This window comes from Brevibacterium renqingii, assembly GCF_017808105.1.
Taxonomy (GTDB): domain Bacteria; phylum Actinomycetota; class Actinomycetes; order Actinomycetales; family Brevibacteriaceae; genus Brevibacterium; species Brevibacterium renqingii.
Genome location: NZ_JADBHF010000004.1, coordinates 1 through 57,671, shown reverse-complemented (window position 1 = coordinate 57,671; position 57,671 = coordinate 1). Strand labels below are relative to the sequence as shown.

Annotated in this window: 51 protein-coding genes and 1 other RNA gene (1 of these 52 running past the window's edge); 30 read left to right on the top strand and 22 right to left on the bottom strand. The window is 67.2% G+C overall.

Annotated elements, in window-relative coordinates:
• Both tsaB and IHE57_RS05550 read left to right on the top strand, forming a co-directional pair.
• Positions 1–267, top strand: partial view of a tRNA (adenosine(37)-N6)-threonylcarbamoyltransferase complex dimerization subunit type 1 TsaB gene (tsaB, locus tag IHE57_RS05555; RefSeq protein WP_209371458.1) — the end only. It extends 519 nt beyond the left edge of the window; 267 of the gene's 786 nt are visible here — the last part of the coding sequence; its start codon lies beyond the left edge, outside the window; it ends in the stop codon at positions 265–267.
• Positions 264–764, top strand: a complete 501-nt coding sequence (locus IHE57_RS05550; protein WP_209371454.1) for a GNAT family N-acetyltransferase — start codon at positions 264–266, stop codon at positions 762–764. The genes tsaB and IHE57_RS05550 overlap by 4 nt, the downstream gene beginning before the upstream one ends.
• A 63-nt stretch (positions 765–827) precedes the next feature.
• Here the strand turns inward: IHE57_RS05550 and IHE57_RS05545 are convergent, their stop codons facing one another.
• Positions 828–1,466 (bottom strand): biliverdin-producing heme oxygenase, encoded by a 639-nt coding sequence (locus IHE57_RS05545; RefSeq protein ID WP_209371451.1) that lies wholly within the window; start codon positions 1,464–1,466, stop codon positions 828–830.
• A gap of 224 nt (positions 1,467–1,690) precedes the next feature.
• Between IHE57_RS05545 and IHE57_RS05540 the strand changes: the two genes are divergently transcribed.
• Genes IHE57_RS05540 through IHE57_RS05525 form a run of 4 tightly spaced genes read left to right on the top strand, consistent with a single transcriptional unit; the run spans position 1,691 to position 4,917 of the window.
• On the top strand, positions 1,691–2,638 hold the full coding sequence (locus IHE57_RS05540) for an aldo/keto reductase (RefSeq protein WP_209371449.1): 948 nt from the start codon (positions 1,691–1,693) through the stop codon (positions 2,636–2,638).
• Entirely contained in the window at positions 2,635–3,207 is a 573-nt protein-coding gene (locus IHE57_RS05535) for an SRPBCC family protein (protein WP_209371446.1), read from the top strand. Before IHE57_RS05540 ends, IHE57_RS05535 begins: the two co-directional genes overlap by 4 nt.
• Positions 3,204–4,283, top strand: a complete 1,080-nt coding sequence (tsaD, locus tag IHE57_RS05530) for a tRNA (adenosine(37)-N6)-threonylcarbamoyltransferase complex transferase subunit TsaD (protein ID WP_209323495.1) — start codon at positions 3,204–3,206, stop codon at positions 4,281–4,283. The genes IHE57_RS05535 and tsaD overlap by 4 nt, the downstream gene beginning before the upstream one ends.
• Complete coding sequence (locus tag IHE57_RS05525; protein WP_209371445.1) at positions 4,270–4,917, top strand: NUDIX domain-containing protein; 648 nt, start codon at positions 4,270–4,272, stop codon at positions 4,915–4,917. The genes tsaD and IHE57_RS05525 overlap by 14 nt, the downstream gene beginning before the upstream one ends.
• A 359-nt stretch (positions 4,918–5,276) precedes the next feature.
• Here IHE57_RS05525 and IHE57_RS05520 read toward each other — a convergent pair whose 3' ends face one another.
• Positions 5,277–6,404: a glutamate--cysteine ligase gene (locus tag IHE57_RS05520; protein WP_209371443.1), complete on the bottom strand. Its 1,128-nt coding sequence runs from the start codon at positions 6,402–6,404 to the stop codon at positions 5,277–5,279.
• 146 nt (positions 6,405–6,550) lie between these two features.
• Between IHE57_RS05520 and IHE57_RS05515 the strand changes: the two genes are divergently transcribed.
• Positions 6,551–8,230, top strand: a complete 1,680-nt coding sequence (locus IHE57_RS05515; RefSeq protein ID WP_209371441.1) for a glycoside hydrolase family 3 N-terminal domain-containing protein — start codon at positions 6,551–6,553, stop codon at positions 8,228–8,230.
• Between the two features lie 102 nt (positions 8,231–8,332).
• Here the strand turns inward: IHE57_RS05515 and IHE57_RS05510 are convergent, their stop codons facing one another.
• The 3 genes from IHE57_RS05510 to IHE57_RS05500 all read right to left on the bottom strand — a co-directional run bounded on the left by IHE57_RS05510 (position 8,333) and on the right by IHE57_RS05500 (position 11,616).
• Positions 8,333–9,226, bottom strand: coding sequence for a C40 family peptidase (locus IHE57_RS05510; RefSeq protein WP_209371440.1), 894 nt, complete (start codon positions 9,224–9,226; stop codon positions 8,333–8,335).
• A gap of 256 nt (positions 9,227–9,482) precedes the next feature.
• Positions 9,483–10,316, bottom strand: coding sequence for a sulfurtransferase (locus IHE57_RS05505; RefSeq protein ID WP_209371431.1), 834 nt, complete (start codon positions 10,314–10,316; stop codon positions 9,483–9,485).
• Between the two features lie 79 nt (positions 10,317–10,395).
• Positions 10,396–11,616: a class I SAM-dependent methyltransferase gene (locus tag IHE57_RS05500; protein ID WP_209371430.1), complete on the bottom strand. Its 1,221-nt coding sequence runs from the start codon at positions 11,614–11,616 to the stop codon at positions 10,396–10,398.
• Positions 11,617–11,725: 109 nt separating this feature from the next.
• On the opposite strand from IHE57_RS05500, the gene rsmA reads away from it, so the two are divergent.
• Genes rsmA through IHE57_RS05485 form a run of 3 tightly spaced genes read left to right on the top strand, consistent with a single transcriptional unit; the run spans position 11,726 to position 14,384 of the window.
• Positions 11,726–12,697 carry a 16S rRNA (adenine(1518)-N(6)/adenine(1519)-N(6))-dimethyltransferase RsmA gene (gene rsmA, locus IHE57_RS05495; protein WP_366933861.1) on the top strand — a complete coding sequence of 324 codons (972 nt, stop codon included), beginning with the start codon at positions 11,726–11,728 and terminating at the stop codon, positions 12,695–12,697.
• Positions 12,694–13,647 carry a 4-(cytidine 5'-diphospho)-2-C-methyl-D-erythritol kinase gene (locus tag IHE57_RS05490; protein ID WP_209371427.1) on the top strand — a complete coding sequence of 318 codons (954 nt, stop codon included), beginning with the start codon at positions 12,694–12,696 and terminating at the stop codon, positions 13,645–13,647. Before rsmA ends, IHE57_RS05490 begins: the two co-directional genes overlap by 4 nt.
• Positions 13,644–14,384 carry a FadR/GntR family transcriptional regulator gene (locus IHE57_RS05485; protein ID WP_253719931.1) on the top strand — a complete coding sequence of 247 codons (741 nt, stop codon included), beginning with the start codon at positions 13,644–13,646 and terminating at the stop codon, positions 14,382–14,384. The genes IHE57_RS05490 and IHE57_RS05485 overlap by 4 nt, the downstream gene beginning before the upstream one ends.
• 41 nt (positions 14,385–14,425) lie before the next feature.
• Here the strand turns inward: IHE57_RS05485 and IHE57_RS05480 are convergent, their stop codons facing one another.
• Positions 14,426–15,829: a GntP family permease gene (locus IHE57_RS05480; protein WP_209371426.1), complete on the bottom strand. Its 1,404-nt coding sequence runs from the start codon at positions 15,827–15,829 to the stop codon at positions 14,426–14,428.
• Between the two features lie 62 nt (positions 15,830–15,891).
• Positions 15,892–16,404: a gluconokinase gene (locus IHE57_RS05475; RefSeq protein WP_209371425.1), complete on the bottom strand. Its 513-nt coding sequence runs from the start codon at positions 16,402–16,404 to the stop codon at positions 15,892–15,894.
• Positions 16,405–16,529: 125 nt separating this feature from the next.
• On the opposite strand from IHE57_RS05475, the gene gnd reads away from it, so the two are divergent.
• Entirely contained in the window at positions 16,530–18,068 is a 1,539-nt protein-coding gene (gnd, locus tag IHE57_RS05470) for an NADP-dependent phosphogluconate dehydrogenase (RefSeq protein WP_209371424.1), read from the top strand.
• Between the two features lie 64 nt (positions 18,069–18,132).
• Positions 18,133–19,275: an aminotransferase class V-fold PLP-dependent enzyme gene (locus tag IHE57_RS05465; RefSeq protein WP_209371421.1), complete on the top strand. Its 1,143-nt coding sequence runs from the start codon at positions 18,133–18,135 to the stop codon at positions 19,273–19,275.
• A gap of 183 nt (positions 19,276–19,458) precedes the next feature.
• On the opposite strand, the gene IHE57_RS05460 is transcribed toward IHE57_RS05465, so the two are convergent.
• From IHE57_RS05460 to IHE57_RS05445, 4 genes are all read right to left on the bottom strand, one after another.
• The gene (locus IHE57_RS05460; protein WP_209371408.1) at positions 19,459–20,508 is read right to left on the bottom strand and encodes a homocysteine S-methyltransferase family protein; all 1,050 of its coding nucleotides are present in this window, start codon (positions 20,506–20,508) and stop codon (positions 19,459–19,461) included.
• A gap of 175 nt (positions 20,509–20,683) precedes the next feature.
• Positions 20,684–22,048: an acyltransferase family protein gene (locus IHE57_RS05455; protein ID WP_209371405.1), complete on the bottom strand. Its 1,365-nt coding sequence runs from the start codon at positions 22,046–22,048 to the stop codon at positions 20,684–20,686.
• Between the two features lie 105 nt (positions 22,049–22,153).
• Entirely contained in the window at positions 22,154–22,504 is a 351-nt protein-coding gene (locus IHE57_RS05450) for a TraR/DksA family transcriptional regulator (protein ID WP_209371402.1), read from the bottom strand.
• 1 nt (position 22,505) lies between these two features.
• Entirely contained in the window at positions 22,506–24,317 is a 1,812-nt protein-coding gene (locus IHE57_RS05445) for an ABC-F family ATP-binding cassette domain-containing protein (protein WP_209371400.1), read from the bottom strand.
• Between the two features lie 326 nt (positions 24,318–24,643).
• Here IHE57_RS05445 and IHE57_RS05440 point away from each other — a divergent pair, with 326 nt between their 5' ends.
• The 7 genes from IHE57_RS05440 to deoC all read left to right on the top strand — a co-directional run bounded on the left by IHE57_RS05440 (position 24,644) and on the right by deoC (position 32,533).
• A complete protein-coding gene (locus IHE57_RS05440; protein ID WP_366933860.1) occupies positions 24,644–25,711 on the top strand; it encodes a BMP family lipoprotein in 1,068 nt (355 codons plus the stop codon).
• Between the two features lie 74 nt (positions 25,712–25,785).
• Positions 25,786–27,399 carry an ABC transporter ATP-binding protein gene (locus tag IHE57_RS05435; protein ID WP_209371395.1) on the top strand — a complete coding sequence of 538 codons (1,614 nt, stop codon included), beginning with the start codon at positions 25,786–25,788 and terminating at the stop codon, positions 27,397–27,399.
• Entirely contained in the window at positions 27,396–28,628 is a 1,233-nt protein-coding gene (locus tag IHE57_RS05430) for an ABC transporter permease (protein ID WP_209323477.1), read from the top strand. The genes IHE57_RS05435 and IHE57_RS05430 overlap by 4 nt, the downstream gene beginning before the upstream one ends.
• Position 28,629: 1 nt before the next feature.
• On the top strand, positions 28,630–29,913 hold the full coding sequence (locus IHE57_RS05425) for an ABC transporter permease (protein ID WP_209371393.1): 1,284 nt from the start codon (positions 28,630–28,632) through the stop codon (positions 29,911–29,913).
• Positions 29,914–29,985: 72 nt separating this feature from the next.
• On the top strand, positions 29,986–30,477 hold the full coding sequence (locus tag IHE57_RS05420) for a cytidine deaminase (protein WP_209371390.1): 492 nt from the start codon (positions 29,986–29,988) through the stop codon (positions 30,475–30,477).
• 75 nt (positions 30,478–30,552) lie between these two features.
• Positions 30,553–31,842, top strand: coding sequence for a thymidine phosphorylase (locus IHE57_RS05415; RefSeq protein WP_209371388.1), 1,290 nt, complete (start codon positions 30,553–30,555; stop codon positions 31,840–31,842).
• A 37-nt stretch (positions 31,843–31,879) separates the two neighbouring features.
• Complete coding sequence (gene deoC / locus IHE57_RS05410) at positions 31,880–32,533, top strand: deoxyribose-phosphate aldolase (protein WP_209371386.1); 654 nt, start codon at positions 31,880–31,882, stop codon at positions 32,531–32,533.
• Positions 32,534–32,563: 30 nt separating this feature from the next.
• Here deoC and IHE57_RS05405 read toward each other — a convergent pair whose 3' ends face one another.
• Genes IHE57_RS05405 through IHE57_RS05395 form a run of 3 tightly spaced genes read right to left on the bottom strand, consistent with a single transcriptional unit; the run spans position 32,564 to position 35,654 of the window.
• Entirely contained in the window at positions 32,564–32,995 is a 432-nt protein-coding gene (locus IHE57_RS05405) for a hypothetical protein (protein WP_209371384.1), read from the bottom strand.
• A complete protein-coding gene (locus tag IHE57_RS05400; RefSeq protein ID WP_209371382.1) occupies positions 32,992–34,833 on the bottom strand; it encodes a phospho-sugar mutase in 1,842 nt (613 codons plus the stop codon). The genes IHE57_RS05405 and IHE57_RS05400 overlap by 4 nt, the downstream gene beginning before the upstream one ends.
• Before the next feature lie 11 nt (positions 34,834–34,844).
• On the bottom strand, positions 34,845–35,654 hold the full coding sequence (locus IHE57_RS05395) for a purine-nucleoside phosphorylase (protein WP_209371380.1): 810 nt from the start codon (positions 35,652–35,654) through the stop codon (positions 34,845–34,847).
• A gap of 44 nt (positions 35,655–35,698) precedes the next feature.
• On the opposite strand from IHE57_RS05395, the gene IHE57_RS05390 reads away from it, so the two are divergent.
• The gene (locus IHE57_RS05390; protein WP_209371379.1) at positions 35,699–36,775 is read left to right on the top strand and encodes a GNAT family N-acetyltransferase; all 1,077 of its coding nucleotides are present in this window, start codon (positions 35,699–35,701) and stop codon (positions 36,773–36,775) included.
• Here the strand turns inward: IHE57_RS05390 and IHE57_RS05385 are convergent.
• The 8 genes from IHE57_RS05385 to IHE57_RS05350 form a co-directional block, all read right to left on the bottom strand.
• Positions 36,736–40,560, bottom strand: a complete 3,825-nt coding sequence (locus IHE57_RS05385) for an FtsK/SpoIIIE domain-containing protein (protein ID WP_209371377.1) — start codon at positions 40,558–40,560, stop codon at positions 36,736–36,738. The two genes, IHE57_RS05390 and IHE57_RS05385, sit on opposite strands and share 40 nt — an antisense overlap.
• 151 nt (positions 40,561–40,711) lie before the next feature.
• A complete protein-coding gene (locus IHE57_RS05380) occupies positions 40,712–41,149 on the bottom strand; it encodes a pilus assembly protein TadG-related protein (protein ID WP_209371375.1) in 438 nt (145 codons plus the stop codon).
• A 1-nt stretch (position 41,150) separates the two neighbouring features.
• Positions 41,151–41,642 (bottom strand): hypothetical protein, encoded by a 492-nt coding sequence (locus IHE57_RS05375; RefSeq protein ID WP_216629929.1) that lies wholly within the window; start codon positions 41,640–41,642, stop codon positions 41,151–41,153.
• Positions 41,635–42,072, bottom strand: coding sequence for a TadE/TadG family type IV pilus assembly protein (locus IHE57_RS05370; protein ID WP_366933859.1), 438 nt, complete (start codon positions 42,070–42,072; stop codon positions 41,635–41,637). The genes IHE57_RS05375 and IHE57_RS05370 overlap by 8 nt, the downstream gene beginning before the upstream one ends.
• On the bottom strand, positions 42,062–42,283 hold the full coding sequence (locus IHE57_RS05365) for a hypothetical protein (RefSeq protein ID WP_436627484.1): 222 nt from the start codon (positions 42,281–42,283) through the stop codon (positions 42,062–42,064). Before IHE57_RS05365 ends, IHE57_RS05370 begins: the two co-directional genes overlap by 11 nt.
• A 69-nt stretch (positions 42,284–42,352) precedes the next feature.
• Positions 42,353–43,291, bottom strand: coding sequence for a type II secretion system F family protein (locus tag IHE57_RS05360; protein ID WP_209371371.1), 939 nt, complete (start codon positions 43,289–43,291; stop codon positions 42,353–42,355).
• Positions 43,288–44,322, bottom strand: a complete 1,035-nt coding sequence (locus tag IHE57_RS05355; RefSeq protein WP_209371369.1) for a type II secretion system F family protein — start codon at positions 44,320–44,322, stop codon at positions 43,288–43,290. The genes IHE57_RS05360 and IHE57_RS05355 overlap by 4 nt, the downstream gene beginning before the upstream one ends.
• Positions 44,319–45,542, bottom strand: coding sequence for a TadA family conjugal transfer-associated ATPase (locus IHE57_RS05350; protein WP_209371367.1), 1,224 nt, complete (start codon positions 45,540–45,542; stop codon positions 44,319–44,321). Before IHE57_RS05350 ends, IHE57_RS05355 begins: the two co-directional genes overlap by 4 nt.
• Before the next feature lie 377 nt (positions 45,543–45,919).
• Between IHE57_RS05350 and IHE57_RS05345 the strand changes: the two genes are divergently transcribed.
• The 10 genes from IHE57_RS05345 (at position 45,920) to ssrA (ending at position 57,593) form a co-directional block, all read left to right on the top strand.
• A complete protein-coding gene (locus tag IHE57_RS05345) occupies positions 45,920–46,744 on the top strand; it encodes a helix-turn-helix transcriptional regulator (protein ID WP_209371365.1) in 825 nt (274 codons plus the stop codon).
• Positions 46,741–47,946 carry a DUF8744 domain-containing protein gene (locus IHE57_RS05340; RefSeq protein ID WP_209371363.1) on the top strand — a complete coding sequence of 402 codons (1,206 nt, stop codon included), beginning with the start codon at positions 46,741–46,743 and terminating at the stop codon, positions 47,944–47,946. Before IHE57_RS05345 ends, IHE57_RS05340 begins: the two co-directional genes overlap by 4 nt.
• Positions 47,947–48,595: 649 nt before the next feature.
• Positions 48,596–50,653 carry a multicopper oxidase domain-containing protein gene (locus tag IHE57_RS16660; protein WP_436627482.1) on the top strand — a complete coding sequence of 686 codons (2,058 nt, stop codon included), beginning with the start codon at positions 48,596–48,598 and terminating at the stop codon, positions 50,651–50,653.
• 174 nt (positions 50,654–50,827) lie between these two features.
• Entirely contained in the window at positions 50,828–52,054 is a 1,227-nt protein-coding gene (locus IHE57_RS05330) for a globin domain-containing protein (RefSeq protein WP_209371361.1), read from the top strand.
• Between the two features lie 100 nt (positions 52,055–52,154).
• Positions 52,155–53,273 (top strand): peptide chain release factor 2, encoded by a 1,119-nt coding sequence (prfB, locus tag IHE57_RS05325; RefSeq protein WP_209323459.1) that lies wholly within the window; start codon positions 52,155–52,157, stop codon positions 53,271–53,273.
• 267 nt (positions 53,274–53,540) lie between these two features.
• The gene (gene ftsE, locus IHE57_RS05320) at positions 53,541–54,230 is read left to right on the top strand and encodes a cell division ATP-binding protein FtsE (protein WP_209323458.1); all 690 of its coding nucleotides are present in this window, start codon (positions 53,541–53,543) and stop codon (positions 54,228–54,230) included.
• Complete coding sequence (ftsX, locus tag IHE57_RS05315; RefSeq protein WP_209371360.1) at positions 54,227–55,141, top strand: permease-like cell division protein FtsX; 915 nt, start codon at positions 54,227–54,229, stop codon at positions 55,139–55,141. Before ftsE ends, ftsX begins: the two co-directional genes overlap by 4 nt.
• Before the next feature lies 1 nt (position 55,142).
• Positions 55,143–56,372 (top strand): M23 family metallopeptidase, encoded by a 1,230-nt coding sequence (locus tag IHE57_RS05310; protein ID WP_209371358.1) that lies wholly within the window; start codon positions 55,143–55,145, stop codon positions 56,370–56,372.
• Between the two features lie 140 nt (positions 56,373–56,512).
• Positions 56,513–56,983, top strand: a complete 471-nt coding sequence (gene smpB / locus IHE57_RS05305; protein WP_025780801.1) for an SsrA-binding protein SmpB — start codon at positions 56,513–56,515, stop codon at positions 56,981–56,983.
• A gap of 232 nt (positions 56,984–57,215) precedes the next feature.
• Positions 57,216–57,593, top strand: a transfer-messenger RNA (tmRNA) gene (ssrA, locus tag IHE57_RS05300).
• Positions 57,594–57,671: the final 78 nt, after the last annotated feature.

The following is a 57,671-nucleotide window of genomic DNA, read 5'->3' as shown; positions in this document are numbered from 1 at the left end:
CTCGAGCGGCCCGACCCCGCCGGAGAGGCTTCTCCGACCGCTGGTCTCACGCCGATCGGCGAGCGGTGCGGACGCGGGTTCCTCCTCTATGCCGATGTTCTCGGCGCTCCGACACAGGAGGAGATCTCGGACCCGCGCGCCGAGTTCCTCGCTCTCGCCGCCGCCCGCGAACTCGCCGCCGGCAGGCAGCTGGGCGAACCGGTCCCCGAATACCTGCGCGAACCCGACGCGAAGGCCGCTCCGGTGCGCGAGAGTTCGCTGAGATGACTTCCGAGACGACCATCGCCGAGCTGCCCTGGTGGGATCTCGCCGAGGTCGCCGCCCATGATGCGGAGGTCTTCGGGCCCACCGCATGGACGCTTCGCTACTACTGGTCGGTCAAGGCGCAGAACGGCACGGTCATGCTCGCGGCCAGGACCGAGCCGGGGACGGGGAATGACGCGGACCAGGCTGTGGGCACGTCCGCCTCGGCGGGGGAGCTGGTCGGGTGGATCGTCATGTCCGCGGCCGGCGGCGAAGCCGATGTGATGACGATCGCGACCACCGAGGCGGCACGCGGCAAGGGCATCGGCCGGGCACTGCTCCTGGCCGGCCTCGACTGGGCCAGGGAACGAGGAGCCGAAGTCGTCCACCTCGAGGTCGACGAGCGCAACTTCGCAGCGCTGGCCCTGTACTCCTCCCTCGGCTTCGAGGAATGGGGGAGACGGCCGGACTATTACCCCGGTGCCGCGGCCGTGCTCATGCGGGCTCGGGTTCAGGACTGACCCGGACCGCATTCGGGCGGTCGTCTCGGCGGCGGGTTCCGGCGGTGCTCGCGCAAGTCTGCTTCAGGCGACCGTGACCGTCCGACGTTCTGTGGCCTCGGTGAGGTCGACGAGGAGGTCGCCGTTGAGGCGGAAGGCCTCCATCGTCTCGTCGATGACGATCTGTTCGTCGCCGCCGGTCGCGGCCACCTCATCGAGGCGTCGACGGTAGGCGTCCTTATACGGCTTCGTCTTTCCGATCCCGGTGAAGTCCCACATCGTCAGTGACGTGGCCGGCAGGGCGTAGTGACGGCGCATGAGAGTTCCGATGGCCTGCCCGCCGGACAGGTCGCCGAGGTAGCGCGTGTAATGGTGGGCGATGACCTGTTCGGGGCTGTCGAGGCTCTCCAGATGAGACGCATAGGCGTTCGCGCTGGGCATGACGGGCAGCTCGGTGCCCTCAAGCGCGGCGAGATCTGCGGAGATGCGGTCGGAGCGGAAGAGCAGGGCGTCGTGGAACGGGGCGAAGACGGGATCGCCGGCGAAGTCCCGCGACCTCGCCTCGAGCACCGGGTAGATGACATCGTACTGCCGGAGCAGGAGCGCATAGGCCCGGGCATCGAGGCGGCCCTCCATGAGGTCGACCATGAACGTGGTGTGTTCGACCTCGTCATGGATGGCGGCAGTGCTGCTCTTGAGGCGAGCGGAGAACTGTTCGGTCATTGCGGTTCCTCGGGGAGAAGACGACGAGCAGGAAGCCTGCTCGTCGGGGGTGGGTTTCCATGGCACGTCGACGCTGATCTTGAGATGAGCTTAGCCTAAGTTTACTGCGGAGGGCCAGACCCTGATCTGGCAGACGGGCAGCCCCTGATCTGGCAGACGGGCAGCCCCTGATCTGGCAGACGGGCAGACCGTGAGTCTTCAGGCGAGGCGAGTAGGCTGGAGGCATGACACGTGTGCAATTGGCAGATACCGATCTCTTCGTCCACCCACTGCAACTGGGCGGCAACCCCTTCGGATGGGGCGCGGATCGGGATCAGAGCTTCGCGGTCCTCGACGCCTACGTCGAGGCGGGCGGGAACTTCATCGATACGGCCGATGCCTACTCGGCCTGGGTCGACGGGAACTCCGGCGGCGAATCCGAGACGATCATCGGCGAATGGATGAAGTCCCGCGGCAACCGTGACGAGATGGTCATCGCGACGAAGGTCGGCATGCACCCCGAGCACCGAGGCCTCGACCCGGCGAATATCCGCGACTGCGTCGACGATTCCCTGCGTCGCCTGGGCACCGACCACGTCGACGTCTACTACGCCCACCGCGACGATGACGAAGTCGATCAGGTCGCCGTGGCCGAGACCTTCGACGCGCTGGTGCGCTCCGGCAAGGTCAGCTACCTCGGTGCCTCGAACTTCAGCCTCGAACGGCTGCAGAACGCGCGGAAGATCTCCACGAAGTTCTCCCTCGCCTGCTACCGGGTCGTCCAGGACCGGTTCAACCTCGTCTCCCGCGCCGCCGTCGATCCCCAGAAGCAGGCCTATCTGCGCTCAGAGGGCATCGCCGAACTGCCCTTCCACTCCCTGGCCTCCGGGTTCCTCACCGGCAAGCACACCGGAGGAGACGCCACCGGAAGCGTCCGCGGCGACCGGGTTGCCGATTTCGTCGAGGATCAGAAGGCCCTCGGCGCTCTCGAAGTCCTTCACGACGTCGCCTCCGCCCATGATGCGACGATGACGGCCACGGCCATCGCCTGGCAGCTCAGCCATGACTTCATCCCCTCGACCATCGCCTCGGCGCGAGTGCCCGAACAGCTCACCGAGCTGCTCGCCGGTGTCGAAATGCAGCTGAGCGCCGAGGAGATCACGGCCTTGACAGAATCGTGGGTGGAGGAATGAGCACGACCTCCCCGCGCCTGGTCACCTGGGAGAACGGCACCGACCTCGTCATCGAGATGCCTCTGGCACTCGACGTCGAACGGGTCTGGGACGCACTGACCGACAGCGCGAGTGTGAGGACCTGGTTCGCCCCGTTCCGCCTCGGCGAAGAACCTGCGAACACCGACACCGACGCCGACAACGACGCCGACGCACCGGCAGCCCGCCCGATCATCTTCGAACTTGAGGACGTCGAACTCACCGGAACGGTCCTCAGCTGCGAGACCTGCGACCATGTGCTGTTCGAACTCGAGGGCTTCGGAGTGTTGGGCATCCGGCTCGTGCCCCTCGACGGTGACGCCGGACAGGGGACTTCGGACGCCGGACGGGAGACCCTGCTGGTGTTCACTCAGACCGCCGCCGATGCCGACGCCGCCCGGACGCGGGCCGAGGAATTCGGGCCGATGTGGGACACCCACCTGCGACTGTTCGCCCGCACCCTCGGAGCCGAGGTCGCAGAGATGAGCGAACCCGAACTCGACGCCGTCTACTCGAACCTCGAACTCGAGACAGCAGAGGCCGAGTCATGAGCGAACCACTTGTCCTCGGCATCGAATCCTCCTGCGACGAGACCGGAGTGGGGATCGTGCGCGGCCGCAGGCTGCTGACGAACACTGTCTCCTCGTCGATGGACGAGCACGTGCGCTTCGGCGGCGTCGTGCCCGAAGTCGCCTCCCGTGCCCATGTACAGGCCATCGGCCCGGCCATCGCCTCGGCCTGTGAGACCGCCGAGGTGGAGCTGTCCGACATCGACGCCGTCGCCGTGACCGCGGGCCCGGGTCTGTCCGGTGCGCTCATGGTCGGTGTGGGCGCGGCCAAAGGGCTCGCCGCGGCACTCGACCGACCGCTCTACGGGGTCAACCACCTGGCCGCCCACGTCGCCGTCGATCTCGTGGCCGAGGACGTCGACGGGCTGACCACCCCGACCATCGCCCTGCTCGTCTCCGGCGGACACACGGAGATCCTGCGCCTCGGCGATGTGGTCGATGACATCGAGCTCCTCGGTGCGACCATCGACGACGCTGCCGGCGAGGCCTTCGACAAGACCGCCCGTCTGCTCGGCCTCAGCTATCCGGGCGGGCCGAACATCTCGAAGGCGGCCCTTGGCCTGCTCGACGGCACCGGGGTCCCCGGCGACCGGACAGCGGTGAAGTTTCCCCGCGGACTGGCGAAGAAGCAGGATCTGCGCGATCCCGAACGCCGGTACAACTTCTCCTTCTCCGGTCTCAAGACCGCGGCCCTGCGCGAAGTCACCAAGGCCGAGACGCTCGGCACCGACCTGCGCGTGGCCGATATCGCCGCCGGATTCGAAGACGCCGTCGTCGACGTGCTCGTGACCAAGACCCTGCTCGCTGCGGCCGATACAGGAATCGACCATGTCGTCCTCGGTGGGGGAGTGGCCGCGAACACCCACCTGCGGGAGGTGCTCGCCGCTCGCTGTGCTGAGGCAGGGGTGACCCTGCGGGTGCCGCCGTTGAGGCTGTGCACCGACAATGGGGCGATGGTCGCAGCCCTCGGAGCCGAACTCGTCTCGCGCGGGATCGGGCCCAGCGACCTGTCCTTCGCAGCCGTCTCCTCCCTGGATGTCGATCATGTCCTCGTCTGAGAACGAAGAGGCCCGTGCCGCGAGCGATTCTGCGAAACGCGCGGCGAACAGCGCCGCGAGCGAAGCCGCGGAGCGGAACGCTCAGGCGGCGAACGACGGCGCGGACAGTGCCGCGGCGAGGAACGCTCAGGCGGCGAAGTCGACGCGCCTGCCGGACGGTCGGCCGCCTCGGCGATCCGGGGACGGGTGGACGTACGGATCCGACGGGCAGAAACATTGGGGGCTCAATGGGGCCGCCGGGCTCATGCTCGTCGACCCCGAGCGCGGGGTGCTCATGCAGCATCGGGCGCTGTGGTCGGTCGAGGGAGGGACCTGGGGCTTCCCCGGCGGCGCACGTGACATGGGCGAGTCGGCCGTCGACGCCGCGGTCCGCGAGTCGTGGGAGGAAGCCGGGGTGCCGGACGAGGACGGTTCGGGCATCGAGATCCTCGAGACTCATGTCCTCGACCTCGACACGTGGTCCTATACGACGGTGATCGCGAAGACCCTGCGCCGCTTCGACGCCGTCATCAGCGACCCCGAGAGCATCCAGCTGGCCTGGGTGCCGCTCGACGAGCTCCGGGACTATCCGCTGCATCCGGGCGTCGCTTCTGCGCTGCCGACGCTGCTGGAGCTTCTCCGTCCGCATCTGTAGGTCAGCCGCGCACTTCTGCGACAGCCGCCCGCACCTCTAGGCCAGCTGCACGCCGAGAAACGCGTGCGCGCGCTCTGTGTCAGGCTGTTGTGAGACAGCCTGCCACAGAGGGTGCGCACCCGTGTTTCGGTACTTGACCCGTCTTTCGATGGGTGAGCCATGAGGACTGGTCGCGAACGGATAGTTTTGGCGCGGAGAAGTCTCCGTTCATGACCAGTGTTTCGGGAGAACGTCGCCGCAGCCGCACGTAGGCAGCTGCCCGGGTGGCTGAGTGTCTCCTGCGGGCGGATCCACTGCGAAATCCCATCGAGAATCACGACGGATCCGCCCGCAGGAAGCATGTGCAGGCCCCGGGCCCCCTAGGTGTAGGAGGTGCGGAGGTCGCCGATGAGGGAACGGGTCACCTCGGTCAGCGACCCGGTGGATCGGAACACTCGCTGCAGACGCTGATACGGCACACCGCGTTCGATGATCGACGTGATGGAGTGCAGCTCCTCGGCGCAGCCGAGGCGTTCGGCGACCGGGCTCAGGCGCTCGATCTCATCGGCCAGGCACTCGGTGACGAGCCGCTCATCGGCCTCGGCGTTTTCGATGATGATCGCGTCCATGCCATAGCGGGCCGCCCGCCACTTGTTCTCGTTGTGGAACCAGTCGGGCATCGTCGGCAGCGTCTCCCCGGCGTCGAGGCGGGCGGAGAAGTCATCGACGAGGCACTGGATGAACGCGGTGATCGCGAGGATCTCCTCCAAGGTCGGAAGTCCGTCGCAGACGCGGACCTCGACGGTGCCCCAGTGCGGGGCGGGCCGGATGTCCCAGCGGATCTCATTGATGTGATCGATGATGCCGGTGGTGAGCATGTCGTCGACGTACTTCTCGTAGTCGGACCACTGATCGAACTGGAACGGCAGACCCGCGGTGGGCAGCTGCTGGAACATCATCGCCCGGTTCGAGGCGTACCCGGTGTCCGTGCCGCCCCAGAAAGGAGAGGACGCGGACAGAGCCTCCAGGTGGGGGACGTAGGCGAGCAGAGCGTTGACGATCGGCAGGACCTTGTCGCGGGAGTCGATTCCGACGTGGACGTGGACGCCGAAGATGAGCATGTTCCGTCCCCACCACTGGGTGCGATCGACGAGTTCGAGGTAGCGGTCCTTGGCCCGGACCTCCTGCGACTGCCACTGCGCGAAGGGGTGAGTGCCCGCCGACATGAGTTCGATGCCGCGCGCCTCGGTCAGCTTCCGCAGCGCCGCCATCGAGGTGGCCAGATCCTCGGCGATGGCCGACGCCTGAGTGTGCACACCGGTGACGAGCTCGATGGTGTTCGTGAGCATCTCACCGACGATCTGGTCCTCGAACTCGGGAGCATGTTCGGCCACATCCGCCAACAGGGTCTCGGCCGCGGGGGTCAGGTCAAGGCTCTGACTGTTCAGGAGAGCCAGTTCCCATTCGACACCGATGGTGGAGCGGGCAGAGTGAGCGAAATCGACCATGGATCGATCATAGTGGCGTGACGCCGAAACTCCCTCCTCAGCCGCCGGATTCGGACACACTGACCACCGTCCGGTGAAGCGCTGCGCAATGGCGTCGACGACTGCGGCCTCACCGCCGGTTCAGGTCGACCGTCTAGCATGGGGACATGTTCTCCTCGCGCCTGAGCCTCCTGGCTCTGACCACGACCCTTGCGCTCGTCGGCTGCTCCGGCGGGGCGACGCCTGAATCCGAGACGAACGGGGAGAGAACACCCTCCCAGGCAGAGGCGCAGACCGGGCCGCAGTCCGAAACCGATACGTCCCTGTCCGACCCCGCCGAGGCGGACCCGGCCGACTACCGCGACGAGGCCGAAGACATCGTCGCAGGCTTCTCCGACGACGAACTCGCCGGATCCCTCATCATCGGCACCTGGGACGGAACGGACACCCGGACAGCCGTGGACATGGTCGAGCAGAACCACCTCGGCGGGGTCATCGTCATGGGCTACAACCTGCCGGAGAACCCGACGACCGAGCAGGTCACATCGATGACCGAGCAGATCTCGGGGGCGCGCACGAAGGGCCAGCCGGTGTCGATCGGAGTCGACCAGGAAGGCGGCCCGGTCTCCCGCCTGAGCACCGCCGCCCTGCCGTTCCCGCCGCTCATGGCCCTGGCCGCCACCGAGGACTCCGATCTCGTCACCCAGGCCACGACAGTGCAGGGGACGAACCTCACGGACCTCGGCTTCACCATCGACTTCGCCCCGGACTCCGACGTCACCACGGGCCCCGACGACGTGGCGATCAACGTCCGCTCGGCCGGCACCGATCACAAGGACGCCGCCGAGGTCGTCGCCGATGCGGTCACCGGCTACCGTGCCGGAGCCGTGGCCAGCTCCGCGAAGCACTTCCCGGGACACGGCCGCCTCGGCGTGGATTCGCACGAGAGCCTGCCGGTGTCGAAGAAGACGATCGAGGAGCTCGAGGACACGGATCTGCTGCCGTTCAAGTCCGCCGTCGCGGCCGAGGTGCCGATGGTGATGATGGGCCATATCGGCCTGCCCGATGCGAAGACCACGCCGGCGACACTGAACAGGAAGGCGTACTCGGCATTGCGGGACACCCTCGACTTCGACGGCGTCATCACCACGGATGCGCTGAATATGGAGGCGGTGCCGCAGAACCTGGGCGGCGGGGAGACCGTGAAGGCACTCGCCGCCGGTGCCGATATCGCGCTCATGCCGCCGGACTCGGCCGCCGCGCAGAAGGCGATCGTCACCGCGATGGGCGACGGGACGCTGCAGAAGAAGGACGTCGTGAAGAAGTCCGAACGGGTCGTCGCCATGCAGCTGGCCACCGCCGACGCGCAGAAGAGCCTGAAATCGAACGATGAGTCCGCGGGCGGCTCTGGAACCTCCGAAGAGGGGTCCGATGGCTCCGCGGACGCCGCCGCGGACCCGAAGAAGGTCCTCACCGAGGTGGCCGAGAAGTCGCTGACCGTTCTCAAGGGCGAGTGCTCCTTCGCCGGCACGGATGCGATCTCGATCGTCGGCGGCAGCGAGAAGGAGCAGTCGGCGCTGCGGAAGGCGGCCGAGGACGTCGGACTCAAGGTCGGGTCGAGCGGAACCTCCGTGAGCCTGAGCCCGAAGAGCTCCGCCGAGGTGGCCGTCGGCACAGCTGCCCCGTGGACGATGCGCAGCACCTCGGCCTCGACCGCGGTGACGGCATATGACTCGAATCCCTACGCACTGCGGGCCGTGGCGAAATGGCTCAAGGGCGATCTCGACGCGAGCGGCACGCTGCCCGCAGAGTATGACGGCAGCGACAAAGCCCCCGACTGCGGCTGAGCCAGGGCCGCGACCGTGAGCGCGCAGGGCTGAGCCAGACACGGAACCCCTCGCAGGCAAGGGATGATGAGCCTGCGAGGGGTTCCGTGAGGTGGGGCCGGATCAGAGAACGCGGATGAAAGTGACGTCGCCCATCCAGCTGAAGCTGCGCTTCGAGGTGCCCGATCCCGGCGAACCGGCATCGTACATCTGTCCGCCGCCGGCGTAGATGCCCACGTGACCGGGGTGCCAGATGAGATCGCCCGGCTTCGCCTCTGCCTGGGAGACGACCGTGCCGGAGGTCTTCTGCGCTCCCGACTGTCGGGGCAGATCCACGCCGACATGGCTGTAGACCCAGGACGTGTAACCAGAGCAGTCCCAACCGCTCTGCGAGGTTCCGCCGTAGACATAGGGGGTTCCGACCCCCTTCTTCGCCCAGCCGATGACCTGCTCGGCCTTCGAACCATCGATCGGTCCCGAGCTGTCGGAGTCGCCGGAATCCTTCTTCGGGGTCTCATCCGAGGAGCCGGTGTCATCGGAGGCCTTGTCATCCGCGGTCTCTGCCTTCGCCGAATCCTCATCCGAGGACTCACTCGAATCCTCATCGGACGTCTCGCTGGACGACGACTGAGTCTGTGCCGGAGACTCGGTCGCCGGCTTCGGTTCGGGCTTCGGCTTCGGCTTGGGCTTCGGTGCTCCCTCGGCGGTGATGACGTCGACGTCAACGGTGGCGGCGCCGCCCTGATCGCTCTCCTCGGAGCCGCTGCCGGCCTGGATGGTCGGCGTCTGGTTCTTGAACTCGACCTGAGCGTGGTCGTCCGACTCGGCTGAGACCGACGCCGTGTCGTCGGCTGTCTGCCCCGTCGCGGGGAGAACCGCCGCGGTGAGCAGGCCGCCGCTGGCGGCGACGACTGCAGCGCGACGACCGAATGCCCCGGAGTTCGCATCGAGCAGTTCGGTCAGGGGTGTCTTGACCTTGGTTTCGGCGGCGCGGCGGCCGTGCTGCTTACGTGCCACGTTTTCCTCTCGTCGTCATGAACGTTTTCACCAACTGTAACGAATCTGTGATCTTATGTCACGGTTCCGTTACAAAAGATGTGCGATCGGAAGTGTGCACGGTTTTGCGAGGTCAGAGGCTTGTAGAGGGTGAAATCGAGGAGGAATCCACGCAGGAAACACGGTACTGCTCTGTGATTTAACACACGGTGACGGGTACCGCGTAACGATTCGTGACTGTTTCGTAACGAGCGCCGCCACGACGACGGCCGCGGCTTCAGCCGCGGGTTTCGACTGGGCGTTCGGGGTCGGCCGACCAGCCGGACCAGCTGGCAGGGTAGAGACTCGCCTGCACGCCGAGCGTCGCCAGCGCCAAGGCGTTGTGACAGGCGGTGACGCCCGAACCGCAGTAGACGCCGACCGGACTCTCGAGCGCACCGAGTGCGGTGAACCGTTGGCGCAGGGCTGCCTCGTCGAGGAAAGCCCCGTCGCGGACGTTCTCCGTCGCCGGCGCGTTCTTCGCTCCGGGGATGTGCCCGGCCTGCGGATCCAGCGGTTCGGTCTCTCCGCGGAAGCGCTCCGCCGCGCGGGCGTCGAGCAGCACCCCGTCCCAGGCGGACACGTCAGCGGCGTCGATGATCGGCAGCGAGCCCGGGGAGATGGAGACGCTGCTCGGTGCGACCTCGGGCGAGGCGCCGATCTCGACTTCTCCGCCGGCCGCTTCGTAGGCGGCCAGCCCGCCGTCGAGCACGCGGGCGTTCAGTCCCGCCCAGCGCAGCAGCCACCAGGCGCGGGCGGCACCGAGAGAGGAGTTGGCGTCATAGACCACGACCTCGGTATCGGAGTCGATGCCCCAGGAACGGACCGTGTCCTGGAACTGTCCGGCGCTCGGCAAGGGGTGCCGGCCCGCTGTGGCTTCTGTGTTCGCGTGGTCGGCGAGCTCGGTGTCGAGATCGACGTAGATCGCACCGGGGATGTGGCCGGCGGCGAAGTCGTCCCGGCCATCGGGCTTCGGCAGGGTCCAGCGGACGTCGAGCAGCCTCGGTGCGCGCGACGAGGCCTGCAGTCTCAGCAGTTCTGCGGCGCTGATGAGGACGTCGGAGCGGTTCATTTCGGTCTCCTTCTGCGGGGTGTTCGGGGGTCTCAGCGGCGAGTTCCGGGGAAGCGCGGCTCAGGCACGATCGGCGATGTCATCCCACCGGCCGGGTCAGCAGCACGACGTGGCGTTCGCCGAGGCGGGTGAAGACGAGCGTGGCCTTGTCTCCCTTCGGCAGTTTCAGCTGACGTCGAACCTGGTCGGGCACGATGTCGGCGCCGCGCTTCTTGACCACGACCGAACCGATGCCACGGCTGACCAGCTCCTTGCGCAGGCTCGCGATCTTCGCCGGCAGGACGTCGACGACCTCGTAGGCCGTGACCCCCGCCGAGGCGGGACCGGTCGGTTCGACGTCGGTGGTCAGGTACGCGATCGACGGATGCACCCGGCGTGCCTGCAGCGGGGCGCACAGTGCGGCGACGAGCCCGGCGCGCACGATCGCGCCATCGGGTTCGAGCAGATAGGAGCCCAGTTCGCCGATGCCCGCCTCGTCCTCGTCGGGCAGATCGTCCTCGTGCACGAGGAGCGTGCGCTCGCCCATGACGAGGGCTCCGCGACCGGGACGCTGCCGGGCCGCACCGAAGTAGAGGCAGACCTCGACGACCTCACCATTGTGAGAGACCCACTGCGCCTCGGCTTCAGCCGGGACGAGTCCGTGGTCGAGGGCCGGGCCGAGCTTAACCCCGGCCGCTTTGGCCTTCAGCGCCTTGTCGACGACCCAGGACAGGGACGGTGAGAAGGCCTCGGGGTCGGTGATCCGGGCGGTCGACCCGCGGCGGTCGGCCTTGCCGACCGTCCGCCGGGCCGGGTCGAACCACAGAGCGTCGAAGCCGTCGAGGTCGACGTCCTCGGCGCGAGAGTGTTCGACCTCGGCATCGGGCAGGTGGCGGAGGTTGAAGGCGGCGAGGGCGGCGGTGACCTCATCGGCGTCGACGGCGCTGACCTGCGCGCCCATCCCGGAGAAGGCGATGGAATCCGCACCGATCCCGCACCCGAGGTCGGCGATGCGGATCGTGTCATCCTCCGACGCCTCACCGAGGAGACGGCGGGCGTGGTGGGCGGCCACCGGCAGGCGGGTGGCCTGAGCGAGCCCGTCGCGGGTGAAGAGCATGTCATCGGCGAAGGGGCCGAGCTTCGCGGCCGCTTCCTTCCGCAGCCTCGCCTGTGTCAGCAGCGCGGCGGTCACCTCGGCGGAGTAGCCCTCTTTCCGCAGGGCCGACGACCGGGCGAGCTCGTCGCCGGGCAGGTCGTCGATGTGATCGAGCCGGTCGAGGACGGCGACGTCGAGCAGTTCGGTCAGAGTCTGCGGATCCATAGGCTTCACCCTATCGTCCGCGAGGGCCGGCGACCCATCCTCGGCGAGTGTCCGAAGCGCCGGACGCGAGATGATTGTGCCGGCCGGGCAGTGCTGTAAGTTGTTGGCTGTGACGTTATTGACCGCCCGCGACATACGCGAGACAGCCGCTGACATCGGTCTGCGCCCGACGAAGCAGAAGGGGCAGAACTTCGTCATCGACCCCAATACCGTGCGTTCGATCGTCACCGCTGCCGGCCTCGAGGAGGCCTCGAACGTCGTCGAGATCGGTCCCGGACTCGGCTCGCTCACCCTCGGTCTGCTCGAAGCCGGGCACAGCGTCACCGCTGTCGAGATCGACGAGGTGCTCGCGGCCAGGCTGCCGGCCACCGTGGAGAAGTTCGCCGGCACCGAGGCGGCCGACCGTCGTCCGGAAGCCGACACCGCCGCGCGTGGTGCCGACTCGGGCGCTGCTCGCTTCTCGCTCGTCAACGCCGATGCCCTCACGGTCACCGAGCTGCCCGGACCGGATGGGACCGACGCGGGGAACCATCCCGACGCACTCGTGGCGAACCTGCCCTACAACGTGGCCGTGCCCGTGCTGCTGCACTTCCTCGAGACCTTCCCGAGCCTGAAGTCGGTGCTTGTCATGGTTCAGCTCGAGGTCGCCGAAAGGCTTGCCGCCGCGCCCGGGTCCCGCACCTACGGTGTGCCCAGCGTCAAGGCCCAATGGTACGGAGACGTGCGCTTGGCCGGACGGATCGGCAAGAACGTGTTCTGGCCGGCCCCGAACATCGACTCGGGACTCGTCCGCATCGATGTCACCCGCACCGAGCGCGAACCCGCGCGGCGACGTCGGCTCTTCACCCTCATCGACGCGGCCTTCGCCCAACGCCGCAAGACCCTGCGCGCCGCCCTGTCCGGGTGGGCGGGCAGCCCGCAGAGAGCCGAAGAGCTGCTGCTGGCCGCCGACATCGACCCCAAGACCCGCGGGGAAGCACTCTCGGTCGTTGATTTCGAACGCCTGGCCGACGTCGAGTCTCCCGGCCACGTACCGGGTCCTGAAACCGACGCGGACTCGGGCGAAGGAAACCGGCGATGACCACGCCGCTGCGCTCCCGTTCGACGACCCGCGCCCCGGTGAAGGTCCAGGCGCCGGGGAAGATCAACATCCACCTCGGTGTCGGAGGGGCGACCGCGGAAGGGTACCACGAACTCGCGACCGTCTTCCAGGCGCTCAACCTCGGCGAGACGCTCACCCTCATCCCCGGCGGGACGGGGTCGATCATCGTCCAGGGACGCTACGCGGACTCCGCGGTCCCGGCCGATGAGACGAACCTCGCGCGTCGAGCCATCGACCTCCTCATCGCCGCTCTCGAGGACGAGCGCGACGTCGACGTGCTGCGCGGCATCGACATCGTCATCGACAAACAGGTGCCCGTGGCCGGCGGCATGGGTGGGGGATCGGCCGATGCGGCCGCCGCCCTCGTCGGGGCAGCCCACCTCGTCGGGGGAGTGGCCGAAGACGTCCTCCACGACTGCGCGGTGGCCGTCGGCGCCGACGTCGCCTTCCTCCTGCGCGGGGGCACCGCCGTCGGCCATGGTCGCGGGGAGAGGCTCAGCCCCGTGCTCACCCGCGGAACCTTCCACTGGGTGATGGCCACCTCGGCGAGGCAGCTGCCGACCCCGGATGTCTACGCACGCTTCGATGAGCTCAACCCCGACCCCGCGCCTGCCGAGATCCCCGCCGGAGTGCTCACGGCACTGGCCGCGGGCGACCCCGATGCGCTCGCGGCATCCGCAGCGAACGACCTCACCGAGGCGGCCGTGTCCTTCATGCCCGAGATCGCCGAGGTGATGGAGGCCGGGCGCGCCGCCGGCGCGCTGCTGCCGCTGCTGAGCGGTTCGGGGCCGACGATCGGATTCCTCGCCCGCGATGCCCGCCACGCACTCGACCTGGCGGTGCTGCTGCAGGCCACGCGCGGCGTCAACGAGGCACTGCGTGCGACCGGGCCGGCGCCCGGGGCGCAAGTGGTGGACATCGTCGGATGACCGGTCAGACAGAGGGCCCGATGAACCGCAGGAACCTCCATGAGCGCCTGCGGGACCAGATCGGGCAGGACATCGTTGCGGGCCGGCTGGCCGCCGGCACCATCATCAAGGCCGAAGATCTCAGAGCCGGCTACGACGTCTCCCTGTCGGTCGTGCGGGAAGTCGTGCGCGTCCTCGAATCGCTCGGCATGCTCCGGCCCGTCCGCCGGGTCGGGCTGGTCGTGCTCGCCATGGATGAGTGGATGCTGCTCGACCCGCTCGTCATCCGCTGGCGGATGACCCAGGCCCCGGCCCGGCAGCTGCGCTCGCTGACCGAGCTGCGCGTGGCCATCGAACCCGAGGCCGCAGGCCTCGCGGCACAGCACGCGCCGGCCGAGGCCGCCGAGGAGATCATGCGCCTGGCCGCCCGAATGCGCTCGACCGGCAGGAACGGCGACGTCGAGTCCTTCCTCGAAGCCGATGTCGCCTTCCACCGCGCCGTGCTCGGCGCCGGGGGCAATGAGCTCTTCGCCGCCTTCGACACGGTCATCGGCGAGATCCTCGCCGGGCGCACCGGAGCCGGCCTGATGCCGCAGTACCCGCACCCGGACGCCCTCCAGTGGCACTTCGACGTCGCCGACGCCATCGGGCGGCAGCAGTCCGGGCGCGCGAAAGAGGCGATGTACAAGATCGTCGCGAAGGCCGATGACGAGATGAGCGGCGTCTGGGCCGACGAACCCCGCGGCCCGAGGCGCTGAGGTCCGAGCGACTCGGACCGCGTGCTCACCCGAACGCGGCCTCAGAACAGGCTGACGACCCCGTAGAGGATAAGGCTGAGAGCGAAGCCGACGAGGCCGAGGATCGTCTGTCCGACCGTCCAGGTCTTCAGCGTCGTCTTCGTGTCCATGCCGAAGAAGCGCGAGACGAGCCAGAAGCCGGAGTCGTTGACGTGGCTGGCGAAGACCGAGCCCGCTGCCAGCGAGAGCACGATGGCGACGACCTGCAGGCTGGAGAAATCCGGATTGCCCACGATGATCGGCTGCACGAGCGCAGCCGCGGTCGTCAGAGCCACCGTGGCCGAACCCTGCGCGATGCGCACGATCGCGGCGATGACGAAGCCTGCGACGATGACGGGCAGCCCCAGCGCGGCGAGGGAATCGGCGAGCGAATCGCCGATTCCGCTGGCGCGCAGGACACCGCCGAACATTCCGCCCGCACCGGTGATGAGGACGATGGAGCAGACGGGGCCGAGCGCGGAGTCAACGACGTTCTCGACCAGCGACCGGTCCTTGCTCTGGTGCCAGCCGAGCAGCCACATCGCGATGACGACGGTGATGAGCAGTGCGATCGGGGTCTCGCCCAGCAGGCGCAGCGAGGTGACCGCTGTCGCTTCGGCATCGACCCAACCGGCCTGCCCGGCGAAGTCGAGGCCGGTGTTGAGGAAGATGAGCACGAGAGGGAGCACGAGGAGGAAGACGACATGCGACAGCTTCGGCTTCGAGGCGAATTCCGCGAACTCGTCATTCTTCCCGCCCGAGAGGACATCGGGGACCGCCACGTCTATGCGCTTGCCGACGAAGACCCCGAACAGATAGCCCGTGAGATACCAAGCAGGGATCGCGACGATGAGACCGCAGATGAGCACGAGCCCGACATTCGCGCCGAGCAGGCCCGAGGCGGCCACCGGGCCGGGGTGCGGCGGCACGAAGATGTGCATCGCGGAGAACGCCATCGCCGCGGGCAGGGCGTAGAGGAGCAGGGAGCCGCCGAGGCGGCGCGCGATCGTGAAGATGATCGGCAGCATGACGACGAGGCCGGCGTCGAAGAAGATCGGGAAGCCGAAGAGCAGAGAGGTCACGCCGAGAGCCAAGGGGGCGCGTTTCTCACCGAAGAGCCTGATCAGGGCATCGGTGAGCACCTCGGCGCCGCCGGAGAGCTCGAGCATGCGACCGAGCATCGCACCGAGTCCGACGAGCAGAGCCACGCTGGCCAGGGTGGAGCCGAAGCCGTCATAGAGGACATCGATGAGGTCGCCGGGCCGGATGCCGGACGCCAGGGCGGTGAGCACGCTGACGATGACGAGGGCGATGAAGGCGTGCAGTCGGGCCCGGATGATGAGCAGGAGCAGCAGGGCGATGGCCGCAGCGGCGAGTGCGAGGAGTGCCGGCGCGGACAGGGTCCAGGCCAATTCGATATCGGTCATTGTTCCTCTTCCTTGAGGTCAGAGCGTCGGAGGGACGGGTGGGTGGTCTGACGGCCGCACGGTCACGAGGTCAGATGGTCGACGGCCTCGAGGATCGCGTGCAGAACCTCGGGGATCGGATGGTCGACGTCGACGATGGCATGGGCCTCCTCGTCGTCGAGCGGCTCCAGGGTGGCCAGCTGGGAGTCGAGCAGGTCCGGGGACATGAATTCGTGGCTGCGGCCGGCCAGGTGGGCGGCGATGACCTCACGTGGGCCGGCGAGGTGGATGAAGATGAGGTCGGGGGCCGCCTTGCGCAGCAGGTCACGGTAGGAGCGTTTGAGCGCGGAGCAGGCGATGACCGGTGCCGGGGCACGGACAGCCTCGGCCGCGACGCTGTCCAGCCAGGGGGTGCGGTCCTCATCGGTGAGGGGAGTGCCCGAGTGCATCTTCTGCTTGTTCGCGGCGGAGTGGAGGTCGTCGGCATCGACGAAGCGACGATCGAGGGCCTGCGCTACCTGAGCGCCGAGGACGGTCTTGCCGGTTCCCGAGACACCCATGATGACGAGCGGTGGAAGGGAAGGGTGTTGACCCATATCCGAAACCTCTCGATAAAATATGAAGAGAAACCTATAATCAGTGATTAAAACAGATTTATTGCACCGTAATGCTGGTGGCGAGTGACTGTCAACATCGCCGCTCCCAGGGAAGGGGAATGCTGATGAAGGCCGACATCGCTGTGATCGGGACCGGCGTGATGGGATCGAATCTGGCCCGGAATCTCGCCCGGCAGACGGGTCACCGGGTCGCGGTCTACGACCGCGACGTCGCCCGCGCCACGACGCTGGCCGAGGACTTCCCCGAAGCCGAGTTCATCGTCGCCACCGACCCCGCTGACCTCGCCGACCGGCTCGCCGGGCCGCGGGTGGCCATCCTCATGGTCAACGCCGGGCCCGCCACGGATTCGGCGATCGCCGATCTCGCCGAGGTGTTTGCGCCCGGCGACATCATCGTCGACGGCGGCAACTCGCATTTCCAGGACACCATTGCCCGCGGGGCGCGCCTGACCGGCACCGGCATCGAATTCTGCGGCGTCGGCATCTCCGGGGGAGAGGTCGGTGCCCTGCTCGGCCCCTCACTCATGGTCGGCGGCTCACCGGCCGCCTGGCAGCGTCTGCGCCCGCTGCTCGAACCGATCGCCGCCCGAGCCGAGAGCATCGCGGTCGGCGACGGCGCAACGACCGAAGATCCCGATGCTGCTCCACCCGGGGCTGCGTCGGCTGAGTCCTACTACCCCTGCGTCGCGCACATCGGCGCCGACGGGGCAGGGCATTTCGTCAAGATGGTCCACAACGGCATCGAATACGCTGATATGCAGCTCATCGCCGAAGCTTTCACCCTCCTGCGTGATGGGTTCGGGATGCAGGCCTCGGAAATCGGCGAGGTGTTCGAAGAGTGGAACGAGGGGGAACTCGAGTCCTACCTCATCGAGATCACCGCCGATGTGCTCGCCCATGTCGATGCGGCCACCGGCCGGGCATTCGTCGATATCGTCGCCGATGCAGCGAAAGCCAAGGGGACCGGAGCGTGGACGGCCCAGACCGGGCTCGCCCTCGGGGTCCCCGCTCCGACCATCGCCGAGGCGGTCTTCTCCAGGTCGCTGTCCTCGGCCGCCGATCTGCGCGCCGAAGGCCCCCGGCTCGCCGGCCCGCATCCGGCAGCAGCCGACGCATCGGCCGCGCCCGTGTCCTCCGGCCTCACCGGGGACGAACGCCGGGCCGCGATCGACGAGATCGGACGGGCGCTGCTGCTGGGCAAGGTCATGGCCTATGTGCAGGGATTCCACGAGATCTCGACCGGGGCACGGGAGTACGGCTGGGAGATCGACCTCGGCGCCCTCGCCTCGATCTGGAGGGCCGGATGCATCATCCGGGCACGCCTGCTCGACCGTGTGGCCGAGGCCTTCGACTCATCGACGCCACCGCAGACGCTGCTGGCCGATGACTATGTCCGCGATGTCGCCGCCCGCTGCCAGACCGCGCTGCGATCCACCGTGGTCCGCGCGATCGGACAGGGCATCGCCGTACCCGGACTGGCCTCGACGCTGTCCTACTATGACGGGCTGCGCAGCGCGGCCGGCAGTGCTGCGCTGATCCAGGCCCAGCGTGACCGCTTCGGTTCGCACACCTATGAGCGCACCGACCGAGAGGGCACATTCCATACCCTGTGGTCCGGGGACCGCAGTGAGGTCCAGCTCTGATCGGTCCGGTCTCACTGCGCGACGACGGTGGCCCGAACGGCGAAGTTGTGACTATGTTAGAGCCATGACTTTGCCACACGAAGATGTTGACCCCGACGGCCTGCTCGAATACTCGGTGGTCTTCACCGACCGATCGCTGAACCACATGTCGAAACGGTTCGTGTCCGTGATGCAGGACATCAACCGCATCCTGCGCTCGGCCTACGACGCCGAGGCCGCTGCCATCGTCCCCGGCGGCGGCAGCTATGCGATGGAGTCCGTGGCCCGTCAGATCGCCACCGGCAAGAAGACGCTCATCGTGCGCAACGGGCTGTTCTCCTTCCGCTGGTCGCAGATCCTCGACGCCGGGAACATCGCTGCCGAGACCACCGTGCTCAAGGCCTCGCCCGTCATCGACGAGCACCAGGCGCCATGGGCACCGGCCCCCATCGCCGAGGTGGTCGCCGCCATCGAGCGTGAGAAGCCGGAAGTCGTCTTCGCGCCCCATGTCGAAACCGCATCCGGCATGCTGCTGCCCGATGACTACGTCCGCCGAGTCGCCGAGGCTGTGCACGCCGTCGGCGGTCTCTTCGTCCTCGACTGCATCGCCTCGGGTGCGATGTGGGCATCGATGACGGACCTCGGCATCGACGTCCTCATCAGCGCACCGCAGAAGGGCTGGAGCGGATCACCGTGCGCCGGCTACGTCATGCTCAGCGAGAACGGACGCAAGGCGGTCGAGGGCTCCACCTCGTCGAGCTTCTCGATGGACCTGAAGAAGTGGCTGTCCATCGCCGACGAGTACGAACAGGGACGTTCGCCGTACCATGCCACGATGCCCACCGACGCTCTCGCGCACAATGTCGAACTCATGCGCGAGACGGAGGAGCGCGGCTTCGACAAGCTCGAATCGGCTCAGCGGGAACTCGGCGACCGGGTGCGCGCGGTCTTCGCCGAACGCGGTCTGCCCTCGGTGGCCGCCCCGGAATTCGCTTCGCCGAGCGTGGTCGTCGTCCACACCGACAACCCCGAGCTGGCCAGCGGCGCCGACTTCAAGGAGGTCGGGGTCCAGATCGCTGCGGGCGTGCCGCTGCAGTGCGATGAGCCCGAGGACTTCCGGAGTTTCCGCATCGGTCTCTTCGGCCTCGACAAGCTCGGCGACATCGACGGCACGATCGCTCGCCTCGAAGCGGCCCTCGACTCGATCGGCGTGACCGCAGAGAGCTGATCGCGTCTCGACGAATCGACCGCCCGGCGGTCTGCAACACGAACAGTCAGCGCCATAACCCCTCGCTGCAACGGGAGGTTATGGCGCTGACTGTATGTGCTGGCACTGTCGGTGCGAGGCGACACCAGCGGTGAGGGATGCTTCCGGGGGCACTCGGGTGCCCGGTGCTGACCGAGGCCGGTCTCAGGCGGTGTCGCCGAGGGCGACGACGTTCTCGGCGAGGCGCTCGTTGTCTCCGTACATGAAGTGGTTGGCCATGTTCTCCGAGAACCGGCTGGCCTCCGTGGTCAGACCGACGGCCTCGGCGACCTCTCGGATGTGCATCGGGGTCGCCCCGCAGCACACGCCGATGTAGTTGACGCCCAGCTCATAGGCTTCCTTGGCGAAGGCGCCGATCTCGTAGCGGTTGGTCTGCAGCGGATCGAGAGCGGTCGGGAAGGTGCGACCGTGCGGGGAGGCCACCTCGGCGCGGGGGTCGGAGAGGTTGAAGAACGTCGGTTCTTCCTGCGTGGTGCGGTAGGGGATGGGCAGGGCGCCGACGTGGCAGGACACGGCCGCGCGGATCTCGCGCAGCCACGGCAGCATCGTCGCCGGTCCGCGGAAGCAGTTGAGTCCGACGACGTCGACGCCGAGCTGTTCGAGGCGCTGCGCGGTCTCGACGATCCCGACGCCGTCAGCCATCTCCTGGAAGGCCATGGGGGCGAGGGTGAGAACGACCGGCAGGCCGCTGGCCTTCGCGATCTCGGCGGCGGCGATGGCCTCACCGGCGAAGTAGAAGGTCTCGCCGATGATGAGGTCGGCACCCTCCTCGACGGCCCAGCCGACCATCTCGGCGAACATGCCGCGGACCTCGTTCTGCTTGTCCTCGTCGGCCGGATCCCAGATGTTCGAGTTCGAGATGTTGCCGGCCATGAAGTTGCCCGGCTTCGCATCCGCAACGCTGCGGGCGATCTGCAGAGCAGAGCGGTTGAGCGGCTCGAGCAGGTCCTCCTTGCCGATGACGCGCATCTTCTCGCGGTGTCCGTTGTAGGTGAAGGCCTCGACGATGTCCGAGCCGGCCCTCTGGAAGTCGACGTGCAGGGACCGCAGAGCATCGGGGAACTCGAGGGCGACCTCGGGGACGAACTCGCCGGCGGACAGGTAGCCGCGCTTCTCGAGTTCGAAGAGGAAGCCCTCGGCGCAGATCACGGGTCCGGCTTCGAGGCGTTGGGTCAGTGCATTGGTCGCGGTCATGGGTGCTCTCCGATTCGATGGTGGGGGATCGTCCATGTCCGGGTATCGACCCGAACTCAGGTATCAAACCATCTTCGGCACTGCGGCGGCCGTCACAATGACATATTCCGTTGTCAGCGTCGCCGCCGAGGCGGCGGAACCGCTTCTCGCCGGGGCGGCGAGGCGGCGGAACCGGTCAGCGGCTTTCGTCGTCCGAGGGCGTGCTGAGGTAGACGGGGAGGCGGCGGTAGCGGCCGGCGCTCTCGCCGAGGTGGGGCGTCGCAGAGTTCTCCGCGACGTTGCGGGTCTCCGGCTGGGGCGTTCCCTGCGCGGTCGGCTGGGCGGAGCCGGCCGGCACTTCCTGCGTGCTCCCGTACGCGGCGTTCTGCGGGACCTGGTGCGAGCCGGGAAGCGGATAGTGTTCGAACGGCGCCGGATGGGCCAGGCTCTCCGGGGCGGGATGTTCTGACGCGAGGTGCTCTGACTCCTCGACCCGGTCGCCCAAGACGTCGGGGCCGAGGGAGGCCTCGTCGTCGGCTGCGGCCGGCTGGGCCGAGCGCGACTTCGGTCGCAGCATCGAGAAGGGTTTGAGGATGAGTCCCGACGCGGTCGAGCCGTACCAGCGCAGAGCGCGTTCGAACGGCGTCCACGACAGCACTCCCGTCCAGACGAGGGCGAGAGCCAGGCAGATGATGAAGACGACGGCGTCGGGCAGGACGTCGCGGCTGCCGTCGAGGACGGGTTGGAGGCCGCGGACGACGAAGCCGTGCAGAACGTAGACCGCGAGGCTGTGCTTGCCGATCGTGGCGATGAAATCGTTTCTGTCGCTCAGCCACGACAGCAGCGCCAGGGTCATGAGCACCGCAGCGATGTCCATGATCAGGCGCAGGCCCACGCCTTCGGGGACGCTGACGGCGAAGTGTGCGAAGTTGAGGCTGCCGTAGAGCCAATGGTGGTCGACCTGGTCGACGTAGAAGTATCCGACCGTGGCCAGCGCCGCGCAGCTGAGGCCGAGCTTCTGCCAGATCGCCAGGTTCCCGGCCCAGTCGATGATCTGCTTGCCGTAGAGCTTGCCGATGACGAAGAAGGGCCAGAAGGCCATCGTCCGAGCCGCTGACAGCTCCGTGTCGAGGATCGGCAGGATTCCGCCGAAGAGACCCATGCCCAAAGACGCGACGAGCATCGTGCGCGGGAAGCGCTCGATGAAGGGCACCGTGATCATCCACCAGGCCATGGACAGCAGGAACCACGTGTACCAGAACGGAGTGAGCAGGCTGTAGTCGGGATCGAGCCCGAACGCCCACATCCACACCCACATCAGCGGCAGCACCGCGGCGAGCAGGACGAGGAATGTCAGGACCCTCTCGGGCAGCCGGTTGGACTTCGCCGTGATGCCTGCGAGGAAGACGAAGGCAGGCATGTGGAACGAATAGATGAGGTACATCGGTGCGCCCAGGACAGGCGACTCCCACGGCGAGGTCCTCGCCAGCAGGTGGCCGAGGACAACCGCGAAGATGAGGATACCTTTGGCACGATCGAGGCGATAGTCACGGGAAGACACCCAGATACATTACCGCATATGACCCGATAACGGTAAAGGTCAGCCTCCGCTCGGGGCCCGAGCATCGGCGTCCGAGGCGCGAGGTCCAGTGGCGGGGCCGGAGGGTCAGCGGCCGGCAGCGCAGTCCACGCACCGCGCCGCATAGGGGCGGATCTCCAGCCGAGCCGGGGCGATCGGCCTGCCGCAGCCGACGCAGATGCCGAACCGGCCCTCTTCGAGCCTGGTCACTGCCTCGGCGATCTCCCCCAGCCGAACGCGGGACTGCTCGAGCAGGGTCGCGGCCTGCGAACGTTCGAAGGCCAGGGTGGACCCTTCCGGGTCGTGTTCGTCATCGCTGTTGTCTCCCTCGCGAGCCTCCGAGACCTCGGCGATGCCGTGGGACAGGGAAGCGATGAGCCGTTCGGCGTCCTCCCGCTCCGAGGCGAGCAGCTCACGCATCCGCTCCTCGTCGACCATCTCAGACCTCCAAGGCTTCGGTCGCATCGAGCCAGCGCATCTCGAGCTCGTCGAGCTCGTCCTTGAGCTCCCGCAGCGCGGCCGTGAGTCCGGCCAGACCTTCGAAGTCGGTCTGGTCGTGCGCGGCCATCTCCTCGTGCTTCTTCTCGATCTGCCCGCCCAGCTTGTCCATCCGCCGTTCGATCGAGGCGAGCTCCTTCTTCGCCGCCCGTGCCTGAGCGCCGGTGAGCTTCGCCTCCGCCGAGTCCTCATTCGCCGAGGCGGCCGCGCTCTCACCGGCCCGAGCCGAGGCGGCTGTCCCCGTGCGGTTCTGCTCGGCCCGCAGCCGCAGGTACTCCTCGACCCCGCCGGGAACATGGCGGAGTCCGTGATCGAGGATCGCATACTGCTGATCGGTGACGCGTTCGAGCAGGTAGCGGTCGTGGGAGACGACGATGAGCGTGCCCGGCCAGGAGTCGAGCAGGTCCTCCATCGCCGTGAGCATGTCCGAGTCCACATCATTGGTCGGCTCGTCGAGGATGATGACGTTGGGCTCGGCCATGAGCAGCAGCAGGAGCTGCAGGCGACGCTTCTGCCCGCCGGAGAGCTCCTTGACCCGAGCGGACAGGTGCTCCTTGGCGAAGCCGAGCCTCTCGAGCAGCTGCGCGGGAGTGTAGTCCTTGCCCTCGATGGTGAAGGACGTCTTCGACTCGGAGAGGACCTCGCGCACCCGGGAGTCGCTGATGCGTGCCAGGTCCTTGAACTGCTGGTCGAGGACGCCGATCTGCACGGTCTTGCCTCGTTTGACCCGCCCTGAATCGGGCTCGATCTCTCCGGAGACGAGACCGAGCAGGGTCGACTTGCCGGCGCCGTTGGGTCCGAGGATCCCGGTCCGCTCGCCGGGACCGATGCGCCAGGTGACATCGTCGAGGATCGGCGTGTCGCCGAAGTGCTTGGACACATCGAGCAGATCGACGACGTCCTTGCCCAGGCGGGCGGTGGCCATCTTCTTCAGCTCGATAGGATTGCGCACCTCGGGCACATCGGCGATGAGCTGATTGGCCGCCTCGATGCGGAACTTCGGCTTCGAGGTCCGCGCCGGAGCCCCGCGACGCAGCCAGGCGAGCTCCTTGCGCATGAGGTTCTGGCGCTTCTGCTCCGTGGCGGCAGCGATCCGATCGCGTTCGACGCGCTGGAGGACATAGGCCGCATAGCCGCCTTCGAAGGGCTCGACGATGCGGTCGTGGACCTCCCAGGTCTTCGTGCACACCTCGTCGAGGAACCAGCGATCGTGGGTGACCAGCAGCAGGGCACCTGCGTTCTTCGGCCACCGCTTGCGCATGTGCTCGGCCAGCCAGGCGATGCCGTCGACGTCGAGATGGTTCGTCGGCTCGTCGAGGATGAGCATGTCCCAGTCGCCGACGAGCAGCGCTGCCAGGGCCACGCGGCGGCGCTGACCACCGGAGAGGCTGGCGATCTTCGCCTCCCAGTCGAGGTCGGCGATGAGGCCGGCGATGACGTCGCGGGCGCGGGGGTCGGCGGCCCATTCGTGGTCCGCGGCGTCTCCGACGACGGAGAAGCCGACCGTCGCGTCGTCATCGAGGTCGTCGCTCTGGCCGAGCATGCCCAGGCGCAGACCGCCGCGATAGGTCACGCGTCCGGAGTCGGGTTCGATGGTGCCGGCGAGCATGCCGAGCAGACTCGACTTGCCATCGCCGTTGCGGCCGACGATGCCGATCATGTCACCGGTCTCGACGCCGAGGGTGACGGAGTCGAAGACGACGCGGGTGGGGTATTCGAGATGGAGGGCTTCGGCCCCGAGCAGATGTGCCATAACACCCTCCAGCCTAGTTCACCGCGCAGAGGCGGCTGTGCACGGGCGAGCCGGGCTCCGGGGCCCGGGATCTGCCCCGGCGTCTCAAACACAAGCCGATACGCGTTCGCATTTCGGACGTGAGCGGGTCTCGCGTGACGGATTATTGCGTTTTCATATCGGTGTCCGCGATTGTCGTGCTAGCTGAGCTTCCGAGGGGTCGAGAGTGCATTAGACTGACCGGAACTCACCAAAATATGACAGATCGTCCAGTGGTTTCACATCTTCGGCAGGGGCAGTCAGGGGCCTCGACCGTGTCCGCTGTCTGTGTTCAGAAAAGAGAAAACGTGAAGAAGCTCGCTTCAGCGGTGTCGATCATCGCCGCATCAGCCCTTGTGCTCTCGGCCTGTGGTTCGGGCGAAGGCGGAGAGTCCGGATCCGACTACCTCGCCTGCATGGTCTCGGACTCCGGCGGTTGGGACGACCAGTCCTTCAACCAGTCGGGCCGTGAGGGTCTGAACGCTGCGAAGAAGAACCTCGGCGTCGAGGAGAAGCTCGCAGAATCGCAGGGCGACGCGGACTTCGGTCCCAATGTCGACAACATGGTCCAGCAGGGATGCAACCTCACATTCGGCGTCGGGTTCCTCCTCGAGGACACGATCCAGGAAGCTGCGGAGTCGAACCCCGACCTCAACTTCGCCCTCATCGACTCGGGCTTCTCCGATGCCGACGGCAAGCCCGTGACCATCGACAACGCCAAGCCCGTCGTCTTCAACACCGCCGAGGCGGCATTCCTCGCCGGCTACGTGGCGGCCGCTACCTCGGAGTCGGGCAAGGTCGGCACCTTCGGCGGTATCCAGATCCCTTCGGTGACGATCTTCATGGACGGCTTCTCCGATGGTGTGAAGAAATTCAACGAGGACAGCAAGAAGGACGTCAAGCTCCTCGGCTGGAACAAGGAGAAGCAGGACGGCTCGTTCTCCGGTGACTTCGAGAACCAGGGACAGGGCCAGGAGCTCGCCAAGCAGCTCATCTCCCAGGGCGCCGATGTCATCATGCCGGTCGCCGGTCCCGTCGGCCTCGGTGCCGCCGCAGCCGCGAAGGAAGCGGGCGATACCAAGCTCGTGTGGGTCGACTCCGATGGCTACGAGTCGACCGAATACGGCGATATCATGCTCACCTCGGTCGTCAAGCAGATCGCCCACGCGGTCGAGGACACCGTCAAGGAGGGCATGAACGACAACTTCACCAACGAGCCCTACGTCGGCACCCTCGAGAACGAGGGCGTGGGCATCGCCCCGTACCACGACTTCGAGGACGAAGTTCCCGAGGACGTGAAGAAGAAGGTCGAAGAGCTCAAGAAGCAGATCATCGACGGTTCTCTGACCGTCGAGTCGGAGAGCACGCCGAAATAAGCTCGTCGGTCAGACTGCAGGGCCGAGTCCGCTCGGCCCTGCAGTCTTCAACTTTGTGAGGAGTGCTGCGAGCAGTGAGACTCGAGCTTCGCGGGATGACCAAGGTGTTCGGATCGTTTGTGGCCAACGACCACATCGATCTCACCATCGAACCGGGCGAGATCCATGCCCTGTTGGGTGAGAACGGCGCGGGCAAATCCACCATGATGAACGTCCTCTACGGACTCTACGACGCCGATGGGGGAGAGATCCTCATCGACGACGAGCCGGTGAGGTTCTCCGGCCCCGGTGACGCCGTGGCCGCCGGCATCGGCATGGTCCACCAGCATTTCATGCTCGTGCCCGTATTCACCGTCGCCGAGTCCGTGGCGCTGGGGTACGAACCGACGAAGAGCCTCGGGCTCCTCGACATCGCACAGGCGCGGAAGAAGGTCATCGAGATCTCCTCGCGCTTCAATTTCAATATCGATCCCGACGCCCTCATCGAGGACCTGCCCGTCGGTGCGCAGCAGCGCGTCGAGATCATCAAAGCCCTGTCCCGCGATGCAGAGATCCTCATCCTCGACGAGCCCACCGCTGTGCTCACCCCGCAGGAGACCGACGAACTCATCTCGATCATGCGCCAGCTCAAGGAGCAGGGCACATCGATCGTCTTCATCACCCACAAACTCCGCGAGGTCCGAGCGATCGCCGATTCGATCACCGTCATCCGCCGCGGGAAGATCGTCGGCGAGGCCTCCCCGGAATCGACCGAGGCCGAACTGGCCAGCCAGATGGTCGGCCGTGCCGTATCGTTGACGACGGAGAAGGACGAGGCCGATCCGGGCGATGCGACCTTCCACGTGCGCGGACTCACCGTCGTCGACAAGGCCGAGAACGTCGTCGTCGACGATGTGTCCTTCGACGTCCGCCGCGGTGAGATCCTCGCCGTCGCCGGTGTCCAGGGAAATGGGCAGACGGAACTGGCCGAGACGATCATCGGCCTGACCGAACCGCGGCTGGGCACGATCACCCTCGACGGGAAGGATCTCGTCGGCGAATCCGTGAAGAACCGCCTCGGCGCGGGCATCGGCTTCGTGCCCGAGGACCGGTCAACCGATGGCATCATCGCCGAATTCGCGATCCGCGAGAACATGATCCTCGACGTCTACGACCGGGAGCCCTATGCCAAAGGGCTCAATCTCAAACCGAAGGTGATCACTGCAGAGGCCAAGAGCAAGGTCGAGGAGTTCGACATCCGTCTCGGCAGCGTCGCCGACCCGATCGCGACCCTCTCCGGCGGCAACCAGCAGAAGGTGGTGCTGTCGAGGGAGCTGGGTCGGCAGCTGCGGCTGTTCATCGCCAGCCAGCCCACGCGCGGACTCGACGTCGGATCGATCGAGTTCGTGCACAAGCGCGTCATCGCCGAACGCGACTCCGGCACTCCGTGCATCATCGTCTCGACCGAGCTCGACGAGGTCTACGGGCTCGCCGATCGCATCGCCGTGATGTATTCCGGCCGCATCGTCGGCATCGTCGGCCCCGACACCTCGCGGGAGGCGCTGGGCCTGATGATGGCCGGCGTGCCGGCCGAGGAAGCGCTGGCCGCGACGGATGCGGAGGCCGCTTCGGCCGACGAGCCCGCCGCCACCTCGGCGGGACCTGCGGATGACGACTCAGCCCCCACCTCGGCGGAGGAGACCGAATGACGACTGATATCTCACCGGCGGCACCATCACCGGCACCGCCGCCGGAAGCCGAGGCCGAAGACGGCCGGCAGCAGAACCTGCTGCAGGAGATCCTGTCCGGCTCGTGGCTGGTCTCGCTGCTGGCGATCGTGCTCGCCCTGCTGCTCGGCGGTGTCCTCATCGCCGTGTCGAACGCGGAGGTCGTCGCGGCGGCGGAGAACTTCTTCGCCGCGCCCGGAGAGTTCTTCTCCACTCTGTTCTCGACCGTCGGCAACGCATATTCGGCGCTGTTCCGGGGAGCCGTCTTCGACTGGGATGCGCGCACTGCCGAACGTGCGATCCGTCCGCTGACCGAATCGATGGTCTCGGGCACGCCGCTCATCCTCACCGGACTCGGCATCGCGCTGGCCTTCCGCTGCGGTCTGTTCAACATCGGCGGTCAGGGCCAGGTCATCCTCGGCGCGACGATCGCCGGATTCCTCGGCTATGCGCTGAGCCTGCCTCCGATCGTCCACATGCTCATCGCCGTCATCGGCGGCATCGTCGGCGGAGCGATCTGGGCCGGGATCGCCGGCGTCCTCAAGGCACGCACGGGAGCCAACGAGGTCATCGTGACGATCATGCTCAACTCGATCGCCGGCTATGCGCTGGGATATCTGCTCAAGCAGAACTGGTTCACCCACACCGCCTCGGCGAACCCGCAGTCGCGCGTGATCGACGATTCCGCGCAGATGTTCCTGCTCCTGCCGCCGCCGTTCCGCCTCCACTTCGGTTTCGTCCTCGCGATCCTCGCCACGGTCTTCGTGTGGTGGCTGCTGGAGCGCTCGACCATCGGCTTCGAGTTCAAGGCCGTGGGCGCGAACCCGCACGCCGCACGCACAGCCGGCATCTCCGTATCCAAGGTCACCGTGACCGTGATGATCGTCGCCGGCGCTCTGGCCGGACTCGGCGGCGCGGCACAGGTGCTCGGCACCGAATTCAAACTCACCGGCGGCATCAGCGGCTCGATCGGCTTCGACGCCATCACCGTGGCCCTGCTGGGACGGTCGAAGCCGTTGGGCACCTTCCTCGCCGGTCTGCTCTTCGGCGCGTTCAAGGCCGGCGGCTACCTCATGCAGTCGCAGACCGGCACGCCGATCGACATCGTGCTCGTCGTCCAGTCCGTCATCGTGCTGCTCATCGCGGCCCCGCCCCTGGTGAGGTCGATCTTCCGGTTGCCCACGCCGGTGCTCAAGCGGAAGGAGGACTGAGATGACTGCTCAGACCGTGGAAACCACATCCCCGACCCACGCGAAGGTCGTGGCTCCCATCGCCTGGAAGTTCCCGATCGTCTACTCGATCCTGGCGCTGGTGTCCTTCGTCTTCTTCGGCCTCATCGGCCGTGACGGTGAGACGACCTTCCGAGTCGCCAGCGGCGGAGACCTCTTCGCCATCCCCGACCTCGTCGTGTCCTCGACCGCCGCAGGTCTGACCCTGGGCATCCTGCTCGTGATCATGGCCGCAGTGTCGGTCTACGTGGCGATGCGGCGGTTGAGCATCGGCTCCTGGTTCCCGATGCTCTTCGGCATCCTCTTCGTCCTCTCCTTCCTCGCCTGGGCCGGTGGCGGCTCCGGCGGTGTGATCCCGCTGACGACCCTGCTGGCCGGAGCCCTCGCCCTGTCGGTGCCGCTCATCTTCGGCGCCATGTGCGGCCTCGTCGGCGAACGTTCGGGCATCATCAACATCGCCATCGAGGGTCAGCTGCTGGCCGGCGCCTTCCTCGCCGCCGTCGTCGCCTCGGTGGTGAAGAACCCCTATGCGGGTCTGCTCGCCGCCCCGATCGCCGGTGCCCTCGTCGCCGTGATCCTCACCTTCTTCGCGGTGAAGTACTGGGTCAACCAGATCATCATCGGCGTCGTTCTCAACGTCCTCGTCGTCGGAGTCACGAGCTTCCTCTACTCGACGGTGCTCACCGAGGACCCTGGCCTGTGGAACTCCCGCCAGAAGCTGCCGGACCTGCCCATCCCGCTGCTGTCCGACATCCCCGTGCTCGGGCGAGTGCTGTTCGACCAGAACATCCTCGTCTACATCATGTACGTCGTCGTCATCGCCCTCCAGATCTTCGTCTTCCGGTCGAAGTGGGGTCTGCGGATGCGCGCCGTCGGCGAGCATCCGAAGGCCGCCGACACCGTCGGCATCAAGGTCAACCTCACCCGAGTGCGCAACACGCTGCTCGCCGGCGCCATCGCCGGCCTCGGCGGAGCCTTCTTCACGGTCGGCTCAGGACTGGCCTTCGGCAAGGAGATGTCGGCCGGACAGGGGTACATCGCCCTGGCCGCGATGATCCTGGGCAAATGGAACCCGAAGGGCGCGCTGATGGCCGCTCTGCTGTTCGGCTTCTCCAAGAGCCTCGGCAACACGCTGCAGTCCATCGGCACCCCCGTGGCCAATGAGCTGCTGCTCATGCTCCCCTATATCGTCACCGTCTTCGCCGTCGCCGGATTCGTCGGTCGGGTCAGACCGCCCGCCGCTGAAGGCGTCCCCTACGTGAAGTGACCACCCCTGATGTGACATGACACCACTCCTCGAGAACCGAACAGTCGCACCGACGAAGGAAGAAGCATCCCCATGACCGTCCCCGACACCGACGCCTCCGAACACGTCTGGAGCGAGGAACCGACCCCCGTCTGCCCCGAGGACCTCAGCGAGGGCACCTGGGCGCTGCTGCGGGAGGAAGCACAGCGCGCGATGGCGAAGGCCTATGTGCCCTACTCGTCCTATCCCGTGGGAGCGGCGGGCCTCGTCGACGACGGCCGCATCGTCGGCGGCTGCAACATCGAGAACGCCTCCTTCGGCGTCACGCTCTGCGCCGAATGCTCCATGGTCTCCGACCTGTTCATGTCCGGAGGCGGCCGGCTCGTCGCCTTCGACTGCGTCGACGGAGAAGGCAATACACTCGTGCCCTGCGGCCGCTGCCGGCAGCTGCTGTTCGAACACGGGGGCAGCGACCTCATCCTCAACATGCCCAGCGGACGTGCCCCGATGTCCGTGGTGCTGCCCGAGGCGTTCGGGCCGGACCACCTCGGCGCGGGGCGGAGCACGCACAACGCCAAACACTGACGAGCCACGAGGCCGGTCGCATCAGCGATACCCCCGAGGCGGCCGCCCGCAAACGATCGACGGAGGATTGAGACAGTGACAGCAGAGGCATTCGACGCAGTCGACGTCATCGCCGCCAAACGCGACGGCCGGGCTCTGCGCAAGGAGCAGATCGACTGGGTGATCGACGCCTACACCCGCGGCGTCGTCGCCGAGGAGCAGATGGCCGCCCTGGCGATGGCGATCTTCATCAACGACATGGATCCGTCCGAGATCGCCGACTGGACGCAGGCGATGATCGCCTCGGGCGAGCGGATGGACTTCTCCAGCCTGTCCCGACCCACCTCGGACAAGCACTCGACCGGGGGAGTCGGGGACAAGATCACCCTGCCCCTCGCCCCGCTCGTCGCGGTGTTCGACGTCGCCGTCCCGCAGCTGTCCGGTCGCGGCCTCGGCCATACTGGAGGCACGCTCGACAAACTCGAGTCCATTCCCGGCTGGCAGGCGGGACTGAGCAATGACGAGATCCTCGACCAGCTCGAGGACATCGGAGCGGTCATCTGCGCCGCCGGAACCGGTCTGGCCCCGGCGGACAAGAAGCTCTACGCCCTGCGCGACATCACCTCCACGGTCGACTGCATCCCGCTCATCGCCTCATCGATCATGTCGAAGAAGATCGCCGAGGGCACCTCCGGACTCGTCCTCGACGTCAAGGTCGGCTCCGGGGCATTCATGAAGGACCTCGACAAGGCCGGCCAGCTGGCCCGGACCATGGTCGACCTCGGCAAGTCCGCCGGGGTGAGGACCTCGGCGCTGCTGACAGACATGTCCACACCACTGGGCCTGACGGTCGGCAACGCCCTCGAGGTGCGCGAATCTCTCGAGGTGCTGGCCGGCGGCGGGCCCGCCGATGTCGTCGACCTCACCGTGGCGCTTGCCGAGGAGATGCTGCGTCTGGCCGGCAGGACCGATGTCGATGTGCGTGCCGCGCTGACCGATGGGCGGGCGATGGACAGATGGAACGCCATGATCCGCGCCCAGAACGGCGACCCTGCCGCGGCCCTGCCGGTCGCCGAGCACACCGAGGTCGTCACGGCTTCCGAGACCGGCGTGCTCACGAAGCTGGACGCGCTGAGCATCGGAGTCGCGTCGTGGCGCCTCGGCGCAGGCCGGGCCCGGAAGGAGGATCCGGTGCAGGATGTCGCCGGCATCGAACTCCATGCGAAACCGGGTCAGAACGTCAGCGCCGGTCAGCCGCTCATGACCCTGCACACAGCGACCCCCGAACGCTTCGCCCGCGCCGTCGAATCCCTCGAGACCGCCGTGGAGATCGGCGGGGACACCGCCTCGGTGCCGGAATCGATCGTGTTCGAGAAGATCAGCTGAGACCCTGACCACCCCACCAACCATTTCGGAGGAACCCATGACCAGCCGAACCGATGTCGCCGCGATCATCGACCACACCCTGCTCAAACCCGAATCCACGCCCGCCGACGTCACCGCGCTCGTCGCCGAGGCCAAGGACCTCGGCGTGCTCGCGATCTGCGTGTCCCCGTCGATGCTGCCGATCGCCGATCCCGGTGAGCTCGTCGTGGCCACCGTCGTCGGGTTCCCGTCCGGGCAGGTCAAGCCCGAGATCAAGGCCGCCGAGGCGAAGCGCGCCGTGGCCGACGGTGCGGCCGAGGTCGACATGGTCATCAACATCGGCCAGGCCATCGCCGGAGACTTCGATGCCGTCGAAGCCGACATCCGCGGTGTCGTCGAGGCCAGCGGCACGTCTCTGGTCAAGGTCATCATCGAATCGGCGGCACTGACCGATGAGCAGATCGTCGAGGTCTGCCGTCGCGCCGAGGCCGCCGGCGCCGGTTTCGTCAAGACCTCAACAGGATTCCACCCGGCCGGCGGAGCCAGCGCCCATGCCGTCGCTCTCATGCGGGAGACGGTCTGCGATCGCCTCGGCGTCAAAGCCTCCGGGGGAATCCGCACCGTCGAGGCGACCGAAGAGATGATCGCCGCCGGCGCCTCACGCCTGGGCCTGTCCGGCTCGAAGGGGATCCTCGAGGCGCTGGGCGACTGAGCTTCCGCACCTGCGCTTCCGCGGGGTCCGTCAGAGTCCCAGCGTCTCGCGGACCCTGCTCACCGCCTTCTGCGCCGTGCGCTGTCTGATCAGACCTTCCTTCGCATGCGCTGCGATGCCCAGAGTCGCGGCCTGCCTGTCGAGGACGATGATGACATAGGCCGGATTCATCGAGGCGAATCCGGAGCCGACGATGCCGCGCCAGACGGTCTGGGAGTCCTCCTGCTGAGCGCGGCTCGCTGCGGCGCCGAGGACCTGGCCGATTTCGCTCGTCAGGCTCTCGGTGTCCCTGCCGCTCACGTCGAGAAGGGTCTGAGAGGTCTCGGTCTTCAGTCGTTTCGCCGTCCATCCGGCACCAAGGCGTCCGGCGCCGAAGACCGTGGTGCGAGCGCCGAGCTCAGCGAGCTGAGCTGCGAGGACGGAGTCGACCTCGTCATCGACCGGGAACTGATCGTCACTCACAGCCCGAAGAATTCCTTGAGCCCGGTGGTGATCGAGGTGAGACGTTCGCGCAGTGCGGGTTGGAGGGAGGCACTCGCCGAGGTCCTCGGCAGTCGCACGCCTGCGCTGGCCGCGGCCCGAGCGTCGGCCTCTGCTGCCGCGTCCAGTTCGGAGGGCTCGGCGACGACCTCGAGGTAGCACTTGAGCTTCGGCTCCGTGCCGGAGGGACGGACGATGACCCTGGATCCCGACTCCGAGAGCAGCAGGACCCCGTCGGTGGGAGGCAGCCCCTGGTATCCGGCCGAGAGGTCGTGGACCTCGGCGACGGGGGAGCCGGCCAGTGCGGTCGGCGGATTCTCCCGCAGCTTGGCCATGGCCGCGGCGATGAGCGAGACGTCGTCGAGGCGGAAGCTGAGCGGGGCGGTGGCGAAGAAGCCGTCGCGCTTCCGGATCCGATCGAGCTCGGCCTCGATGCTCGACCCCTGCGCCTTGAGCCTCGAAGCCAGGGCCGCGAAGGTCACAGCAGCGGAGATTCCGTCCTTGTCGCGTACTGCTTCCGGGTCGACGCAGTAGCCGAGCGCCTCCTCGTAGCCGTAGACGAGTCCGGCGACGCGGGAGATCCACTTGAAGCCGGTGAGCGTGTTCACCGCCGCGAAACCGTGGCTGGCTGCGGCGGCGGCCAACGCGCGGGAGGACACGATCGAATTCGCGAACACCGGTGCAGCCGAGCCCGCACTCGAGTCCTGCGCCGCATGATGCGTGCCGGCGGCCAGGCGGGTCGCGGCGTCCTCGCCGAGGAGGAGCCCCACCTCGTCGCCGGACAGCTGTCGGTATCCGGCCGCCGTCGAGGCGTCCGGGATGGCTGCGGAGAAGCGGTCGGCATCGGGGTCGTTGGCGATGACGAGTTCGGCACCGACCTCGCGGGCCAGCTCGTAGGACTCGTCGAGAGCCCCGGCCTCCTCCGGGTTCGGGAAGGTCACGGTCGGGAAGTCCGGGTCCGGGGCCTGCTGTGAGGCGACCGGGTGGACCGTGTCGAAGCCCGTGCGGGCCAGGGCCGCCTCGGCGACCGTGGCACCGACGCCGTGGAGTGAGGTGAGCACGATCGACAGCTCGGACTCTGCCCGCACCCCCAGAGCATCGATCCGGTCCAGGTAGGTCTCGACGATCGACTCGTCGAGGTGCTCCCAACCGGACTCGGCCCGGGGGACGGACGCGACCGATTCGACGGCCGCGATCCTCTCTGCGATGAGGGCATCGGCCGGACTGACGATCTGTGCGCCCGCTCCCGCCTCGGCGGCCGCCTGGTCGGATTCGATGGCCGACAGCGGACGCCCGCCCAGGTAGACCTTGTAGCCGTTGTCGGCAGGCGGATTGTGACTGGCCGTGACCATGACCCCGGCGTCGGCGCCGAGGTGGGACAGGGCGAAGGCGAGCAGCGGGGTGGGCAGCTGTTCGGGCAGCTGGATGGCCGTGCCCCCGGCGGCGGTGAAGACGGCGGCGGTGTCGGCGGCGAACTCCGCGGACTTGTAGCGGGCGTCGCAGCCGATGACGACGCGGAAGCCCTCACCCACGGTGTCGGCGAGGAAGCGGGAGAGGCCGGCGGCGGCACGGATCACCACGGCCCGGTTCATCCGGTTCGGCCCTGCGGCGATCTCCCCGCGCAGACCGGCCGTGCCGAAGGCCAAGGGGCCTGCGAACCGATCCTCGAGATCGGCGATCGCCGCGGTGTCTCCGGCCTCGGCCTCGGCGAGGATGCGCTCCAAGGTCGTCGCTGTCTGCTGATCCGGGTCATCGGCGATCCAGGCACGGACCACCTCGGCGTCGAATCCGGTGGTGAAGCGATCTGCTACGCGGGTCATGGCGTCCTTCCTCAGAGCTTCGCGACGATGTCGGCCAGCAGCTGCGAGATGCGCGGAGCTGCGGCGACTCCGGCCTCGATGACCTCGGCGTGGGAGAGCGGAGTCTCCTGGATGCCGGCGGCGAGGTTCGTCACCAGAGAGATGCCCATGAGCTCGAGGCCGGCCTGACGTGCGGCGATGGCCTCGAGCGTGGTGGACATCCCGACGAGGTCGGCGCCGAGGATCCCGGCCATGCGCACTTCGGCGGGGGTTTCGTAGTGGGGGCCGCGGAACTGCGCATAGACGCCTTCGTCGAGCGTCGGATCGATGTCCTTGGCGATGGCGCGCATGCGCGGGGAGTAGAGGTCGGTGAGGTCGACGAAATTCGCACCTTCGATGGGGGAGGTGCCGGTGAGGTTGATGTGATCGGAGATGAGCACCGGTGTGCCGGCTGCCCAGTTGCGGTTGAGTCCGCCGCAGCCGTTGGTGAGCACGAGGGACGAGCAGCCGGCCGCGGCCGCGGTGCGCACACCGTGGGCAACGGCGCGCACTCCTTTGCCCTCGTAGTAGTGGGTGCGCGATCCCAGCACGAGCGCGTGCTTGCCGCTGGCCGCGATGCGCACGGTGCGCAGGGTGGCGCCGTGGCCCTCGACGGCCGGGGCGTGGAAGCCGGGAACCTCGGCCGCCGGCACTTCGCTGATCGTCTCGCCGAGGAGGTCGGCGGCTCCGCCCCATCCGGAGCCGAGGACGAGCGCGATGTCGTGGGAGTCGATGCCCGCCGCGGAGTTGATGGTCGTGGCCGCGGCGCGGGCGGCGGCGGTAGGATCGCTTAAGTCAGTCATGACGCCAAGATTATCAAGTTCCCCACCGCCCAAGGAGCGAGCACATGCCCATTCGAGAGCTGAGCGACGGTGACGATCTGCGCCTGAACGAGGTGTTCGCCGATGCGGACACTCCGGCCGGTCATATGGCCAGATCCCTCTTCCGTCCGTCCTCGGATTCTCCGCTGATCCGCTCCGTCATCGCCGAGGTGGTCCCCGACGTTCCCGTCGGCGCTGCCGCGATCGCCGAATCCCCGCTGCACCCCCATCGGGCCTGGGTGCACGTCGAGGTCGCCGCCGAGGAGCGGGGGCACGGGCAGGGGCGAGAGCTCTTCGACGCCGTGTGCGCGGAGACTCGAGGCACCGGGCTCGAAGGTCTCGACCTGCGTGCCCGAGTTCAGGCCGGCAGCTCGGGGGAGGCCTTCGCGCAGGCGCTCGGATTCACTCCGCTGACGACGACGCGGGTGATCAAGGTCCCCGCCGGGGCCTTGCCGCCGGCCGGAGGGGGCCGGGCCGAGGATCTCGAGATCATCGCCACCGGATCGGTGAAGCTGACGAAGGCCTTCCAGGCCTGGTACACCGCCGTCAACCGTGACGATGCCGTGGGCCCGCTGACGATCGGGCAGGTGAATAACGCCTTCCTGTCCGAGGCGGCCGGGGCCCATGGTGCGGCGCTGCTGAACGGTGCGGCCGGAACCGCCGAGGCGGGCGGGCTCAGCGCCTTCGCCGTGTCCTATGCGCGCGAGGCCGACGAGACGGCCGGAACCCTGCCGGCCGCCGGTGAGCCCGGCACCAGTGCCGGGCAGTCGGGAGACCCGTCGGGTGCCGGACAGCCGGGCGGTCAGGCCGGGTCTGCTGTCGTCGATCAGGTCGATGAGGAGGCTCCGACCGAGCTCATCCTCGGATCGATGTTCGAGACCCGCGAGGATGCCGCTGACGCAGCCGATGAGGCCTTCGCCGCAGCCGTCGCCGATGCCGAACTGCTGCTGGCCCGCCTGTCCGTCGACGCCGATGTCGTCATCGAAGTCACGAGCGGGATGCCGGTGATCTCGGCGCTCGCCGACCGTCTGCTCGAATCGGGCGCGGCGGCCGAGCTGTATCGTTACGAGACTCTCACAGGGCCTCCTTCCGACGCCGCCTGATCGTGGCTTCCGGTGCTCGTCGCTGAGCGTTTGCGCAGCAGAGCTGCGGCTTCATCGGCGGTGAAGGTCCGGACAGCCCGAGCACGATCCTCGGTGACGAACCACCCCGTGCCCGGCCGACCGTCGAGCGGTGCCTGTCTGATGAGGCCGAGACCGTTGAGGTCGTGGCGGCTGTGCGCACCGAGCACCAGCAGGGGTCCGAGCCCCTGTGCCTTCGACAGCTGAGAGCCGTAGCCGGGCGTGAAGCGCGTCGGCATGGTGAGCACGTGGAGGTCACCGTCGAGCAGGTCCCAGTCGGTCGGTTCGGTCTCCCTGTGGGCGTCGTCATGGGTCGAGACCGCGGGGTTCGCCAGGGTCTGCATCAGCGCAGCGAACTCGCTCTTCCCGCTCTGCGAGGAGCCCCGGACCGTGAGCACAGAACCGTCACGCACAGGATTCCAGAGCACGATCTCGCCGAAGGCGTCGACGCCGATGGGGATGAGATGCTCCTGATCGGTGCCGAGGGGAAAGAGAAGCTCTCGGGGCGGTTCATCCGTCTCTGTGATCAGGTCCGCGACTCCAGGCTCCGGGAGACGTTCGAGACCATACCAGCGCGGTGCGAAGCCGGACCGAATCTGCGCGGAACCCTCACAACCCGCAAAGTCGAAAGGGCCGCCAGAACCGGCGGAACCAGCTGATTCCGCCGCCCTTCTGTCCTGCGGCAGCAGTTGGACATCGGCTCCGTCACCTCCCGCCGAGGACACTCGCGGGCCGCGGAGCACAGCGCGGAACTCCGGCCAGCGGCCGGCGAAGCGCTGTCGGCTGAGACCGACGCTGAGGCCGTCCTCTCCTGCCGCAGGCGGGAAGATGATCTGGGTGGAGAACCGTGAACTCCTGCTCACTGCGTTCCGGCAGCCGGCGAGGAGGAATACGAGTCCGTAGTTCGTCCCGTGGCTGAGCAGACGTTCCAGACGATCGGCCCAATGATGATCGAGCGAATCGACGAGTTCGGCCCAATTGCCGCACACCAGCAGGCTCGGCGGCCGGTCCGCCCCGTTAGGGTTGGAGGCGAGATGGTCCAGGACGACCTGCATCCGCCATCCCGTATCCATTCCGCAGGTGACCTCGGCCCAAGCGAGAGCCGAGGCGATCCTGCCCAGCGCGAAGATGCGTCGCCTCGGTGCAGCGGCGCGAGCCATCCGCACGAGCACGGAATCCGTGACCGCCGGGTCGGCCGAGGTCAGTACCGTCGAACCGTCGACGTCGGGTTCATAGACCCATATCTGCTGGTCCTGCTCCTTCGGCATGTCGATGATGCCGGTCACCACCGGGGGTTCGTCTCCGGAGGCACTGTCGGCGCCGGACGATCTGCCGGCCAGCGACTCGGTGGTGAGCACCTCGTCCGCTTCCGTGCCGGTGTATATCTCCTCCGGTGAGGGGAGCGGTGGGAGCACCACCTGCCGCGGCGGTGCCTGTTCCGGCATCGCCGCGGCCGCGGCAGCGATATTGTCGACGCTGACACCTCTGAGCCCGCTGGCCAGGGACGGAACCGGACCTCGAGTCCACGGCCGCAGACGAGGGCGGAGAGCCGCCTCGGCGCGGGAGTCGGTGCCGAAGGGCACGGCGACGCGGAATCGGGACACGGCCGTGCCGGTGTCCAGGCACGCGGCGCCCGGCTTGTCCGCCGGCAACAGGGCCCCGGCCTCGCTGCCGATGACGTCGAAAGAATCGGTTTCGTCGCGTACCCGGAGGCAGACGCGGATATTGATATTGGCCTTCATCTGCCCGGTGACGACGCCCATGGGCCGCTGCGTGGCGAGGATGAGGTGCACACCCAGCGACCGTCCCAGCGCGGTGAGGTGTTCGAGCAAGTCAGCGGCTCGTGGATGAGCGGCCATGAGCGCATGGAATTCGTCGATGACGACGACGAGGCGCGGCGGCGGGTCGTCGAGATCGAGGACATCGGCGCATCCGCGGTCGGCCAGCAGCCGTTCCCGGTGCGTGATCTCGGCGCGCACTGAGACGAGGGAGCGGAAGGCGAGCCCGGAATCGAAGTCGTCGAGCACGCTGTCGGTGTGCGGCAGATCCTGCAGCGGGGCGAAGGTGGCGCCGCCCTTGAAATCGATGAGCACGAAGCGCAGTTGCCGGGGCGGGTGTGCCAGAGCCATCGCCAGCAGCCAGGTCTGCAGGAGCAGTGATTTTCCGCTGCCCGTGGTTCCGGCGACGAGGGCGTGAGGGCCGTCGTCGAACAGGTCGATGCCGACTGCGCCGTGCGCTCCGCGGCCGATGATCGCCGGCCCGGGTACCGGGTGGCGCCACCGTTCCATGATGGCGTCAGGGGCGTCATCACAGAACTCGCCGAGACCGTGGCTGGGCCAGGGCCGAAGTTCACCGCGCGTCTGGCGGTTCCGGTGCAGGGTGACGAATCGGGCAGCCGGCATGAGTGAGGCGATCAGCGGTCGGCCGGGGACGGGACCACGGGGCGCTGTCGATGCTGTCGTGAGTGCCTGGGCCAAGCTCCCCAGGGTCATCGAGAGCGAGGAATCGGTGTGGGGGCCGGAGAGAGACAGGGCCGCCGGGTGTGCGGTCTCATCGAGCCGCACATCGATGAGTTCCTCGGCCGTCGGCCCGTGGCGTGGCAGGGAGAGGCCGGGTGCTGTGGCATGTGCGCCGGCGAATTCCGTGCCGGCCAGCTCCGGCAGCAGAGTCAGCTCCGGGCACGGTCGCCAGGCGAAGCGCCGGTCGGACAGCCAGGAGAAGGCCATGGTGCGCAGCTGTTCGACGTCACCTCTGACGGTCACCGCGGTGCTCATCGGGTCGATTCGGATCGGCATCGAATCCAGCACCACCCGTCCTGCGACATGATCGATTCCCTCCTGCAGCTGCTCATCGATCGTCAGGTCGCTGAGGAACGCTCCGAAACCGAGACACAGACCCGGAGCGGTGAAGGCAGCGCGACGGTGTGTCGCTTCGAGTTCGCACAGTCGCGTGCGAGCTTCGGCCAGAGCAGCGCTGCGGTCGCGTCGGCAACGGGCGGAGTCGCGGGTGAAGCGCTTCTTCTCCACGAGGTAGGCGATGTACCCGGAGAGCGGGGCCGAGATGCTGAAGAGCAGGAACCACCACATCCCCGTGACGACTGCCAGCACCACCCCGATGCCGATGGGGATGAGGAAGGTCCACCACTGCGGAGGACGGGCCGGCCGGGGATCGTCGATCGTCTTCGGAACGATATGTGTGTCCTCTCTGCGGTGCGGCGGCGGGGAACGGAACTGCGGCAGTTCTCCGGGCGCGTTCGCTGAGGACTGCGTTCCCGGGGTCAGAGCGGCACCCGGGCTCGGGGCGAGGATCGTCGCGCCTCGGCAGACGGTTTCCTGTTCACCTGCGGCATCGATCTCCAGGGGAATCGGCTGTCGGGACAGGCAGGGGTCGATGATGGTCAGGGAGGAATCGTGGGGAAGCCGGCTCAGCCGCGCCCTTCGTGGGTCGACGGTGAGGGCGAATCCCGAGTCCGGTCCGGCCAGGACGCTCACGGATGCCAGTTCGGCCTCGGCCCCGGATGACGTGGTCCGCAGGGTGTGTGCCCCGATGATGGTGATCGGGTTGAGGCTCTGCCAGCTGCCCCACGTGATGGTCTCGAGGCTGCCGTCACCGAGCCGATTGCCCTCGAGGAGGTCTCTGGGCAGCAGAGCGCAGCCGAACAGGGCCCGGAATACCTCGAGCACCGGCTGAGCCGAATCGGCTTCGATCCGGGCGCTCGTCACTTCTCCGTTCGCCTCTACGCGATGGACGAGTCCCAGAGTTCTCATGAACACAGGATCTCTGCGTCGATGGGCGCCGACAAGACATCGACGGCCCACTGTGCACAGTGATTGTGCATCCACAGTGCGAGAACATGCGAGTGGGAACGCCTTCCACAGGAAACGGAGTCGAAGTGTCGTGAACGTGCAGTCGGTGCGATCAGGAGAGGCGGAGCGCGCCCCTGGCGTGAGCCGTGGCCTGAAGGTCGATGAGTCCGGGCACGAAAGGCGAGAGCAGGGGTGGCGAGTAGCTGGTCCGGAGGCGGATCCTCACCGAGTGCGCCCCATCGGCATCGGCGCTCAGCCGCAGATCGTGCATGCCCGTCGGAGTCGGGACGGCCGCGAGATAGCGGCCCGCCGCACGCTTGGCCGCGGGAGGTGAGAACACGAGACCGGGGTCCTCACCCGGGGCGGGTTCGAAGGAGTCCGAGGCCGCCAGCGCCGCGGAATCGGCGAGGCCCTGCAGCTCCCGCCGGGCCATGTGCAGGTCGGTCAGCGCCGCGATGAGGAATGCGAGGAGCAGGGCGATGACGACGAAGCCGATGGCCAGAGGTGTGATCGACCCGGTGTCCGACTCGTGGGTATGGTCCTCGGTCATCTCATCCGGCTCCTGAGGCGACGACATCGGTATGGTTCGCCCGCAGGGTGATGTGCGGGGCGTGTTCGGAACCGAAGAGGAGCGGGAGACCGGGCAGTGACACGCGCGTCTCGACCCGTGCGGTGACAAGAGACCCCGCATGTCCACAAGGGCCCGCGCACGAGTAGGTGATGGTCGGCGCGGAATCTTCCAGGCCGAAATCCGCGAAGTGCATCTTCGCGACGGCACGGGCCCGAGCCTCCGAGGGGTTCGCATCACGGGCCGCGATGCGCGAGGCCGATATCGCCGCCGAGGTGGTCGCATAGCTGGCCGCCTGCAGCTGGGAGAGGGTGAGCATGAGGTAGATGACGGGGATGAGCAGGATGATCGAGGCGAAGATGAACTCGATCACGGCGTTCCCGGCATCTGCCGGTTCGGCCGAGAGCCCGGTGTGCTCGTCCACATCGGTTTCGCCGCCGGTCTCGCCGGAGGGACTGATGTGGGCATCAGTCACGGTCGATGTCCTCGACGAGGGACCTGCCTCGCAGATCCCAGACCTCGGCCGGCCCCCACAGTCCGAGCACAGGCAGCGGTGCCCTCACCCGGACCTCGACGATCTCGGCCCCACCGCGCTGTGAAGTCGAGACGGTGACCTTCTGCGCATAGCGCTCGCCGACGGACACGCGGATCAGGTCCGCGGTCAGCCTCTGCCCGTCGCGTGGGCTCTGGTCGGCCAGACTCGCCTGTCTGGCTCCCGCGATCGCCGAGTCGATGACCGTGTTGCGGACGTGGATGACGAGACCGATCTGCAGAGCACCGGCGAGGATCAGGGCCAGCAGTGAGGCGACGAGCACGAACTCGGCGACTGCGGAGCCCGAGTCGGGACCGTCGATTCCGGAGTGCTCGGTATGTTCGTCTGCGGGCGCCGCCTGATCACCCGGCACCGCGGACCTTGTTCATGGCGTCCTGGAACATCGAGGTGAAGGCCTCACCGGCCAGTGCCCACAGCGCCACCACCAGCCCCGCGGTCATCAGGGTGATGAGCACCCATCCTGGCACATCCCCGCGATCGGGCGGATCGACGACAGTGCCGGTCTCTGGGGCGGGAACCGCGGCGTTGGTCCTTCCACCTCGGCGATCGGGTGGACCGGGAATCAACCCGAGCACGAAAGGGATGAGTCGGCAGCTGAACTGACGGAACATAGTGTCTCCTTCTTCGGGGTCTCAGGGGCTGAGGTCGAGGACGGTCAGGGACGGGAAGACGGCGAAGATGACGGTGACCGGCAGGACGAAGACGACGACCGGAACCAACATGCCGATCTCCTTCTTGCCGGAGAGTTCGAGCAGGCGGCGGCGCGACTGTTCGCGCACATCTGCCGCCTGGGACCGCAGCACTTCCGCCAGGGGAGTGCCGCGAGTCATCGACACCGCGAGCCCGTCGACGAATTGGACGATCTCGGGGATGGCGATCCGTGTGGCCATACCGTCGAGAGCTTCGACCAGTGGCGTGCCGGTGCGCGTCGCGGCAAGGGCCGCGCGGAGCTCGTCGATGAGATCACCCGAACAGGTCCGGCACACCCGTTCGAGCGCCTCCACGATCCCCTCGCCTGCGGTGATCGACAGGGCAAGCAGCTCCGCCACGGTGGGGAACTCGGCGAGCACCCGTGATTCGTGGCGGCTGATGGCCTGGCTCAGGCGCCAATCGTTGAACACATGGCCGGCGATGCCGCCGCTGATGACGAGGACGAAGGTGACGATGGGGGAGAAGCCGCGCTGAGCCGACAGCAGTCCGGCCAGCCCACCGGCGGCGATCATCCCGACCAGGATGCTCAGCACCTGGTTGATCCGGAAGCGTTCGATCGTCGCGTTTCCTCCGAGGCGGTCGATGCGCTGCCGCAGAGTGGCATCGGTGGTGATGCGCGAAGTGACCCACAGAGTCGAGGTCAGCAGCAGAGACTTCGTGACACCGACGAATCCCTCCGAGCGAGGCGTCGGGGGAGCGTAGACATCGATCAGGGACTCCTGATCGCGCAGATAGGGAGCGATCCGGGAGGACAGGGTCGGTCGGCGCAGAGGCGGGAGGGAGAAGATGAATACGCACAGGGTCAGACCGTTGAAGAGCCCGAGGCCGAGCACACTCAGCGGTTCGTCGAGGATGCTCATGCCGCCTGTCCGCCCTGTCGATCCCCGCCGATGGTGCGTCCGCTCGACCCGTGCGAGTGCGGTCCTGAGGAGCCGAGCCTTCCGAAACCGCTCAGCCCCTGTGCCCCGGTCTCGTCCGCGGCGTCGGCGAAACGTCTGGTCGCGGAGCTGAGCGAGGAGCCTTCGATCACCCGCGGCTCCGTCGGAAGGCGTCCGATGCGCTTCATCGCCTGATAAGCGAGCAGTGAGACGACGAATCCCGCGGCCAGGAGGATCAGCCCGGTCCGGGAGTTGTAGGCGGTGGCTGTCTCCGGTCTGGTGGAGAGGAAAGCGAGCACTGCCCAGGGAGCGGCGACGGCCAGGCGGGCGCCGTTGACCGTCCACTGCTGCCGGGCGGTCAGCTCGTTGCGGGTGCGGGCGTCGTCACGTACGAACTGCGCCAGGGCACGCAGCATGGTGCCCAGATCGCTGCCGCCGACCTGCCGGGTGACGCTCAGCGCCACGACGATGCGGTCGGCCACCGGGTCGGCGCTGACCTGGCGGAACCTCTCGAGCGCCAGGGCGAAGGACCCGCTGGCCCTGTACTCCTCGGCGAAGACCTCGAACAGGGGACGCAGGGGTTCGGGCCCGCGCTGCGCCAGCGAACTGAGTGCCTCGGGAAGGGAGAGCCCTGCTCGGACACCGGAGTTGAGGTGGTCGAGAGTCTCCGGCCACAGCTCACGGCACATCACCTGCCGACCGCGGGCCCGATGCTGCAGGATCCGGTGCGGCAGCCAGGAGCCGAAGAGGCCGAAGCACAGGGCGATCGCCCAGGAGCCGGTGAGGACGGTGGAGATGACGGAGACGACACAGAAGACCGCGACAGAGATGAGCAGCAGATGCGCGGGCCGCAAGCGCGGGAAGCCTGCGCCTGTGAGCATGTCGTCGATCTCGCGCACCCACCGCCGCTGCGTCCTGGCCCCTGCCGGGGGCTGCCACAGGGACATCCAGATGAGGAACAGACCGGCACCGAGGCAGGCGCCGATGAGCAGGCTGTACTGCGAATAGCTCACGCCGCCTCCAGAATGGCGTGCAGATCTCTGCCGATGGTGGCGAACCGCTCGCCGAGGTGGCCGAACCCCTGACCGCGGATGAGCTGTCCGTGCGGGGAATGGAAGATCGTATCGAGCTCGACGACATCGCCTTCGACTCCGCCGGGCACGGCACAGATCTCGTCGACGCGTCGGAGTCCCGAAGGGTCCCTGCGCAGATGGACGACGATGTCGAAGCTGCCGGCGACGGTGGGTACGACGAAGGCGGAGGAGATGTTCGCCCCGGCCAGCAGGGGCAGGGTGGAGATCTTCGTGATGGCGGCACGGGCGGAGTTCGCATGGATGGTGCCCATCCCGGGCAGGCCCGAATTGAGTGCGACGAGGAGGTCGAGGCTCTCGGCTTCTCGGACCTCACCGACGATGATGCGGGTCGGACGCATGCGCAGCGCTTCTTTGACCAGGTCCCGAAGGGTGACCTCGCCGGTGCCTTCGAGTGAGGGCTGTCGACACTGCATCGGCACCCAGTCGCGACTGGGCAGGTTGAGTTCGAAGACCTCCTCACAGGAGATCGTGCGCTCCCTGGCCGGGATCGACCCGGCCAGAGCGTTGAGCATGGTGGTCTTGCCGGCCTGAGTGGCTCCGGAGACGAGGATGTTCGCGCCGCAGGCGACCGCCGCGTCGAGGAACTCGGCGGCACCGGGTGTCAGCGAACCCTTCGACACGAGGTTCGCGAGACTGCGCGGCCGGGCGATGAACTTGCGGATATTCACGGCCGGATGTGTTCGCGTGATGTCGGGCAGCACGACATGCAGACGAGACCCGTCGGGCAGCATGGCGTCGACGAACGGCTGGGACAGGTCGACACGGCGGCCGGAGGTCCGCAGCATTCGCTCGATCAGGTCGTCGAGCTCACCGACGCTCAGCTTCGTCGTCGTCAGCTGGTGGATGCCGTCGACGGCGATGAAGACCTCACTCGGGCTGTTGACCCAGATCTCCTCGACATGCGGATCATCGAAATAGTCCTGCAGGGCGCCGAAGCCCGAGAGCTGATTGTCGATGTGGCGGAAGGTCGCTTCTCTGTCTTCGAGGACAGGCAGATCGGCGACGAGGCTGCGCTCGTCGTATTCTGCGATGACGGTGCGAATGAGCTCGCGGGATCGCTGAATATCGGCGCGCGGGTCCACATCGAGATCTCTGATCCGCTTGTGGACCTCGCTGGTGATGACTTCGGTGGCTTCCACGATGAACCCTTGCCCAGATCAATCAAATGACAGCGAGATTTGCTGTTTAACCTATCTGTAGTCGAATGAAGAATCCAGCGATTTCTCAGATCTGTGGATAACTTTCGTTCGGTCCTGAAAATGACACGGATGTAGTTACACGCGCCGTATCGGCTCGTGCAATCCACTGCCGGAGTCCTGAGTCTGAGGCCACCAGCGACCGGAACCCTGTTGCGCACCGAGGGGATCCGGTATACATTTTCCTCACCGATCACCGGGGTGAAGTGACACGAGCCGCGCCGCCGGCGGGATGAATAGGATCTCCCGCCGGCGGCGCTTGTGGTATCGATCGTGGGCCGGACGCGGCTCGCTGGATGCCATTTATTACAATGGGAGCCGTGAAAAACAATCGCGGCCACACAGACAGGGATTCGGCGGCGCTCGGGCCTGAGCCGGCAGCCCCGCAGACGGATCTGACCCCGGCGGTCGCCTTCGTCCACGAACACCTCGCCTCCCAGGCGGGGGCGGTGACGATCTCGGCCCTGGCAGCCATGACCGGTCTGCATCAGAACACCGTGCGTGAGCATCTCGACCAGCTCGTCGAGGCCGGCGCGGCCACGAAGTCCAAGGCGGCATCGACGGGGCGGGGACGACCGGCTTGGCTGTATCGAGCCGCCGGCTCCCCGCAGACGGGAACCTCCGAATACCTCGGGCTCGCCTCGGTGCTGGCTGCTCATATCGATCGCACGAGCGCAAACCCGCGCGAGGACGGAATCGCGGCCGGAATCGGCTGGGGCCGTGACCTCGCCCGGGAAGCCGCCGAAACGCGCGCCGAGGCGGACGCCTCCGAGGGCGGAGCGGCGAGATCTGCTGCCGTCGAGCAGATCTCGGCCGTCGCGGAGACGGTCACCCTGCTCGACGAGCTCGGCTTCGCCCCCGAGCCGGCGGACACGACCGCGAGCGCCGAGGCCGCCACCGAGCGGCACAGCTTTCGGCTGACCCGGTGCCCGCTGCTCGAGGCCGCCCATGAGCATCCCGACATCGTGTGCGGAGTCCACCTCGGTCTGGTCCGCGGCGCGCTCGAAATCTTCGGCGACCCGACAGCCGACAGTGAGCTCGAACCCTTCTCCGAGCCCGGTGCCTGCCGTCTGCACCTGCAGGACAGGGCATCCGGCACCGCCGATGCATCCGTGACGACCTCGGCTCGAAAGCCCGACCAGTGAACCGCCGTCTCGCCTTCCTCGTCCCCGCCGGACTGGCGATGCTCGCCGGTCTCGACGCCGCCCTGCTCCTCCTCGGGGTCCGGGCTCCTGTGAGCACAGCCGATCTGCCCGATCTGCACGGCATCCTCATGGTCTTCGGGTTCCTCGGCACCGTCATCGCCCTCGAGCGCGCTGTGGCGCTGGCGAAACCGGTCGGGTTCCTCGCCCCCGGGCTCCTCGGGCTCGGCGCCATCGCCGTGCTCACTCCTGCCCCGCTCATCGTCGGACAGCTCGGACTCACAGCCGGCGGCCTGGCCCTGACCGTGCTCTACATTCCCCTGTTCAGACGCAACTTCGACGACGCCATCCTCATCCAGGCCCTCGGTGCCGCCCTGCTCACCGGCGCAGCCCTCATGTGGCTCGGCGGGGCTCCGGTGTCGAATCTCATCGGCTGGATGTCGGGGTTCGTCATCCTCACCATCGCCGCTGAGCGGCTCGAACTCGCCCGAGTGAGCATCAGCGGCTCGGCCGTGAGAGTGCTGCGTCTGCTCGTCGCGGTCTTCGTCCTCGCCGTTCTCGTGGCACTGCTGTGGCCGAGCATCGGCACTCCGCTGCTGGGCATCGGTCTGCTCGGCCTCGTCGCCTGGCTGACCAGCAACGACGTCGCCCGCCGCACCGTCCGCGCACCCGGCCAGACCGGGTACATCGGAGCCTGCCTGCTCGCCGGCTACGTCTGGTTGGCCGTGGCCGGGATCATCTGGGTCCTCGGCGGTCCGGCTGCTGACACCCGCGCCTTCGACGCCACCGTGCACGCGGTCTTCCTCGGGTTCGCGATCTCGATGATCATGGCCCACGCCTCGGTCATCCTGCCTGCCGTTCTGCGGGTCCGTCTGCCGTACAACCGGGGCTTCTACATCCCTGCCATGCTGCTGCACCTCGGGCTGGTCCTGCGCATCGGCCTCGGGGACGGCTTCGGACTCGACTCGGCCCGGCAATGGGGCGGAGTGCTCAACGTCATCGCCCTCCTCGGGTTCGCGCTGCTCGCGGCCGCCTCGGCGATCATCGCCACGAACCGGCGCAGCCGCCCCACGAAACCGACCCGCACAGCCAGACCCGGCACTCCGGCCGAGCCGACGGCACCCGGCGATGCCGCCGCAGGCACGTCGCCGGCAGCCGCGCCGGAGACGAAGTCGCCGCTCACGGAGGAGGACACGACACGATGAGCCCGCAGCTGTCCTCCCCAGGCGACCGCGACCGCGTCCCGCGTGAGGCCGGCACAGCCGACCGCGACGCGGAACTCGGCATCGGCCGCGGCCGCTGGCTCATCCGCGACCTGCCCGTCGTGATCTGGATCGTCTTCCTCATCATCGTCGTCGGCGCCCACCCCGGTCTGTCCGTGGCGCGATGGCTGATGATCCACCTCCTCGTCCTCGGCGCGGTCAGCCACTCGATCCTCGTATGGTCCCAGTACTTCGCGCAGGCACTCCTGCACACGCCCACCTCGGCAGGTGACCGCCGCAGCCAGAGCATCCGGCTCGGGCTCATCAATTCCGGCACGCTGGTCGTCATCATCGGCATGATGACCGCGATCTGGGCGATCGTCATCATCGGTGCCGCAGCGGTGGCCGCCGCCGTCGTCTGGCACGGGGCCGACCTGTGGAACAAGGTCCGGCACGCCCTGGCCTCCCGCTTCGCCGGAACCGTCCGCTACTATCTCGCCGCCGCGGCGATCCTGCCCGTGGGCGTGACCTTCGGCGTCATCCTCGCCCGCGATATCGCCGATCCCTGGCACTCGCGACTGCTCGCCGCCCATGCCCTGCTCAACCTGCTCGGCTGGATCGGACTGACCGTCATCGGCACGCTCATGACCCTGTGGCCGACGATGCTGCGCACGAAGATCGTCGCCGGCGCCGAGGCGGCCCCCGCCGCGGTCTTCCCCTCCTTCTCGTCGGACTGGCCATCGCCCTGGCCGCATCGCTGCTGGCCGCACCGTGGGCCGCGGGCATCGGGCTGCTCGGCTACCTCGCCGGCCTCGGCCTCGTCGCCGTTCCCTTCGTTCGCGCCGGTATGGCGAAACCGCCTCGGGAGTACCCGACCTACTCGGCCGCAGCGGCCATGTCGTGGCTGGCCATCTGCCTCATCGCGACCGCCTGGGTGTTCTTCACCTCCGCGGACTGGGCCGAGGCCACATCCGGATTCACCTGGCTGACGCCGGCGCTGGCGGCCGGGTTCGCCGCGCAGATCCTCTTCGGCGCCCTGTCCTACCTCCTGCCGGTCGTCCTCGGCGGGGGACCGGCTGCAGTGCGGGCCGCGAACCGGGAGTTCAATCGGCTCGCCGCGTTCCGCGTGACCATCATCAACCTCGGCCTCGCCGTCTGCCTGCTGCCGGTGCCCAGCTGGGTGCGGGTCCTCTGTTCGGGTCTCGTGGCTCTGGGGCTGGCCCTGTTCCTGCCCTTCCTGTTCCGCGGACTGCGAGCCTCCCGCCGCGCGAAGGCGAATCCGCACGATGTGCAGGCCCAGAAGCGCCCGACGAGGCAGGAGCGCGCTGCTGCGAAGAAGCTCGACGACCGGCGGGCCCTGGCCTCGGCCGCCTCGGGGCTGGCGCTCGTGCTCATCGCCGTGGCCGGGGGAGTGGCCATCGATCCAGCCGCCACGACCGCGGGCACGGCTCAGTCTGCCTCGGCGGGGGTGACTCCGACGGGGGAGACCACGCGGGTGAGCGTCGAGGCGAAGGACATGCGCTTCACTCCGGCGAAGGTCGATGTGCCGGTCGGCGACCGACTCATCATCGAGGTGAAGAACACCGATGACCAGGACGTCCATGACCTCGTCCTCGAAGGCGGCGTCGACAGCGGCCGGCTGAGTCCCGGCGAATCCGCGACCCTCGATGTCGGCATCGTCGGTCAGGATCTCGACGGCTGGTGCTCGATCGCCGGCCACCGGCAGATGGGCATGGTCTTCGCCGTCAACGCCACAGGAGCCGATGCCGAAGCCGAAGCCGCAGGCACTGAGGACCAGGGCTCGGCCGGTGACGGGAGCGGCTCGGCGGCCGATGACCTCGACTTCATGGCAGAGCCCGGCCCCGATTTCACCGCCCGCGACGCGACGCTGCCGCCGGCTCCCGAAACGACGACGCACAAGAAGACCTTCACCGTCAGCGAGGTCGAACGCGAGGTCGCCGTCGGGGTCAAGCAGAAGCTGTGGCTGTTCAACGGCACGATGCCCGGCCCGACCCTGCGCGGACAGGTCGGCGACACGTTCGAGATCACCCTCGTCAACGACGGGTCGATGGGTCACTCGATCGACTTCCACGCCGGAGAGCTGGCCCCTGACCAGCCGATGCGCACGATCGCGCCCGGTGAGTCGCTGACCTACACGTTCACGGCCACGCACTCGGGTGCCTGGATGTACCACTGCGCGACTATGCCGATGTCGAGCCACATCGCCAACGGTATGTTCGGAGCCGTCATCATCGACCCGCCGAACCTGCCCGAGGTCGACCGGGAATACTTCATGGTCCAGTCAGAGCTCTACCTGGGCCCGCAGGGCGGAGTCGTCGACCCCGACAAAGTGGCTCGCGAGGAGACCGACGCCGTGGTCTTCAACGGCTTCGCGAACCAGTACGACCACGATCCGATCCGCGCGAAGGTCGGCGAGCGTGTGCGCATCTGGGTCGTCGACGCCGGACCGAATCGACCGAGCGCCTTCCACATCATCGGCGGACAGTTCGACACGGTGTTCAAGGAAGGCGCCTACCAGCTCAAGCGCGGCAATGCCGAGAAGGGCGGCAGCCAGACGCTCGATCTCGCGCCTTCCCAGGGCGGGTTCGTCGAGCTCGAATTCGCCGAGGCGGGCCACTATCCCTTCGTCACCCACACCATGGTCGACGCCGAGCGCGGTGCGCACGGGACCGTCGAGGTCACCGACTGACCCGTCTGCTCGCCGTCCGGCTGCTGCGTGTCCGCATTGCGGGTGACCTCTTCTCAAATTCTACGACGTGTAGAAAATGTTCTACACGTCGTAGTACTGTCGAAGACGTCAGCACAAGCACGACCTGGAAAGGCCGTTCCATCCGCGCGGCGAACCGCCGCGAAAGGAGTTTCAGTGATCTCCCAGTCAGCACTGTCCACCGTCCGTGAGACGCTTCCCGTCGTCGGAGCAGCGATCGGAGACATCACCCCGATCTTCTACAAGCGGATGTTCACCGCCCGCCCCGACCTGCTGCGTGACCTGTTCAACCGCGGGAACCAGGCCCAGGGTGAGCAGCAGAAGGCCCTGGCCGGTGCGATCGCCGCCTATGCGAGCCTGCTGGTGTCCGAGGACGCGCCGAACATCGACGCGATGATGAGCCGGATCGCGAACAAGCATGCTTCCCTGGGCATCACCGAGGACCAGTACCCGATCGTCTACGAGCACCTCTTCGCCGCGATCGGCGAGGTTCTGGGCGAAGCGGCCACTGCCGAGGTCGTCGACGCCTGGACCGAGGTCTACTGGGACATGGCGGACTCGCTGATCAAGGCCGAGAGGGAGCTCTACGCCCGCCACGACGTCGCTCCCGGTGACGTCTGGTGCGACCTCGTCGTGACCCGCCGCAGGCAGGAATCGCCGACCACCGTCAGCCTCGTCCTCTCCCGCCCCGACGGCGGTGCGCTGCCGCAGGCCCAGCCGGGACAGTACGTCTCCGTCCAGGTCCAGCTGCCCGACGGCGCGAACCAGATCCGTCAGTACAGTCTGACCAAGGCCACCGCCCGGACCAGCTGGACGGTGACTATCAAGGCCGAGCCCGGCCGCGCCGAGGCGGGTGTCCCCGCCGGTGAGGTCTCGAACTTCATCCACGGCAACGTCTTCGAGGGCGATTCCATCCGCTGTTCGCTGCCCTACGGCGACCTCGTCGTCGAGGACTCCGAGGCCCCGCTGCTGCTCGTGTCCGCGGGCATCGGATGCACGCCCATCCTCGGCGCGCTCAACGACCTCGTGTCCAAGGAGTCCCAGCGCCCGGTCACCGTCCTCCACGCCGACCAGTCCATGGCCAGCCACGCCCACCGGCGCGAGATGGCCCAGCTGGTCGACCAGCTGCCCGGCGCGCACATGCACCACTGGTACGAGCAGCTCGGCGCTCGGACCGCCACCGAGACCGTGCACGAAGGATTCATCAACCTCGCCGAGGTGCCCGTCGACGCGAACGCGCAGGTCTACCTCTGCGGCCCACCGCCGTTCATGAAGGCCGTCCGCCGCGGACTCGACGAACTCGACGTGCCCGAGGCGAACATCCACTTCGAGGTCTTCGGCCCCGATACTTGGGCTACCGTGCCCGAGGCAGTTCCGGCCTGATCGGACCGGCTGCGTATAACGACAGAACGAAGCCCGCGGGTATGCGCCCGCGGGCTTCAGTTCTGGGCGCGGGCAGTGCATGCACTAGAATCGGAGCATTATGGCCACCACTGATTACTCTTCTGAAATCGCCAACCTCCGCCAAACGTACAAAGCGATTCTCGACGTGTCCGACCTGGACAATCTGCGCGACGAAGTCGCTGAGCTCACGGAGGAAGCGTCCTCGCCCACCTTCTGGGACGATCCGGACTCGGCGCAGAAGACCTCGGCCAGGCTCTCGCACAAGCAGGGCACCCTGGACAAGCTCGAGAAGTTCGGCCAGCGCATCGACGACGCCGAACTGCTCGTCGAGATGTCACAGGACGAGGGCGACGCGGATTCCCTCGAAGAAGCCGACCGGGATCTGAAGAAGCTGCACGATCAGCTCGCCGATCTCGAGATCTCCACCCTGCTCAACCACGAATACGACGAACGCTCCGCCGTCGTGACCGTGCGTTCGGGCGCCGGCGGCGACGATGCCACCGACTGGGCGCAGACGCTCACCCGGATGTACGTGAGGTGGGCGGAGAACCGCGGGTACAACGTCCAGGAGCTCGACACCTCCTACGCCGAGGGCGCGGGCATCAAGTCCGCGACGATCCAGATCAACGCCCCCTACGCCTACGGCACTCTGTCCGTCGAGGCCGGCACCCACCGTCTGGTGCGCATCAGCCCCTTCGACAACCAGGGCCGGCGTCAGACCTCATTCGCCGCCGTCGAGGTGGTCCCGCTGATCGAGTCGACCGACCACATCGAGGTCGACGAGAACGACCTGCGCATCGACGTCTACCGGTCCTCGGGCCCGGGCGGACAGTCGGTGAACACGACGGACTCGGCCGTGCGCATCACCCACATCCCCACCGGTGTGGTCGTGAGCATGCAGAACGAGAAGTCGCAGATCCAGAACCGCGAGGCCGCCATGCGCGTCCTCCAGTCGCGTCTGCTCGAGCGCAAACGCCAGGAGGAGGCGGCGCAGAAGAAGGAGCTCGCCGGCGACATCAAGGCCAGCTGGGGCGACCAGATGCGCTCCTACGTCACGCATCCCTACCAGATGGTCAAAGACCTGCGCACCGGCTACGAGGTCAACAACCCCTCTGCGGTGTTCGACGGCGACCTCGACGGTCTCATCGAGGCCGGCATCCGCTGGCGCAAGGAACAGGAGATGGCCGCCGAGGAGTGACCCGGTCGGGCCGGCCTGCTTCCTCGTGCCGCCCTCACCCTCCGTCTGTGGTCAGTGCACCGAGGCGATCTGCCCGTTTCGGCTCCTTCTCCTCGGCGGACTGACCACAAACGCGCCGTCGGCCACCCGGCTAGGCCATCCGCCTCGGTGACGCGACTGTGAACTTCATCAGATCGCAACACACGCCCCTTCGCCTCCGCGAACATCACGGAACTGTTACGTACAGTGGAACCGGCCGAGCCACCCGCGACATGATTGAAGACCGACTTGATCAGATTCGACTCCGTTTCGAAGTCCTACGACGCACGCTCCCGCAAGGCTCTTGACGAGATCTCGTTCGAGGCCGACCGCGGGGAGTTCGTGTTCCTCGTCGGGGCTTCCGGTTCGGGCAAGTCCACGGTCATCCGCCTCATCCTCCGCGAAGAGGTGCCGACTGCCGGACGCATCCACATCGCTGGCAAATCGGTGGTGAAGATGCCGAGCTGGAAGGTGCCGTATCTGCGCCGGGGGATCGGGACCGTGTTCCAGGATTTCCGTCTGCTGCCGAACAAGACCGTCTTCGCCAACGTCGCCTTCGCCCTGCAGGTGATCGGGAAATCGCGAGCGGCCATGTCGACGCTCGTGCCCGACGTCCTCGAGACCGTCGGCCTGGACGGCAAGGAGAAGCGCTACCCCAGCGAGCTCTCCGGCGGCGAGCAGCAGCGTGTGGCGATCGCGCGCGCCGTGGTCAACAAGCCCGGCATCCTGCTGGCCGACGAGCCCACAGGCAACCTCGACCCGACGACGAGTGCTGACATCATGAGCGTTCTGGAGAAGATCAACCGCAACGGCACCACGGTGCTCATGGCCACCCACGACGGCGAGATCGTCAATCGGATGCGCAGACGCGTCATCGAGCTGCGCGAGGGTTCGATCGTCCGCGACGTCGAAGAGGGCACCTACGGAGTCGCCTCATGAGGGCCGGATTCATCCTCTCCGAGGTCTGGTCGGGTCTGCGGAAGAACTTCTCCATGGTCGTCTCCGTCGTGCTCGTGACCTTCGTGTCCCTGCTCTTCGTCGGTGCCGCGATTCTGCTGCAGATGCAGGTCGGGCAGATGAAGGACTTCTGGTACGACCGAGTGCAGGTCTCCGTGTTCCTCTGCCCGCCCGACTCCGAGGCGACGAACTGCGTCGACGGCGAGGTCACCGGTGACCAGAAGGACCAGATCCGTGCCGAACTCGAAAGCTCCGAACTCGCCCCCTATGTCGACAAGGTCTACTTCGAGGACAAGTCCGAGGCCTACGAGCACTTCCAGGAGCAGTTCAAAGGCACCAGTCTCGAAGGCACGGTGCCCGAGGAGGAGATGAATGAGTCCTTCCGGGTCAAGCTCAAGGACGCGGAGAAGTACGACATCATCAAGGAGACGTTCTCCTCCACCCCGGGTGTCGAGGAGGTCGTCGACCAGAATCAGCTGCTCGACCGTCTCTTCGCGGTGCTCAACATCGCCACCATCGTGGCCGTGGCCATCGCCGGCATCATGCTCCTGTGCGCCATGCTCCTCATTGCCACGACGATCCGACTCTCGGCGTTCTCGAGACGGCGGGAAACGGGCATCATGCGGCTCGTCGGCGCCTCGAACACCTTCATCCAGCTGCCGTTCCTGCTCGAGGGAGTGATCGCGGCGGCGATCGGTGCCGCCCTGTCGGGTGGGGTTCTCGGTCTGCTCGTCCACTTCGGGGTCAGCGGATGGCTGCAGGGTCAGGCGACCGGTTTCAGCCTCATCTCCGGGTGGGACGTGCTCCTCATCGCCCCCGTGCTCATCTTCATCGGTGTCGTCATGGCCGGGGCGTCGTCGCTGATCACCTTGAACAAGTACACGAAGGTCTGAGATGAGAGGCAGACTCGCACTCGTCATCATCGCGGCTGCGCTCGCGCTGTTCCTGCCGGTCGCCTCGGCGGTGGCCGATCCCAGGGACGACAAGAGCAAGGTCGATGAGCGGGTCAAGGAGCTCCAGCAGGAGTTCGAGGGCCTCGACGAGGACCTCGCCCGGGTCATCGCCGAACGCGACGCCGCGCAGGAGAAGCTGCCCGACGCCGAGGCGGCATCGAAGGCCGCCGACGACGCTCTGGCCGCGGCCATCGAGAAGGATCAGGACATGGCGGCGCGGCTGACCTCGGCCGAGAACGCGCAGAAGGATCTCAAGAAATCCATCAAGTCCGGCACCGCGAAGATCGACAAGCACAAGACTGCTGCCGCACGCATCGGTCGCCAGGCCTACCAGAACTCGGGCATCACCTCGGATCTCGCGATGCTTCTGCAGATGGCCGAGGGCACCAGCGCCGACGGCGGCATCGGGCGAGTCGACTCGGCCGTGCGCTCCCAGCAGCGCACGATCGACAGACTCTCCGAACAGCGGTCGTTGAACAAGAACAACGAGGAGCGGCTCTCGGGCGTGACGGAGAAGATCTCCGACCTCAAGGACGAAGCCGCCGAGGCGGTGCTGGCCAAAGAGGCGGCCCAGGTCGATGCGAAGAAGAAGGCCGACAGCCTCAATGACCTGATCTCGGCGAAGGACGAGGCGGAGCAGACGATCTCCGACAACAAGGCCAAGACCGAGGAGCAGCTGGCCAAGGAGAAGGAAGAGCAGGACCGGCTGGCGGAGAAGGTCCGCGAATGGGAGAAGGAACAGGAGAAGAAGGGCAAGTTCGTCTTCGGCGACGGAGTCCTGGCCAACCCGGCCAAGGGCTACCCGACGACTTCGCCCTTCGGCTACCGGGTCCACCCGATCACGGGCGCGAAGAAGCTGCACACCGGCATGGACTTCGGCGTGCCCTGCGGAACCCCGATCCGTGCGGCCGGCGACGGAATCGTCGTGACCTCCGGGTGGACCGGCGGCTACGGCAACCGCGTCGTCATCTCCCACGGCAAGATCAAGGGCGACTCGATCGCGTCGACCTACAACCACAACACGAAGCTCAAGGTCCACGACGGTCAGAAGGTCAAGAAGGGCCAGATCATCTCGTACTCGGGCACGACCGGCGCCTCGACCGGCTGCCACCTGCACTTCGAGATCATGAAGAACGGCGGCTACGTCGACCCGAAGCCCTTCATCTTCTGACTGTTGCCCGACTCACTTTTCGCCCACGGCGGCGGTGAGCTAGAATTGAGGGTCTGTGCGTTCGTACCCTGCCACCGTCACAGGAGGCGGTCGGACGGACGTGTGAGACCATCGAGGCGAGAGGAGAGAGGGGGCCGGTCATGCCGAAGGACACTGGCAAGAAAGTCATTGCGAGGAACCGCAAAGCGCGTCACGACTATCACATCGAAGACACGTGGGAGGCCGGTCTCGTGCTCACCGGCACGGAGGTGAAGTCGCTGCGAGAAGGCAGGGCCTCACTGACCGACGGGTTCGCTCTCATCTTCCAGAACGAGGCGTGGCTGGAGAACGTCTACATCCCCGAGTACCTGCAGGGGACCTGGACGAACCATTCGGCCCGGCGTCGGCGGAAGCTGCTGCTCCACCGCGAGGAGATCCTCAAGCTCTCGCAGAAGGTCAAGGAGTCCGGTCGGACCCTGGTGCCGCTCGAACTGTACTTCGACGGTTCGCGGGTGAAGGTCGAGATCGCTCTGGCCAAGGGCAAGCGCGAATGGGATAAGCGCCAGGCTCTGCGTGAGGCGCAGGACAAGCGCGAAGCCGAACGCGCGATGAAGGCCAAGCAGTTCCTGTAGAGACCTGCGGGACACGCTGATCCAGGGAGCCTGTGAGGGCACAGTTTCCGTTCACGCGGTCCGCGCGTGACAGTCGCCGAGGCGGCCGTGCGAGGCGGCCGTGCGAGGCGGTCAGGGGAGCCGGGAATACGATTGGCTCGCCCTGTGTTGACCGAGTATGCTGGAGTTCCTGTCCAGCCGAGAAATCCGCAGACGCGGAGGCCAGAGCGGGGCAGGATTGGTAAAAGAATATGGGGATGATCGGTTTCGACGTCGGACACTGCGTCGGGAGAAGCGGGCCGAGAATGCAGAGTCATCTCGTTAATGTCCTCTGCAAAACAATAGGTGCTAAGTCTAACAACCGCACCGATTTCGCCCTCGCTGCCTGATAGAGCGCGAGCTGCGAATCCGTCAGCCTAGAGTTGCTTCCGCTCTAGAACCTGGCGTCGCTTAGGAAGCCACTGCTTCAGATATTTGTTGAGGGTATCTGAGGGACTCTTACTCAACTCCGTTCGTTGGTCCATGTGTTCGTGCAAGGGCCAGAACCTAAGAAACTATTTCACGAACTGCGCCCGGAGAAGTCCTGACAATCTGCCGACGGACGCGGGTTCGATTCCCGCCATCTCCACCAATGTGATGTCCCACGTCATCGTTCACTCGATGGCGTGGGACATTTCTTGTTTCTGACTCTGGTATGTCTCATGACATC

Bases quoted from the DNA above. Each gene is read 5' to 3' on its own strand.
- IHE57_RS05480 (WP_209371426.1), bottom strand. From the start codon at position 15,829: ATGACCGATATCGAATTGGCCTGGACCCTGTCCGCGCCGGCACTCCTC.
- IHE57_RS05540 (WP_209371449.1), top strand. From the start codon at position 1,691: ATGACACGTGTGCAATTGGCAGATACCGATCTCTTCGTCCACCCACTG.
- IHE57_RS05450 (WP_209371402.1), bottom strand. From the start codon at position 22,504: ATGGTCGACGAGGAGCGGATGCGTGAGCTGCTCGCCTCGGAGCGGGAG.
- IHE57_RS05490 (WP_209371427.1), top strand. From the start codon at position 12,694: ATGACCACGCCGCTGCGCTCCCGTTCGACGACCCGCGCCCCGGTGAAG.
- IHE57_RS05445 (WP_209371400.1), bottom strand. From the start codon at position 24,317: ATGGCACATCTGCTCGGGGCCGAAGCCCTCCATCTCGAATACCCCACC.
- ftsX (WP_209371360.1), top strand. From the start codon at position 54,227: ATGAGGGCCGGATTCATCCTCTCCGAGGTCTGGTCGGGTCTGCGGAAG.
- IHE57_RS05425 (WP_209371393.1), top strand. From the start codon at position 28,630: ATGACTGCTCAGACCGTGGAAACCACATCCCCGACCCACGCGAAGGTC.
- IHE57_RS05550 (WP_209371454.1), top strand. From the start codon at position 264: ATGACTTCCGAGACGACCATCGCCGAGCTGCCCTGGTGGGATCTCGCC.
- IHE57_RS05430 (WP_209323477.1), top strand. From the start codon at position 27,396: ATGACGACTGATATCTCACCGGCGGCACCATCACCGGCACCGCCGCCG.
- IHE57_RS05390 (WP_209371379.1), top strand. From the start codon at position 35,699: ATGCCCATTCGAGAGCTGAGCGACGGTGACGATCTGCGCCTGAACGAG.
- IHE57_RS05420 (WP_209371390.1), top strand. From the start codon at position 29,986: ATGACCGTCCCCGACACCGACGCCTCCGAACACGTCTGGAGCGAGGAA.
- IHE57_RS05465 (WP_209371421.1), top strand. From the start codon at position 18,133: ATGACTTTGCCACACGAAGATGTTGACCCCGACGGCCTGCTCGAATAC.
- IHE57_RS05460 (WP_209371408.1), bottom strand. From the start codon at position 20,508: ATGACCGCGACCAATGCACTGACCCAACGCCTCGAAGCCGGACCCGTG.
- gnd (WP_209371424.1), top strand. From the start codon at position 16,530: ATGAAGGCCGACATCGCTGTGATCGGGACCGGCGTGATGGGATCGAAT.
- smpB (WP_025780801.1), top strand. From the start codon at position 56,513: ATGCCGAAGGACACTGGCAAGAAAGTCATTGCGAGGAACCGCAAAGCG.
- tsaD (WP_209323495.1), top strand. From the start codon at position 3,204: ATGAGCGAACCACTTGTCCTCGGCATCGAATCCTCCTGCGACGAGACC.
- IHE57_RS05485 (WP_253719931.1), top strand. From the start codon at position 13,644: ATGACCGGTCAGACAGAGGGCCCGATGAACCGCAGGAACCTCCATGAG.
- IHE57_RS05400 (WP_209371382.1), bottom strand. From the start codon at position 34,833: ATGACCCGCGTAGCAGATCGCTTCACCACCGGATTCGACGCCGAGGTG.
- IHE57_RS05535 (WP_209371446.1), top strand. From the start codon at position 2,635: ATGAGCACGACCTCCCCGCGCCTGGTCACCTGGGAGAACGGCACCGAC.
- IHE57_RS05525 (WP_209371445.1), top strand. From the start codon at position 4,270: ATGTCCTCGTCTGAGAACGAAGAGGCCCGTGCCGCGAGCGATTCTGCG.
- IHE57_RS05385 (WP_209371377.1), bottom strand. From the start codon at position 40,560: ATGAGAACTCTGGGACTCGTCCATCGCGTAGAGGCGAACGGAGAAGTG.
- IHE57_RS05475 (WP_209371425.1), bottom strand. From the start codon at position 16,404: ATGGGTCAACACCCTTCCCTTCCACCGCTCGTCATCATGGGTGTCTCG.
- IHE57_RS05360 (WP_209371371.1), bottom strand. From the start codon at position 43,291: ATGAGCATCCTCGACGAACCGCTGAGTGTGCTCGGCCTCGGGCTCTTC.
- deoC (WP_209371386.1), top strand. From the start codon at position 31,880: ATGACCAGCCGAACCGATGTCGCCGCGATCATCGACCACACCCTGCTC.
- IHE57_RS05520 (WP_209371443.1), bottom strand. From the start codon at position 6,404: ATGGTCGATTTCGCTCACTCTGCCCGCTCCACCATCGGTGTCGAATGG.
- IHE57_RS05500 (WP_209371430.1), bottom strand. From the start codon at position 11,616: ATGGATCCGCAGACTCTGACCGAACTGCTCGACGTCGCCGTCCTCGAC.
- prfB (WP_209323459.1), top strand. From the start codon at position 52,155: ATGGCCACCACTGATTACTCTTCTGAAATCGCCAACCTCCGCCAAACG.
- IHE57_RS05515 (WP_209371441.1), top strand. From the start codon at position 6,551: ATGTTCTCCTCGCGCCTGAGCCTCCTGGCTCTGACCACGACCCTTGCG.
- IHE57_RS05505 (WP_209371431.1), bottom strand. From the start codon at position 10,316: ATGAACCGCTCCGACGTCCTCATCAGCGCCGCAGAACTGCTGAGACTG.
- IHE57_RS05310 (WP_209371358.1), top strand. From the start codon at position 55,143: ATGAGAGGCAGACTCGCACTCGTCATCATCGCGGCTGCGCTCGCGCTG.
- IHE57_RS05380 (WP_209371375.1), bottom strand. From the start codon at position 41,149: ATGACCGAGGACCATACCCACGAGTCGGACACCGGGTCGATCACACCT.
- IHE57_RS05545 (WP_209371451.1), bottom strand. From the start codon at position 1,466: ATGACCGAACAGTTCTCCGCTCGCCTCAAGAGCAGCACTGCCGCCATC.
- IHE57_RS05395 (WP_209371380.1), bottom strand. From the start codon at position 35,654: ATGACTGACTTAAGCGATCCTACCGCCGCCGCCCGCGCCGCGGCCACG.